Here is a 57671-nt window from a genome sequence, read left to right on the forward strand (position 1 = left end):
GGGCAGCTTCAAGGCCTTCTGCGAGGCCATCGGCAAGCGGCAGATCACCGAATTCAACTACCGCTACCACACCGACCGCGAGGCGCACATCTTCGTCGGCGTGCAGACCCATCCCGACACGGATCCGCGCAAGGCCTTGATCGCCAGCCTGACCGAGCAGGGTTTCCCGGTGCTGGACCTGACCGACAACGAACTGGCCAAGCTGCACCTGCGGCACATGGTCGGCGGGCATTCGGAGCGGGTCAGCGATGAAGTGGTACTGCGCTTTGAATTCCCCGAGCGGCCGGGTGCGCTGTTCAACTTCCTGAACAAGCTGGGCGGCAAATGGAATATTTCGATGTTCCACTACCGCAACCACGGTGCGGCGGATGGCCGAGTGGTGGCGGGGTTAGTGGTGCCGGAGGATGAGCGGCATCTGGTGCCCCAGGCGCTGGCGGAGATTGGTTATCCGTATTGGGACGAGACCAGGAATCCGGCGTACAAACTGTTTTTTGGGGTGATGCGGCTACGAATGACACCGAAGATCTGCAGGCCCAGCGCACCCTTGTGGGAGCGAGCTTGCTCGCGAAGAGTTCAGTACAGCCATTAAATCTCCAGTGGCCGAAATGCCCTCTTCGTGAGCAAGGTGGAGCGCCACCCCGGTCACTCCCACAGCTTTTGCGTTTGCTGCACGTGCGATGTCAGCACGCGGGACCTCTGCTGGGAATTAGCAGATGACTCACTGCGCCGGCGTTGATTCTACCGCTGGCGCAGCGCTCGGCTCGGTGGTCGTTGCCGGCGCAGGCGCTGTGGCAGGCGCGGCCTCGGCAGGCGCCGCTGTTTCGGTTTTCAACGGTTCCGCCTCGGCAGGCGCAGGCATCGGTTCGCTGCTCTGCTCGGCAGCGGCCGCAGGTGGGGTCGCAGGGGTCGCCAGTGGCGCTGGTGCGACGGGCGTAGTGGGTGCAGGCGTGGCAGGCGCCGCTGCAGCAGGTGCAGCGGCCGGCTTTTGCTCCGTCAACGCCGCCGGCTTGCCTGGCACCGGCTCAGGCATGCCCAGATCGGTTTTAGGCTTCTCTTCAATGTGTGCAGCCTTCTTCAGTTCGGGCGGCAGGAAATTTTCCACCAGCGCGAAGAAGCGATCATAGAACTTGGGCGACGCCACGGTTTCACTGGCGACCTTGACCATCGAGTCGTCGGTCGAACCAATCGGCATCGAGACCGAGCCCAGCACGCCGACCCCCAGGCTGGCGGAGTTATTGACCTTCTTCAACGCATAGCGATCCTGCAGCGCATTGGCGAACATCGTGGTCCGTTTATCAGCACTGCCGTCCGGCGCACACACCACGTTGAAGCTGATCTCCATGTGGGTTTCGCCGGTTTGCTGAAAGCTCTTATGGCCGCTGATCACTTTGGGATCGCTGCTGGTAATGATGTAGCCCTGACTCAACAGCGCCCTTCGGGCCGCTTCGCAGGTGGCGGCATCCGAGACCGGGTAGCTGCGGGAGAATGTCCCGGCATCGTCGAAATTCTCATGCTCATAGACCGTCGGTTTCTTCGACGAGCAGCCTGCGGCAGCCAGCAGGGTGATGACCCAGCATGCGGTACGAAAGCTCAGTAATTTAGGCATCAAACATCCTGGGGCAATTGGTCGACTGAAAGTGGACCGGAGAAAACGCCGGTAAGTCTGCAACAAGCCTGCCACGGGATCAACGCAGAGTTTGCAACCGTGTGGATACATCAAAACGGCAACCGTGAACGGGGCCTGTACGCGTGGGCCTGTCAGGGCAGCGCAGGTTGCGCTGATCAGACTGCAGCGGGGTCGGAAAAGTCGCCCCACCGGGCGTGGCGTCCATCAGTCGACGGCTGCAGGCCCGGCATGCCCTGCGCCTCAGACCTCGCCGTGCACCAGTTTCACCCCGAGGAACTCCAGCGCCCGCCAATAGCCGGGGTAGGTTTTGCCAACGCACTCCGGATCCTGAATCCGCACCCCTGCCACCTTCAGACCGGCCAGCGCGAAACACATGGCAATGCGGTGGTCGGAATGGGTATTGATCAGCGCGTGACTGCTGGTGCCCGCCAGACTCGGATCAGCGGCAACCAACAGATCGTCGCCCTCTACCGAGGCCAGCCCGGCCCGAACCTGATTCAGGCCATCGTGCAGCGCCTGTACGCGATCGCATTCCTTGACGCGCAGGTTGGCCAGGTCAACGAAGCGCACAGGCGTCTCGTTGAAGGCCGCCAGCACCGCCAGCGTAGGAATCGCGTCCTGCATCTGTGAGCCGTTTATGACCGCAGGCATCTTCGGAAACTGCGCGATCACTTCCATGGCCTTGGCGTCTGGCTGAGTGAACGCCTCCCCCGCCACGCCCAAGTCGATCTTGCCGCCGGTCAGCGCCTCGGCAGCCCACAAATAGGTTGCGGCCGAGGCGTCGGGCTCGATCTGATAATCGCAGGCGGTGTAACCCGTCGGTGCAACGCGCCACAACGCGTCATCCAGCACCTCGACCTCGGCACCGAACGCGCGCATGCAGGCGATGGTCAAGTCGATGTAACCGCGCGCGCCGATTTCCTTGCCGGTCAGCGCCACTTCAATCGGTGCATCGCCACAGGCCGCCACCATCAACAGCGCGGAGACGTACTGACTGGACAGGCCGCCGTCGATTTCGAAGCGAGTGGCGGTAATCGAACCCGTCCCGCGCACCACGACCGGAGGGCAACCGGTGGCGCTTTCCGCGTTCAGGCCGCCTTTGCGTAGCGCCTCAAGCAACGGGCCGATCGGGCGCTTCTGCATGTAGTGATCGCCGTCCAGCGTGACGCTGCCATTCACCGTGCCGACCGCCGCTGTCAGGAACCGCACCGCCGTGCCGGCATTGCCGAGGAACAGCGCGTCCTGGGGGACTTCAAGTTGCCCACTGCTGGTGACGACGAAGCTGGTGTCGTCCGGCTCTTCGATGGTCACGCCCATTTGCCGCAGGGCGTTGGACATATGGCGGGTGTCGTCGCTTTTCAGCGCGCCACGCAGGTGGCTGGTGCCCTTGGCGAGTGCAGCCAGAAGCAGCGCGCGGTTGGTGATGGACTTCGAGCCGGGCGGCGACACATGGCCCGTCAGCGGTACGCCCGGCGGGATGACAGTGATGGTTTGGTTCATGCCCATGGTCCAGCTCTCCAAATTCGAAATCAGGCACCGCACAGCGCCGCGCTAACAGCCGGCGATCATGGCATTTATCGCCGAGTTCTGCAGCATCCAGCGCGACAGGCGAAGCGTTCGCCAAATCGCAGGCACAAAAAAAGCGATCCTGGGATCGCTTTTTCTGTTGCTTCAAGGCGTTCAAGGGCCTCGAAGCGATGTATGGCGCAGCGGACGGGACTCGAACCCGCGACCCCCGGCGTGACAGGCCGGTATTCTAACCGACTGAACTACCGCTGCTTGTCGCACAGACTTTCATCTGCTTAACGCTGTTGAAACCGACCCTTGGGCCTGCTTCGTAAAACACTGAATGAAAACCTAGGCTTTCAATCTCGAACCGGGAAGACCCGATTCGGAAAATATGGCGCAGCGGACGGGACTCGAACCCGCGACCCCCGGCGTGACAGGCCGGTATTCTAACCGACTGAACTACCGCTGCGCATTGCGTGGACTTTCGTCCTGCTGAATCTCAGTATCCTTCAGCGTCTGGTGTTGCTGTGAAACACTCAACGATGGTGGGTGATGACGGGATCGAACCGCCGACCCTCTGCTTGTAAGGCAGATGCTCTCCCGGCTGAGCTAATCACCCTTGCTTCGCTGAGGCCGCGAAATTTACGCAGGTGATGAACCTAAGTCAATAGCCTGCTTGAAGTTTTTTTAAAAAGAGCCATTTTTCGCAGCAAGCACGAAGCTGCACATCGCAAACAAAAAAGCGAGCCCCAGGGCTCGCTTTCGTGTTCGGACACCCTGCTTACAAGGCAGCCAGACCCCGTGCGAGATCCGCTTGCAGGTCTGCGACGTCCTCCAGCCCTACCGCGACGCGGATCAGACTGTCACGAATGCCGGCCGCCTCACGCTCTTGCGGAGACAGCCGACCGTGGGAGGTGGTGCTCGGATGAGTAATAGTGGTCTTGGTATCGCCCAGGTTCGCGGTGATCGAGATCAATCGCGTGGCATCAATGAAACGCCATGCGCCGTCCTTGCCACCCTTCACCTCAAAACTCACCACCGCGCCGAACGCCGTCTGTTGACGCTTGGCCAATGCATGTTGCGGGTGACTCTCGAGACCGGAGTAATGCACCTTCTCGATGCCCTCCTGCTGTTCGAGCCACTGCGCCAGTTCCAGAGCGCTCTGGCAATGGGCACGCATGCGGATTTTCAGGGTTTCGAGCCCCTTGAGGAACAGCCAGGCGTTGAACGGGCTCAGGCTCGGGCCAGCAGTGCGCAGGAAGCCGACGACTTCTTTCATCAGCTCGCTACGACCGACCACCACGCCACCCATGGCGCGGCCTTGTCCGTCGATGAACTTGGTCGCCGAGTGCACGACCACGTCCGCCCCCATGCGCAGCGGTTGCTGCAGGGCCGGAGTGCAGAAGCAGTTATCGACCACCAGCAGCGTGCCCTTGGCGTGGGCGATTTCCGCCAGCCCGTTGATGTCGACCAGCTCCGCCAACGGGTTGGAAGGCGATTCGACAAACAGCATTTTGGTGTTCGGCTTGATCGCCGCGTCCCAGCCGGACAATTCGGCGAGGGGGACGTAATCGACCTCCACCCCGAAGCGTTTGAAATACTTTTCAAACAGGCTGATGGTCGAGCCGAACACGCTCTTCGACACCAGCACGTGGTCGCCGGCGCTGCAGAAGCTCATCACCGTGGCGAGGATGGCGGACATGCCCGTGGAGGTCGCCACCGCCTGCTCGCCGCCTTCCAGCGCGGCCATGCGCTCTTCGAACGAGGCCACGGTCGGGTTGGTGTAGCGCGAATAGACGTTGCCGGGGATCTCACCGGCGAAGGTCGCGGCCGCCTCGGCTGCCGTGCGGAACACGTAGCTGGACGTGAAAAACAGTGGATCGCTGTGCTCGCGTTCCGGCGTGCGGTGCTGACCGGCACGTACCGCGAGGGTGTCGAAACCGACGCCCTCGAGATCGCTGTCCAGTCGACCGGCATCCCATTCCTGAGTCATGCCGCCTGCTCCTTGTCTGGATTAATTATTGTACAGATCGATGATCGCGCTCACCGCCTGAGTCTTGACCTTGGAGGCGTCGTTGCGCGCCTGCTCGATCTTGTTCAGGTAGTGCTCGTCGATGTCACCGGTCACGTACTTGCCGTCGAAGACCGAACAGTCGAAGTTGTCGATCTTGATCTTTTTGCTGCCACTCACCGCCTCGATCAGGTCATTCAAGTCCTGATAGACCAGCCAGTCGGCACCGATGAGGTCGGCCACGTCCTGGGTGGAACGGTTGTGAGCGATCAGCTCGTGGGCACTCGGCATGTCGATGCCGTAGACGTTGGGGAAGCGCACAGCCGGGGCCGCGGAACAGAAATACACGTTCTTGGCGCCGGCTTCGCGGGCCATCTGGATGATCTGCTTGCACGTAGTGCCGCGAACGATGGAGTCATCCACCAGCATCACGTTCTTGCCACGGAATTCCAGCTCGATCGCGTTGAGCTTCTGGCGCACGGATTTCTTCCGCGCGGCCTGGCCCGGCATGATGAACGTGCGGCCGATGTAGCGGTTCTTGACGAAGCCTTCGCGGAATTTCACTCCCAGGTGGTTCGCCAGCTCCAGCGCCGCCGTACGGCTGGTGTCCGGAATCGGGATGACCACGTCGATGTCGTGATCAGGACGCTCGCGCAGGATCTTGTCGGCCAGCTTCTCGCCCATGCGCAGACGCGCCTTGTAGACCGAGATGCCGTCGATGATTGAATCAGGACGCGCCAGGTAGACGTGCTCGAAAATGCACGGGGCGTATTTCGGGTTGGTGGCGCACTGGCGGGTGTGCAGCTTGCCGTCTTCGGTGATGTACACCGCTTCGCCCGGGGCGAGGTCACGAATCAGGGTGAAGCCGAGCACGTCCAGGGAAACGCTTTCGGACGCGATCATGTACTCGACGCCTTCGTCGGTGTGACGCTGACCGAAGACGATCGGGCGGATGGCATCCGGGTCGCGGAAGCCGACAATGCCGTAACCGGTGATCATCGCCACGACCGCATAACCACCACGGCAACGCTTATGCACGTCAGTGACGGCCGCGAAGATGTCTTCTTCGGTCGGTTGCAACTTGCCGCGCACGGCCAGCTCGTGGGCGAACACGTTGAGCAGCACTTCGGAATCGGAATTGGTGTTGACGTGGCGCAGGTCGGATTCGTAAATCTCCTTGGCCAGTTGCTCGACGTTGGTCAGGTTGCCGTTATGCGCCAGGGTGATGCCGTAAGGCGAGTTGACGTAGAACGGCTGGGCTTCGGCCGACGTCGAGCTGCCCGCCGTTGGGTAACGTACGTGACCAATGCCCATGTGCCCGACCAGGCGCTGCATATGGCGCTGGTGGAACACGTCACGAACCAGACCGTTGTCCTTGCGTAGAAACAACCGGCCGTCATGGCTGGTCACGATACCGGCAGCGTCCTGGCCGCGGTGCTGGAGGACGGTGAGCGCGTCATAAAGCGCCTGATTGACGTTCGACTTGCCGACGATACCGACGATGCCACACATGCGACACAACCCCTACTTAGTGGAACTGGATTTACCGAGCACTTCCGGCGGCGTTGTAGGCGGCAGGAGGTGATCCTTGAACGGGATGTCAACAGGTACGCTGACTCCGCTGGCTAGCCACTTGCTGGACATCCCGAGAATCAGGTTTTTCGACCAGTCAGCGACCATGACAAATTGCGGGAGCAGCCTCGACTGCTGCCACCATTGATCCTGTTGCACCGGGCCCAGGCTCAACAGCCCGACCGCAACGACAACCAGCAAGGCTCCGCGCGCCGCGCCGAAGACCATGCCCAGAAAACGATCGGTCCCGGACAGCCCGGTGACGCGAATCAGTTCTCCAATCAGAAAGTTGACCATGGCGCCGACCAGCAGTGTGGCGACGAAAAGAATGGTGCAGCCCGCAATCACGCGCGCCGAAGGTGCTTCGATGTAGTTGACCAGATACTGGGCCAACGATCCGCCAAACATCCAGGCGACGGCACCTGCGATGATCCACGTCAGCAAGGACAATGCTTCTTTGACGAAGCCGCGCTTGAGACTGATCAAAGCGGAGATGGCGACAATTGCAATGATCGCCCAGTCAACCGGAGTAAATGACACGTCGCAGCCTACAGACTGATAAGGCGGCGGATTTTAGCAGAGCACTCGCCTGCCGGTAAGCAGCGATTGCGGATGAAGGGCATTTAAGGCGAACTATTGGACTTTGTTGGGGATCGGCCGGGGTTAAACCCGAAATCGATGGCGTCAGATCGGGCTCCTTCCCGGCTGAAGCCGGTCCTACAACGGCACCGCGGACATTTCGTAGGACCGGCTTTAGCCGGGAAGGCGTCAGTTGCCACACTGCGAGATGGAGAGTGACTGATCCGCGCCCTTCCCGGCTGAAGCCGGTCCTACGGAGGGAAGGCGTCGGCCGGGGACGCTTACTTACGCTCCGGCTGGAAACGCACAACGATGCCTTTGATCTTCTGCTGTTTTTCCAGCGTGTCACGCAGACGATCAGCTTCGACGCGTTCGATCACCGGGCCGACGAAGACGCGGTTCACGCCATCTGAGGTGCGGATGTAGGCGTTGTAGCCCTGAGTGCGCAACGTCTTCTGCAGATTGTCGGCATTGGCGCGGTTGGAAAGGCTCGCCAGCTGTACCGCCCAGGTGACCGACAAACCATTGGCATCGACCCGGCTGGTCTCGGCTGCCGGTGTGACAGGCGCTGCCGCTTGAGCGGGTGCCGGCGTCGGTGCCGGAGCAGGCTTCGCGGGCGCGGTCTGAACGGGTTTCGGCGCAGCAGCCACAGGCTTGGAAGGCGCAGGGGCAATGGGCATGGACGGCGGCTGTTGACTGGTGCGCTGCTGAACGGGCTGGGCAGGACGCGCGGACTGAGCAGGCTGCGTCAGCTCGTCATCGCTTGGCACCGGCTCCTGCGGCAATGGCTGCTGTTCAGGCACGCTGACGGGTTCGACCTTGATCTGCGAGGTGGCCGGCGCTTGCGGCGCGGCAGGCGCATCGACCTGAACACGGCGGGCTTCGTCCTGACGCGAAAACAGCATCGGCAGAAAAATCACCGCGATGGCAATCAGCACCAATGCCCCAACCATCCGCTGTTTGTACGCTTTATCCAGCAAAGCCATGTGTCACTTCCTCCGTGACGCGCCAGCAAGCCATTCCAGGGCTTCGGCTACGCAGTAAAAAGACCCGAACAGAACAATCTCGTCGTCGGCTGTCGCGTGGGCGCACTGAGCTTCAAGTGCCAGCGCGATACTCGGGTGAGACGTCACGCGAGCGCCAAGGTTCTGCAACGCCTGTTCGATCTCTTGCGCCGGACGGCTGCGCGGCGTTGGCAGCGGTGCGAGGGCCCAACTGCTGAACGTCTCGCTCAGTTCCGCCAGAACGCCCGGCAGGTCCTTGTCACTGAGCAAACCGAACACCGCCAGACGCTTGCCCGCCACCGGTCGCTGATTCAGGCGCTGGGCGAGAAACGTTGCTGCATGGGGGTTGTGGCCCACGTCCAGCAGCAGGCTTAGGGATTTCCCCTGCCAGTCGATGCTGCGACGGTCAAGGCGACCGGTGACGCGCGTATTGACGAGCGCATCGCGAAGGGTCGACTCATCCCACGGCAAATCCAGCAGCAGGTAGGCCTGCAGCGCCAGCGCGGCGTTCTGCATGGGGAGGTCGAGTAACGGCAGCGAATGCAGTTCGATTGTGCGGCCCTGTGCATCAGTGCCCGACCAGTCCCACCCCGTCGCGTTGATCTGCAGATTGAAATCGCGACCGCGCAGCGACAGCGGGCAATGCAGTGCCTGCGCTTTGTCGAGCAACGGCTGCGGCGGATCAAGATCGCCACACAGTGCAGGCCGTCCCTCACGGAATATCCCGGCCTTCTCGAATGCCACGGTCTCACGGGTATTGCCGAGGAATTCCGCGTGGTCAACGCCAATGCTGGTGACCAGCGCCATGTCGGCGTCGATCAGATTGACCGTATCAAGCCGCCCGCCGAGACCGACTTCCAGCACGACCGCATCCAGCCCGGCCTGCTCGAACAGCCAGAAGGCTGCCAGCGTGCCCATTTCGAAATAGGTCAGGGAAATGTCGCCGCGGCCGCGCTCGACCACCTCGAACGCCGCGCACAGCGCGGCGTCGGTGGCTTCGACGCCCTGCACCTGCACACGCTCGTTGTAGCGCAGCAGGTGCGGCGAGCTGTAAACGCCGACTTTCAGGCCCTGGGCCTGCAACAAGGAAGCAACGAATGCGCAGGTCGAGCCTTTGCCGTTGGTGCCGGTGACCGTGATCACTCTGGGCGCCGGCCGGGTCAGGCCCATCTGAGCTGCCACCTGCTGCGAACGCTCCAATCCCATATCGATGGCCGACGGGTGCAGGTGTTCCAGATAGCTGAGCCAGTCGCTCAACGAGCGTGCGGTCATAGGTTCGCCGGAACAGGCGGTACAACGATCGGCTCAACTGTCGGCGCCACGAATTTCGGCGTCGGCAGCCCCATCATCTGGGCCAATACGTTACCGAGACGCTGACGCAGTTCCTGACGGTGAATGATCATGTCGATCGCGCCGTGGTCGAGCAGGAATTCGCTGCGCTGGAAACCTTCCGGCAGCTTTTCGCGCACGGTCTGCTCAATGACGCGAGGGCCGGCGAAGCCGATCAGGGCTTTTGGCTCGGCGACAATGATGTCGCCCAGCATCGCGAGGCTGGCAGAAACACCGCCGTAGACCGGGTCGGTCAGCACGGAGATAAACGGCAGGCCCTCTTCACGAAGACGCGCCAGAACGGCCGAGGTTTTGGCCATCTGCATCAGCGAGATCAAGGCTTCCTGCATGCGCGCACCGCCGGATGCGGCGAAGCAGATCATCGGGCAGCGGTTTTCCAGCGCGTAGTTGGCAGCTTGCACGAAGCGCTCACCCACCACCGCCCCCATCGAACCGCCCATGAAGGAGAACTCGAATGCGCTGCACACCACCGGCATGCCCAGCAGGGTGCCGCTCATGGAAATCAGCGCGTCCTTTTCACCGGTCTGCTTCTGTGCCGCGACGAGGCGATCCTTGTACTTCTTGCCGTCGCGGAATTTCAGACGGTCCACCGGCTCCAGATCAACGCCGATCTCCTGACGGCCTTCGGCGTCCAGGAAGATATTCAGACGGGCGCGGGCGCCGATGCGCATGTGGTGGTTGCACTTCGGGCAGACGTCCAGGGTCTTTTCCAGCTCCGGGCGATACAGCACCGCTTCGCAGGACGGGCATTTGTGCCACAGACCTTCGGGCACCGAGCTCTTCTTGACCTCGGAACGCATGATCGAAGGGATCAGTTTGTCTACCAACCAGTTGCTCATGCTTTCTTTCTCCAGTACCGATGGCTCGAACGCGATGGCAATAGGTGCCATGCGCATGCCCTTAAACCAATGTCATGTAAGGTGCCGCGAAATGCCGTACAACGATCGGCGCGAAGCCTGACCTGCCGAGACAACACTCGCAAACACCCCTCTCAACTTCCAGCACGAGACGCAAGACGTCTTCGCTCAATCAATTCGGCCACGCGCATCAGCGGATGGCAGGCTAGTGGACGGCGACCGTTGGTCCGCCGTCACATCCCAGCCGATGTTGCCGGGCAAACGCCCTAGGCGCCGTGTACTGCACTCATGAACGCACGGATCTTGTCGTGATCCTTCAGGCCTTTGGATTTCTCCACCCCGCCACTCACGTCCACGGCGTAGGGATGCACCTGCGCAATGGCCTGGGAAACGTTGGCCGAGGTCAGCCCGCCGGCGAGGATCACCGGCTTGCTCAAATGTTTTGGAATCAGCGCCCAGTCGAAGGTTTCCCCCGTCCCGCCCGGAATGCCGGCGACATAGGTGTCGAGGAGGATGCCGCAAGCGTTGGCGTAAGCATCGCAAGTGGCCGCGATGTCGTCGCCGGCCTGGACCCGCAGCGCTTTGATGTACGGGCGGCTATAGCCTTCGCACTGCTCCGGGGTTTCATCGCCGTGAAACTGAATGAGGTCGAGGGGAACGACGTCGAGCAGGGCTTTCAAGTCAGCGCGCTCTGCATTCACGAACAGGCCGACAGTGCTGACGAACGGCGGCAGCGCGGCAACGATTGCCTGGGCCTGCTCGACCGTCACGAAGCGCGGACTTGGGGGGTAAAACACCAGCCCGATGGCATCGGCTCCCGCGTCAACGGCGGCCAACGCGTCTTCTATGCAGGTAATCCCGCAGATCTTGCTGCGAACGGCTGACATGTAGTGGAGACCTCAAGCCTTGCGAAAGTCACGGATGGTAGCAAATGCAGTCACCCGCGTCAGCCGTCCAGTTCCGTGAAGCCGGTGAGAAAATGCGGGCCGATGTAGCGATCCGGTAACGGGAACTCGTCGCGGTATTCCACCTGAACCAGATACAGGCCGAAAGGATGAGCCGTCACGCCGCCGGTGCGTCGGACCCGACTTTCCAGCACCTCCCTCGCCCACTCGATTGGCCGCTCCCCTGCCCCGATGGTCATCAGCACACCGGCAATGTTGCGCACCATGTGATGCAGAAAGGCATTGGCGCGGACATCAATGACGATCATCTTGCCGTGGCGGGTGACGCGCAAATGATGAAGCTGCTTGATCGGCGATTTGGCCTGGCATTGACCGGCACGGAACGCGCTGAAATCGTGGGTGCCGACCAGATACTCGGCCGCCAGCGCCATGCGTTCGGCATCCAGCGGGCGATGGTTCCAGGTGATTTCCTGGCCCAGGTGCGCCGGACGGATCTGATCGTTGTAGATCACATAGCGATAACGTCGGGCGATGGCCTTGAAGCGCGCGTGAAAATGCGCGGGCATGACCTTGGCCCAAGTCACGCTGATGTCATGGGGCAGATTGATATTGGCGCCCATGGTCCAGGCTTTCATGCTGCGCTCGGCCTGAGTATCGAAGTGCACCACCTGACCGCACGCGTGCACACCGGCATCGGTGCGCCCTGCGCACATCAGCGACACCGGCGAATCGGCAACTTTCGACAGGGCGTTTTCCAGCGTTTCCTGGACGGTCAGCACACCGGTCAACTGGCGCTGCCAGCCGCTGTAGCGCGAGCCCTTGTATTCCACGCCCAGGGCGATTCTGGAAAAACCTTCGGCCGCCAGTTCGGCTGCCGCTGTTTCTGCCTCGGTGTCTGTAGTTGCCAAGAGCTTAAAGCCTGTCGATGTGCGCAAGGGCGGCCATTATACGGATCGAAAAAAAAGACGCCATCGGCAGCGCTGGTGAACCCGCACGCACGCGAAAAGCCGAAGGGCCCGACCCGGAAACGCAAACGACCGCCGAAGCGGTCGTTTTTTTGCAGCGGTGTATACCGTCAGACGAGGCGCGACAGCATGTCCCGCGCCTCCGTCTTCTGGCCATCGTCACCTTCGGCCACCACCTCATCAAGAATGTCGCGAGCGCCGTCGGCGTCACCCATCTCGATGTATGCCCGGGCCAGGTCCAGCTTGGTGGCCGCTTCATCGGTACCGGACAGGAAATCGAATTCCGGCTCGTCATCCGCCAGCAGCGCATCGTCTTCCGTGAAACGAGGCGACGCGTCCGCCGGCTTGTCCAACGCGGTGTCGAACGGCTTTGCAATCGGCGGCTGTTCCAGGCTCTGGGAGAGACGGTCCAGCTCGGCATTCACGTCGTCGATCTCGGACGCAAATGCCTCGGACGCTTGCTCGGTCTCCATCTCGTCCGCCAGGGAGAGGTCGAAATCGGCAGGCAACTCAATGTCGTCTTCCGGCCCCGGCTTGTCGGCGCCCAACGATGCAGGCTGTTCGAACGGGGGCAGATCACGCAGATCGTCCTCCATCCCCAGCAAATAATCGTCTTCGGCCTTCAACGCCGGCTGATCTTCCGCCAGGTTGAGGTCGAAATCGTCCAGGTCGGCGGGCTCAGCAGGGCCGGATGTCGCCTGTTGTTCGCGCAGAATCGCGTCGAAGTCCAGGTCATCAGACGCCGATCCGGCAAACGGCGCATCCAGGTCCAGATCGTCGAGGGCGGCGGTGTCCTGCGCCGCAGCGCGGGTCGGCGCAGCAGCAGGCGATTCGCTGTCCAGATCATCGAGGCTCAGGTCAAAGGCGTTGTCGAACTCTTCGTCCAAAGGCACTTCGGTCACTGTTTCTGCCACCGGAGCAGGCTGCGCCGCAACTTCAGCTTCGTCGTGAAGCAGGTCCTCGACGTATTTTGCGTCCATTTCAGCCGCCAAAGCCGCTGTGGCCGCCACCCCTGCTACCGCCGCAGCTGCTGCTGCCATGGACGGATAGCGGGATTTCAGCTCTTCGACTTCAGCGTGGTTCTTTCCCGTGGCCACCAGTTGCCGCTCCTGCGCGACAAACCCGGATTTGTTGTCCTGCTCGGCATACACCTCCATGAGCTTGAGGCGCAGATCGCTGCGCTGCGGCTCATGCTTGATGGCCTCTTCAAGAACGGCAGCAGCCTGATTGCTCCGGCCGTAGGCGATGTGGATTTCGGCCTGAACGAGCGCGTCAGCCGGGTGCTCGCGGACCGGCTCGGCTACGGTCGGCGCCGGCGGCGTCTTTGCGTTGGGCACCGGCGCCTCCAGGCCTTCAAAGCTGCTGGCAGGTATATCCATGTCGGACGCGAAGTCCGACTCTTCGGCCAACGCACGCGCCATCTGGCGATGCCGTTCGGCTTCGATCAGCGCATTGCGTCGGCGAGCCATCAGCAACAGAAGCAGCAGCAAGACCAACAGCGCGCCGCCACCGATCAGGCCCATGAGCATCGGGCTGGCGAGGATCTTGTCGAGGGCGCTGCGGTTGTCTTCATCGACCACCGGCTCAGTCGGTACGATCAGCGCTTGATCAGGCGTTGCACTGGTCACCGCCGCCCCGTCAACCGGCAATGCGTCTTCGGGCGCGATTTCGTCAGGTGCCTTCCCGGCAACATCAGGCGCCGCTGCATTCGGCACCACCTGGGCCTGCATCGCCGGGTTGGCGGCGTTGTTGGGGTTGGTCACGCTGTTGGGGCTGACAGCGGGATTGGCAGGATTGGCGGCATCAATGGGCGGCGGAACCGCTGCGCCGGACGCCTGCATTTTCGCCAGTTGGTCATTCTTCAGCTGAATCAGGCGCTGCAGTTTGTCGACCTGGCTTTGCAGATCAGTCATGCGGCTCTTCAGCTCGGCATTGTCCCGACGCGTGGTGTCCAGGCTTTCCTGAGTAGTCGCCAGCTGGTTGCTGATGTCGGCGTTGTCGCTGGCTTTGCCTTTCGCTCCAGCCTTGTTGGCAGAGACGAGGCTGAGGTTGTCCTTGGCGTCGATCTGTGACGGCGCCGCGCCCGCACGGTCGCGACGGGTGGCATCGACCTGACGCGCGCCGCTCGGCAGGCGTCGGCCTTCGCGCCAGGCACGATTCTGCTCGGCCACCTCGGCCACCGCGCGAGGCTGAGCCAGCGCCGTTGACTCCTGCGGCGACGGCAGACGCAACACCTGGCCTTTTTTCAGGCGGTTGATGTTGCCGGCAATAAACGCATCAGGGTTCAACGCCTGAATCGCCAGCATGGTCTGTTGCACAGTGCCGCCATTTTTCACCCGCGCGGCAATTTCCCACAGCGTGTCGTTATTGGCGGTGGTGTATTGGGTGAACTTGGGTTCCGGGGCAGGCGCTGGAGTTGGCGTCGAAGGTGCAGCGGCTGGCGTCTCGGCGGCAGGTGCCGGGGCAGGTGCGACGCTCGGTGCGGTCGACGGCAATTGCGCGGCGGCCGCAGCTGCCTGTGGCGAGAATTTTGGCGGGTCCAGCAACAGGCTGTACTCGCGCAGCGCCCGGCCGTTGGGCCAGAGCACTTGAACGAGGAATTTTACGTAGGGATCGCGGATAGGCTTGGTGGAGGTAATGCGCAACACACTCTTGCCGCCGGGATTGACGACCGGGGTAAAGGTCAGGTCATCCAGAATCGCCACCCGGCCAACGCCGGCCTGAGCGAACTCCGCAGAGGTCGCCAGACTCGGCACCACCTGGGAGGCATTGAGGTCCTGCACTTCTGTCAGCTCGATTTCGGCCAACAACGGCTGATTCAGGGTCGACTTCACGGTCAGACCGCCGAGGCCGAGCGCTTGTGCCATTCCCGATGACAGCGCCGAAGCCGCAGCGATTGCTAAAACGAGTTTACGAACCTGAACCATAGCCCATCCCTTGTTTGAAATTTCCCCGGCAATCGCGAAGATAATGCCTGCTCGGGTGTAAGGAGTATCGACACGCCGCAGCTAGAATGATTCTTCGAATTGTGGGCAAGTATCTTTTACGCAACATCTTTTATCAACAACTCAGCCACCTGCACAGCGTTCAACGCTGCGCCCTTGCGCACATTGTCCAGCGTGACCCAGAAATTCAGCTCACAACCGTCGTCGACGCCCCCGCGTAAACGTCCTACATAAACAGCATCCTGTCCTACGGCGTCGCCCACCGGCGTCGGGTAATCGCCGGCCTCAACCAGCTCGATGCCCTCGGCCGTTTCGAGCGCGGCGTTGACCGCCTTGATGTCGACCGGTTCGCGGGTCTGCACCGACACGCTCAGGCTGTCGCCGAAGAACACCGGCACATGGATGCAACTCACACCGACCTTGATTAAAGGCAGCGAGAGCAACTCGCGCAACTCGCTGACCAAACGTTTTTCCAATGGCACATGACCCTCGGCGTCAGGCTTGCCCACTTGGGCCAGCACGTTGAACGCCATCTGCCGGTCAAACACCTTCGGCTCCAGCGGGCGAACATTGAGCAGCTCGGCGGTCTGCCGAGCCAGTTCGGTGACCCCTTCTCGGCCCATGCTCGACACCGCCAGGCACGCCGTCACGGTGATCCGCTCGAGGTTCAGCAGTGCGCGCAACGGCGTCAGCACCAGCGCGAGGGCGGCTGCGCTGGAACTCGGGCATGCCACCTGCTGCGGCTTGGCCAGATCAGCCAGGCGGGGGCCATTGACCTCGGGCACTACATTGGGTGCCTGCTCCACGGACAATCCGGCGGACAGGTCGATCACCACACACCCGGCGGCGGTGGCGCGCTCGGCATAGCTGCGGGTGACCGTGGCGCCTGCTGCAAAGAACGCGATCTTCGCCTTGCTGAAATCAAAGGCGTCAACTTCACGCACGCGGACGTTCTTGCCACGGTACGGCACCGAGCTGCCGGCCGATTCGGCGCTGGCGAGCAGGTGCAAATCGCCAACCGGGAAGTCGCGCTCTTCGAGAATCTGGACGATGGTTTCGCCGACAGTACCGGTGGCGCCGATCACGGCGATATCAAAGGACTGACTCATGGAAAAACCTCAGGAAAAATCGGGGGGCGGCACTTTAACTGCCCTGTGGTAGTCAGGCAATTGGGCGCAAGCGGATAGCCAGTTCGACAGGGACCGATCAGGGCTCGAGACCGATGGGGAAAAATTCGCCACCGCTCCACACCCCCAGCCAGCGCTGGCCGTCGATTTTCCGCACCACAGCCAGGTCAACCAGCTGATAGAAGACATTACGGTGGATCAGCGCTTCGAGGTTGTTGCGCACACGGATATAGGGAGCTGGCTCCTGGGTCTGCGGATCGAGGTCGATACGCAGCGGATGTTCAGCCCCCGCCTCTGCCACGTCTTCGACATTGGTGGTGAACCGCAACAACTGCGACTCCCCACTGCCTTCAACGTCCAGCAGCACCGCCACAAAAGGCGCGTCGTCGACCTTGATGCCAACCTTCTCGACTGGGGTAATCAGGAAATAATCGTCGCCGTCACGGCGAATGATGGTGGAAAACAGCCGAACCATCGGCTTGCGACCAATGGGCGTGCCCAGATAGAACCAGGTGCCATCGCGGGCAATGCGCATGTCGATGTCACCGCAGAAATCCGGGTTCCACAAGTGCACAGGCGGCAAACCCTTGCCGCTCCTGGCAATCTGGGCCAACAGATCGTTGGCTTTGTCCTGCCCACTCATACGCCACTCCTCAGCGGGCTTCGACGCCCAGCAAACCCCGAGCGTAAGCTTCCATCGGGGGTCCTAGCAAATCCTCGGGCTTGGTGTCGTACAAAGTCAGCAGGCCACCACGGAGGTGAATGCGGGCCGAATCGATAAGGTAGCGGGTGTTGGTTTCGATCAGCATCAGCTGTATGACGCCGTTGTCGATGCCAAGACGGTCCACTGCTTCCTGATCCGACCACTCGTCAAACGTGCCGATGCGGTCATCAGCCTTGGCAAAACGGGTGTACAGCAGATAATGCGCGCCGGCAGCCCGAGCCTCGGTCATCGCGTCATCCAGACCTTCCGGGGCGCGGGCGCGGCGGACCATCGGGAAGTATTCGATAAAACCGTTGAAGGCTTCTTCAGCCACGACATTGGGACGCGGGTAGGCGCTGCCCGGGGGAGCAAAGGCGCCTTGGGCGATATAGATGAACGAGTCAGGTTGCACGCGAAAGTTGTTCAACCGGCGGGTCGAACTGTGATCCAGCAGCCCGGCGTCACTGAGTTCATCGTGAGCGCCTTGTGCCAGATCGCTGACGTGCATGCAGCCACTCAACGCCAGTAGAGCCAGCAGTAAAACCAGGCTACGCATGTTTATCTCCAAAGTCCGGCGACGGAAAACCGGCGAATGGCCGGTTAATGCAGCTTTTGCGCCATGTCGGACCTGGAGAAGGCTTAGCTCGCGGAATCGGGTTTACGTGGCTTCGCTTTACTCAGCAGCGGGGTCGGGCTGAGCGCCGGGTTTGGTCTCGTGCCCATGATCGAGATCACGCTTGCGTTTGTTGCCCATGCGCACACCGATGTCCATCAGGAACTGGAAGAAACCTTCCTGATCTTCAAGGACATTGCTCCAGAACGGCGAGTGGTACAGCGCCACCGCGCCGTGCACCAGCGCCCAGGCGGCGCAGTAATGGAAGTACGGAGGGACGTCTTCGAGCTTGCCTTCGGAAATCCGTCCCTTGATCAGCAAGGTCAGGTGTTCGAAGTTCGAAGCGCGGATCTTGTGCAGCTCCTCGACCAGCTCCGGCACCTGATTGCCTTTTACGACTTTCTCTTCCAGGCGGTCGAACAGGCGATAGCGCTGGGGGTCGCGCATACGGAATTCAAAGTAGGCGCGGGACAGCGCTTCTTTGTCCTTGTCGACATCCGCCGAATGCAGCAGCTCGTTCAAATCCCGCTCGTAGTCGAGCATAAGGCGCAGATAAATCTCGGCCTTGGATTTGAAATGCTTGTAGATGGTGCCTTTGCCGATACCCACGGCGTCCGCGATCATCTCGACGGTGACGCTGTCTTCGCCCTGTTCGAGGAAAAGCTTGAGCGCGGTGTCGAGGATCTCCTGCTCACGGCGGCGAAACTCACGGACTTTACGAGGTTCTTTCTGCATAGGAGGGGACTGTGGATTCGGGAATCGGAAGCGGCACATTATGCCTATCCCGCAGCAGAATGCACGGATCATCCGACCTGTATCCGTTTTCTGACGGATTTAGCCGCCAGTACGCTAAAACGAAACGCAAAGTGCCCCACCAGTCTCTTTTTTGGCGGGATGGCCTGAGTGGTCAGAAACTCGGGACATCAGTGGGATTGCGGTATCAGCAGCGCGTCAGGTATTCCAAAACTGTTTAAAAATCGTACAGCGGTCGGCTGGACGCCTGCGGATTATAGCCAATACTTATATTCGCCAACGCAGCATCTCCCCCAAGTGCCAGCGTTGGTAAGGACACCAATGGATAGCGTGTCTTTGTTTTACTCCTAATGGTCTTAACCCGGATTCACCCCCCAGAACCCGGGTTTTTTTTGCCCGCGATTTGCGCAGCGCTCGGGGCCTGGCAAGCGGCGCTGTACACGGGGGATCAGCTTTTAACGCGCGCCAGCGGGAACAGCCGCTTGAAGTTTTCGCTGGTCTGCTCGGCGAAACGCTCGTACGTCTCGCCACGGAGCATTGCCAGAAACTCGGCCACTTCACGCACGTATTGCGGCAGGTTGGGCTTGCCCCGATACGGGATCGGCGCCAGGTACGGCGAGTCGGTCTCGACCAGCAGCCGGTCGGCGGGCACCTTGCTGGCGACGTCCCGGAGCGCGTCGGCGTTGCGGAAGGTAACGATACCGGACAGCGAGATATAGAACCCCAGATCCAGCGCGGCTTTGGCCATGTCCCAGTCTTCGGTGAAGCAATGCAACACGCCGGCCTGAGGCAACGCGGCCTCACGCAGCAGTGCCAGCGTGTCGGCCCGCGCGCCGCGGGTGTGGACGATCACCGGCTTGCCGGTCACGTTGGCCGCCTGCAAATGAAGCCGGAACGAGGCCTGTTGCAACTCGGCAGCCTCGGGTTCGTAGTGATAATCCAGACCGGTTTCGCCGATGGCCACGACGCGAGGATGATTCAGCTCGCCGAGCAGCCACTCCAGCGCAGGCGCCTCGCCGGGCTTGAGGTCCAGCGGGTGAATGCCGACCGAGCAGTCGACGTCGTCGTAGCGGTCAGCCAGCGCTTTCACGGCACCGGCATTCTCGGCGCTGACGCCGATGCACAAAAAATGCCCGACGCCCCGCTCTCTCGCCGCCTGCAAGGCGTTGTCGAGGGAGCCGTCGTGGGCGCTGAGGTCGAGGCGGTCAAGGTGGCAATGGGAATCTACAAGCATGGCGGCGGGGGCAACTTACATCGTATGGGTAGGACGGTCGGATTTCAGGGCTCCGGCCAGGTAGTTTTCAATCATGTTGCGTGCGGTGTTGTCGCCGTCGTTGAACTGCACCCCAACGCCTGCGGCGCGGTTGCCCTGAGCGCCCTTCGGCGTGATCCAGGTGACCTTGCCCGCGACCGGAATCTTTTCAGGCTCGTCCATCAGGTTGAGCAACATGAACACTTCATCGCCCAGCTTGTAGCTTTTGCTGGTGGGAATGAACAGGCCGCCGTTCTTGATGAATGGCATGTATGCGGCGTACAGGACGGACTTGTCCTTGATGGTCAGGGACAGGATGCCGTTACGCGGACCTGGACTCGGTGGCACGCTCATCTCGTTTCCTCAGGCAATGCATGATGCCATGCAGAGGGCCAGTCTAACCTTGTCCGGTCAGGCCTGCCCACTGCACCAATAACGCTTCGAGCAACAGAACCCGGTTCAGGTTCGCTTTTGACATGACCTTCTGGCGCTGCAGCAGCACCCAGTCCTGAATCGCCAGCACATTGCGCTGGGACGATTTCTGCGCCAGATACTGCACAACCTTGCGCATGTCGGTCAGGCCCAGGCCCTCTTCGTCCTGGGTCAGTTGATAGCGCAGGATCAGGCTCGACCAGTCGCAGAACCAGTCAAACAGCAACAACAGCGGTATGTCTTTCCAGCCTTCGGCCAGCTGGGTCGGCGACTGCTGGCCCTTGAGCAGCTTTTTAACGCCTTCCACCACCAGCGCCCGTTGCTCATGAACGCCCTGGCCGTGCAGCTTGACCGCGACCAACGGCGAACCTGCTGCGAGGGTCAGCAGATCGACACGCTCCTGCTCGTCGCAATCTGGCAGTGCATCGGCCAGCCAGGCGATGCTCATGGCGTCGCTGGGCAGCGGACACGCCTGTTGCACGCAGCGGCTGTTGACCGTGGGCAGCAGCCGGCTCGGCTGATGGCTGACCAGCAACAGAATGGTGTTGCCCGAAGGCTCTTCCAGACTTTTCAGCAGAGCGTTGGCGGCGTTGATGTTCATCGCCTCGACCGGCTCGATCAGCACCACCTTGCGCCCGCCCATCTGCGCGGTCTGCACCACGAAGCTGACCAGGTCGCGCACCTGATCGACCTTGATCGCCTTGTCGGCCTCTTCAGGCTCCAGCACGTAATGATCGGGGTGACTGCCGGCTGCCAGCAGCGAGCAGGATTTGCATTGGCCGCACGCCTCAAGGCCTGTCGGGTGCTGGCACAACAGCAGGTACATCAAACGCTCGGCCAGCGCCCGCTTGCCGATGCCGGCCGGGCCGTGGAGCAGGTAGGCGTGAGCATGTTGCTTGCGGCCTGCCAGTTGCTGCCACAGGCCGTGCTGCCAGGGATAAGCCTCAGCCATGCCGGCGAGCCGCCAGCAGAGCAATCAGTTCGGGAACCAGCCCATCAAGGGACGACTGGACTTCGGTCAGCGGCAGCGCCGCGTCCACCAGGCGATAACGCTCGGGGGCCGCGGCGGCGCGCGACAGGTAGGTGCTGCGCACGGCATCGAAGAACGCTCGGCCCTCCTGCTCGAAACGGTCCAGTTGACCACGGGCGGATGCGCGGGCCAGGCCTATCTCGATGGGCAGATCGAACACCAGGGTCAGATCCGGACGCAGCGCGCCCTGGACAAAATCTTCCAGCACGGCGATGCGCTCGATGGGCAGGCCTCGGCCGCCCCCCTGATACGCGTACGTGGCATCGGTGAATCGGTCGCAAAGCACCACGGCACCCCGCGCCAGCGCCGGGCGAATCAGGCCAGCGAGGTGTTGCGCACGGGCGGCGAACATCAGCAGCAGCTCGGTATCCACAAACATCTGCTCGTCGCCGGGCGTCAACAGCAGCTCGCGAATGCGCTCGGCCAATGGCGTACCGCCGGGCTCGCGGGTCAGGACCACATCAATGCCTTCACTGCGCAGGCGCTCGGCCAGGTACTCGCGGTTGGTGCTTTTGCCCGCGCCTTCGGGGCCTTCCAGGGTAATAAACAAACCGGTCACGGGCAGTCCTTGGTGAGATTCATGGCGAGTGTGCTCGCGGTTGTCATTGGCCGGGGTCACTGGCCGGTGTCGACGGAGCCTCAGCGTCAGCCTGCGGCTTCGGCGGTTGCTCGCTCGCGCCCGGCTCTGCGTCCCTGGGTTCTGCCGCTTTGGATTCTGTTGGCTGCACATCACCAGGTTTCGGATCTGTGGGCTGCTGCTCGGACGCGGGCTTATCGACGGCGTCCACGGGCAGCGCCGGTGCAGCGACAGGCGCCGGGCTGGAGCGGTAGTCCGCGCGACGCTTGAGCTGGAACGCCTTCACCGCCGCGTTGTGCGCATCCAGATCGGCGGAGAACACGTGACTGCCGTCCCCTCTCGCCACGAAGTACAGGCTGTTGCCGGCCACCGGGTGCATCGCCGCATGGATCGCTTCACGCCCGACCATGGAGATCGGCGTTGGCGGCAAGCCGGAGATGACATAGGTGTTATACGGCGTAGGCTCCTTCAGCAACGCCCGGGTGATCTTGCCGTTGTACCGGTCGCCGAGGCCATAAATGACGGTCGGATCGGTCTGCAGCAACATGCCCTGCTGCAAGCGACGCACGAACACACCGGCAATCTGGCCGCGTTCCTGGGGCACACCGGTTTCCTTTTCCACCAGCGACGCCATGATCAGAGCCTGGTAAGGATCGGAGTACGGCACATCGGCAGCACGCTTCTCCCATTCCTCCTTAAGCACTTCATCCAGGCGGCTGTAGGCTTGTTTCAGCAACTCGACGTCGGTCATGCCGCGCACGTAGCGATAGGTGTCCGGGAAAAACCGGCCTTCGGGAAAGACGTCCGGATGCCCCAGCTTCGCCATAAGCTCCGGATCGCTGAGATCGCTCGCCGTTTGCTCCAGCTTGACCTGTTTAGCCAGCGCCGCGCGCACCTGACGGAAAGTCCAGCCCTCCACCAGGGTGACGCTGTACTGAACCACTTCGCCTTTTTGCCAGAGATCGAGCAGTGACTCGGCGTTCATGCCTGGCGCCATACGGTATTCGCCACTGTGCAGCGACTGCCCTTGCAGATTGAAGCGCCAGTAAAGCCGCAGCCAGAATGCATCCTTGATGACGCCGTCGGCCTGCAGCCGATTCAGCACGCCGGTGGGCGAAGAGCCCGAGGGCACATCCAGCAGTTTTTCCTGGGTCAGATTGAGGGGCTGCTGCAGCGCGCTGTTCTGCTCCCAATAAGCCAGTCCCAGCAATAGCCCTGCCAGAACCACACCTGTTTCCAGCAAGACGAGTAATTTTCGGATCACGAATCAGATATCCAGAAGCCCGCGAACAAGGTGTTGGAGTTTACGGGTCAGCGGCCCAACCGGCCAGTTCAGATGCTCGACGCCGCGCACCGGCCAGATGCCGTACACGCTGTTGCAGACAAACACCTCATCGGCCTTTTGCAGGTCGGACATCTGCAGCTCCAGCTCGCGGGCCGGCATGTTCTCGCGCTCCGCCAGCGCCAGAATCTCGGCCCGCATCACACCGGCCACGCCACAGCGGCGCAGGTCCGGCGTCAGCAACACCCCGCCCTTGACCATAAACAGATTGCTGTAGACCGCCTCGACGATCCGCCCCGACACGTCCCGCATCAGCCCTTCAGCGTACTCGGCACCTTGCCATTCCCCACGGGCCAGCACTTGCTCAAGGCGATTGAGGTGCTTGAGCCCGGCCAGCAGCGGCTGTTCGGCGAGACGGGTCTGACAGGCGAACAGTTTGACGCCCTGCTCTGCATGGGCCTCGGGATACACCGGCAGCGCACTTGCCTGGAGGATGCGTCTCGGCTGTGCGTCCGCAGCGGGTGCATAGCCACGTACGCCGTCGCCACGGGTGACGATGAGTTTCATCACGCCTTCACCCAATTGAGCGGCGAAGCGGCAGCACTCCTCCTCGACCAATGCCAGATCGAGGTTCAACGCCAGGCGCTGAGCACCCAGTGCCAGACGCTGCAAATGACGCTGGAAGAGCAATGGCTGTCCGGCCTTTACAAGGACAGTCTCGAAGAGACCATCGCCGTACGCCAACCCCCGGTCCTTGACGGCCAGGGAGTCAGCTGAAAGGCCATCGATCCAGCTCACGGTCATTCGGCGTACCGGCGGAAGACCAGCGAGCCGTTGGTGCCACCGAAGCCGAAGGAGTTGGAGATCACCACGTCGATCGGCATTTTCCGCGGTTCGTGGGGAACGAAGTCCAGGTCGCACCCTTCATCAGGCTCATCGAGGTTGATCGTCGGTGGCGCGACCTGATCCTTGATCGCCAGCACACTGAAAATCGCTTCGATGGCCCCGGCGGCGCCCAACAGGTGGCCTGTCATCGACTTGGTCGAACTGACAGCCAGTTTGTAGGCGTGCTCGCCGAATACCTTCTTGATGGCACTGACTTCGGCCAGATCGCCCGCAGGCGTGGAGGTGCCATGGGCGTTGATGTATTGCACGTCCTCGGGACGAATCTTGGCATCGCGCAGCGCGTTGGTGATGCAGCGCGCGGCACCGGCGCCGTCATCCGGCGGCGAGGTCATGTGAAACGCATCGCCGCTCATGCCAAAGCCGATCAGCTCGGCGTAGATGGTCGCGCCACGCGCTTTGGCGTGCTCGAGCTCTTCGAGGACCATTGCGCCAGCACCGTTGGACAGCACGAAGCCGTCGCGGCCCTTGTCCCAGGGACGGCTGGCGCGCGCCGGCTCATCGTTGCGGGTAGACAGCGCGCGCGAGGCGCCGAAGCCGCCCATGCCCAGGCCGCAGGCCGCCATTTCAGCGCCGCCGGCGATCATCACATCGGCTTCGTCGTACGCGATGTTGCGCGCGGCCATGCCGATGCAGTGCGTGCTCGTGGTGCAGGCGGTGGCGATGGCGTAGTTGGGGCCCTGTGCGCCGAGGTGGATCGACAGGAACCCGGAAATCATGTTGATGATCGACCCCGGTACGAAGAACGGGGAGATCTTGCCCGGCCCCTGCTCATGCATCAGCCGGCTGGTGTTCTCGATGTTGGTGAGGCCCCCGATGCCTGATCCCATCGCCACGCCGACGCGCTCGCGATTGGTGTCGTCGATCTTGATACCGGAGTTGCGCACGGCCTGAAAGCTGGCAGCCAGCCCGTACTGAATGAACAGATCGAGTCTGCGGGCCTCTTTGGCCGACAGGTATTCCTCGACATTGAATCCCTTGACCGAACCGCCAAAGCGGGTGGTGTATTGGGACAGGTCCGTGTGTTCGATAGGCCCAATGCCACTCTGGCCAGCCAGAATGCCTTGCCAGGTGCTCGGCACATCCGTGCCCAAAGGCGTCAGCATACCCATACCGGTGACCACGACGCGTCTACGCGACACAGGACTCTCCTTTCTTCTATTGATGAAACGCTGCCCTATTCAAAGAAAAAACCGCACGCCAGGGGCAGTGCGGTTTCTCCAGGACAGCAAACTACGATTACAAAATCTTACGCCTGGTGGGCAGTAACGTAATCGATAGCCGCTTGAACAGTGGTGATCTTCTCGGCTTCTTCGTCAGGGATTTCGGTCTCGAATTCCTCTTCCAGAGCCATTACCAGCTCAACGGTATCAAGGGAGTCGGCACCCAGGTCTTCAACGAAGGAAGCACTGTTGGTGACTTCCTCTTCCTTGACGCCAAGTTGTTCGGCAACGATTTTCTTGACGCGCTCTTCGATGGTGCTCATACCGTGTTTTAACTCCTAGTGGACAAATTCAGGCAGCTGGCCGATGGGTAAGTGTATAGAAGAGGTTTTGCGCATTTCAAGCTAAACGCAATTCCCGCTACGCCCGACAGCCTTCTGCCCCTTAAAAGATTTCAGCTTTATAACGGATTTTAGACAGCCCGTATGACATTTTTTCGATACGACCGGTCACATGTACATGCCGCCGTTAACGGGGATTGTAGCCCCGGTCACGTAGCCTGCACCTTCCGAGGCAAGAAAAGCGACAACATGCGCGATCTCTTCTGCCTGCCCCAGTCGGCCCAGAGGAATCTGGGCCGTCAGGGAATCACGTTGCGCTTCTGGCAGCTCGCGGGTCATGTCGGTGTCGATGAAACCCGGCGTCACCGAGTTGACCGTCACTGCACGCGACCCTACTTCACGTGCCAGGGCACGGCTGAAGCCTTCCAGACCCGCCTTGGCGGCTGCGTAGTTTACTTGACCTGCGTTGCCCATGGCACCCACCACGGAGCCGATGCTGATGATCCGGCCCCAACGCGCCTTCGTCATCCCGCGCAGGACGCCCTTGGACAGGCGGAACAGACTGCTCAGGTTGGTGTTGATGACGTCGTGCCACTCGTCATCCTTCATGCGCATCATCAGGTTGTCACGGGTGATACCGGCGTTATTGACCAGGATCAACGGCGCGCCAACGCGTTCGGTGATCTGGGCGAGCGCGGCGGCAACGGATTCGTCGCTGCCCACGTCCAGCGCCAGACCGAAGCCTTCGATGCCGCTTTCCTTGAAATAAGCGGTGATTTTCTCGGCACCGGACTCGGAAGTCGCCGTGCCCACGACGATGGCGCCGTTACGACCCAGTTCAAGGGCGATCGCCCGGCCAATGCCACGGCTCGCGCCGGTGACAAGTGCAACTTTACCCTGACTCATGCAGGCGTCTCCTAATCAGGCCAGCGCCGCACGAGCGGCGGCGAAGGCGTCTGGGGTATTGAGGTTGTGGGTGGCCACGCCATCGGCGCAACGCTTGTTCAATCCGGCGAGAACCTTGCCCGGGCCGCACTCGACCAGTTGCAGGGCGCCCTGGGCGGCCAGGGTCTGGATCGATTCGACCCAGCGCACTGGCTTATAGAGCTGCTGCAGCAGATCGGCTTTCAGCGTACCGAGGTCGGACACGACACTCGCGGTGACGTTCTGCACCAGCGGGATCTGAGGCACCTGCCAGTCAATGGCAGCGATCGACTCGGCGAAGCGTTCCGCCGCCGGGCGCATCAGCTCGCAGTGCGAAGGCACGCTCACCGGCAACGGCAAGGCACGCTTGGCACCCTTGGCCTTGCAGATTTCGATGGCGCGCTCCACGGCGGCCTTGGCGCCGGCAATCACGACTTGTCCGGGCGAATTGAAATTCACCGCGCTGACCACGTCGCCCTGAGCCGCTTCGGCACAGGCAGCAATGACCACCGCATCGTCCAGGCCGAGAATGGCCGCCATGCCGCCCTGCCCCGCAGGCACGGCTTCCTGCATCAACTGACCCCGGCGCTCGACCAGCTTCACCGCATCGGCAAGGGTCAGGCTACCGGCTGCGACCAGTGCGCTGTACTCACCCAGACTGTGCCCGGCGACATACGCAGGGCGCACGCCGCCTTCCGCCAGCCACAGACGCCACAAGGCAATCGATGCGGTGAGGATGGCAGGCTGGGTTTTATCGGTCTGGTTGAGGCTCTCTTCCGGGCCCTGCTGGGTCAGCGCCCAGAGGTCGTAGCCCAGAGCAGAGGAAGCTTCTTTGAACGTCTCCAGCACCAGCGGATGCTGCGCGCCCAGCTCGGCCAGCATGCCGAGGGACTGCGAGCCTTGGCCCGGAAAGACAAATGCGACGGAAGCAGACATTAACAAGCCCCTGATTATTCTCGTCAAAATGAGCGTCCGGCGGGCCGAACGCGAGGTAATTCAATGTGTTGCGGTGGACAGTTGGATGACCACGCGGTCACAGGCGTCACATTCTAGCCCAAGACTCGCACTGAAGCCCTAAAGCAGATCCTCAAGACGACCGCGCAAGCGCTGGGGCAGGTTTTCCTGAATCTCGATCAGTGCCCGCTGTATTGCGCTCTGGAAACCCTGGGCATCGGCCGAACCGTGGCTCTTCACCACGATGCCCTGCAGCCCGAGAAAACTGGCACCGTTGTGACGCGCCGGGGCCAGGTCGGCCTTGAGCTGGCCGAGCACAGGCCTTGCCATCAACCCCACCAGCCGCGACAGCACGTTGCGACGAAACAGCCCCTCGATGCGCTCGCCAATCATCAGCGCCAGGCCTTCGCTGGATTTCAGCAGCACATTGCCCACGAAGCCGTCACAGACCACGACATCCGCTTCACCCCGATACAGGCCATCGCCTTCGACAAAACCGATGTAGTTCAGCCCCGGCGCAGCCTGCAACAGACCGGCAGCCAGCTTGACCTGCTGATTGCCCTTGATGTCTTCGGTGCCGACGTTCAGCAGTGCGACTCTGGGTCGCACCACGCCCAGCGCCTCGGCCGCCACCGAACCCATCACGGCAAACTGATAGAGATGCTCGGCGGTGCAATCAACGTTCGCACCCAGATCCAGCAGCTGGCAATAACCGCCCCTGGTCGGCATCGCTGCCACCATGGCCGGGCGGTCGATGCCCGGCAAGGTTTTCAACACGAATCGGGACAGCGCCATCAAGGCACCGGTATTGCCTGCACTGACACAGGCGTGGGCCTTGCCCTCGGCGAGAAGCCCCAACGCGACACGCATCGACGAATCAGGTTTGCCCCGCAAGGCCTGGGACGGACGCTCGTCCATGGTGATGACTTCACCGGCGTGCACAACGTGCAGGCGCGAGCGATCGACACCGGAGTGGCGTGCGATGAGGTCTTCGAGAAGGGAGGATTGACCAACAAGGGTCAGGTGTAGCGAGGGGGTAGCAAGCAGGCAGGCGACGCAGGCCTGAACAATGCTGCGGGGACCGAAGTCCCCGCCCATTGCGTCGATCGCGATGACCGGAGCAGACAAGAAATTACTCGTCAGCGCCCTTGTCGATCACTTTACGGCCACGGTATACGCCTTCTGGCGATACGTGGTGACGCAGGTGAACTTCACCGGTGGTTTTTTCTACAGACAGAGTGCTAGCCTCGAGAGCGTCGTGGGAACGACGCATGTCACGGGCAGAGCGGGATTTTTTGTTCTGCTGAACAGCCATAATTGATTAACTCCTAAACGTTTGGGTCACGCTTTAACTGCGCCAATACACTGAACGGGTTGGACCGCGTTACCTCGTCCTCGCTCGGCTCGGACTCGTTGAGGTCCGCCGGCGGCTGGCATTCTTTCGGATCATGAGTTGGAACAATGGGCAAGGCGAGCAGAAGCTCATCCTCGATCAAAGCCAGCAGATCCATGGGATCTTCGCCGAGTTCCAGCACGTCATAGCCTTTCGGCAACGACTGGGTGTTTGCACCCTCCTTCACCACCGCATAACTGCATTCGCTGTGGATTGGAAAGGTGACCAGCTCAAGACAACGCTGGCAAACCATTTTGACTTCGACGTCAATTGCACTGTGGATAACCACAGCGCGCTGCTCGTCTCGCTCAAAAACGAATTTCGCCTGCACCGTACCGAGATTGTCAGCAAGCGGGTCGCAGAGTCTCTCCAAATCAGCCAGCAGCATCTCTCCCTGAAGAGTAGTGCCACGATCAGCTAATTTGCGCGGGTCAACGTGAGGTGGAATCGGGTCATTCAACATAGGCGCAGCATTCTAGGGACGACCCTTGCGACTGTCAAAGGAAATTCAGGCCTGTTCGCAACCTGAGCCGCTGATTACACTCGACTTTCATGTTACGGAGCCACCCATGCTGCCTCTACTCCTTGCTTCCAGCTCGCCCTACCGCCGCGAATTGCTGAATCGCCTGCGGTTGCCATTCGTCTGCGCGTCGCCCGACATCGATGAAAACCGTCGGCCAGACGAGCCGGCAATCGACCTCGTGATTCGCCTGGCACGCGAGAAAGCCATGGCACTCGCTGAGCAATTCCCCGACCACCTGATTATCGGTTCAGACCAGGTGGCCGTGCTAGGCGAGCAGATCCTCGGCAAGCCGCACACGTTCGACCGCGCGCTGGCACAGCTGAAGGCGAGCAGCGGCAACAGCGTCAGCTTCCTCACCGGCCTTGCGCTCTTCAACAGCCGTACGGGTGAGTGCCAGGTTGATTGCGTGCCTTTCACCGTGCACATGCGCCAGCTGGACGACGCCCGCATCAGCCGCTACCTCCACGCCGAGCAACCCTACGATTGCGCAGGCAGCTTTAAGGCCGAGGGACTGGGCGTCAGCCTGTTCCGCAGCACCGAAGGCCCGGATGCGACCAGTCTGATAGGCCTTCCTTTAATACGCCTGGTGGACATGCTGATGAACGAAGGCATCGAGCTGCCCTGACCTCGATAAAAAATAGATGCGAAAAGCCCGACCAATGGCCGGGCTTTTCATCACATCAACACTGTAGCGATCAGCGCAGGGACGGCCCTTTGAAGCCTGCCCACATCGCGATCTGCTCAGCGACGCTGGCGCCCATCTTTTTCGAGAAGCGATCGAACGGCGACTCTTTAACCGTGTAATCGACCATCTCTTTCTCGCCAATGATGTCGCGCGCCACATAGCTGGCACTGCCAAGACCATCGACCAGCCCCAGGCCGACTGCCTGCTCACCGGTCCAGACCAGGCCCGAGAACAGCTCCGGATGGTCTTTGTCTTTCAGGCGATCACCGCGACCCGCTTTTACGCTGGCGATGAACTGGTTGTGGGTGGTGTCCAGGACACCCTGCCAGAAAGCGGTCTCGTCAGGCTTCGGCGGCTGGAACGGGTCAAGGAAGGCCTTGTGCTCGCCCGAGGTGTAGGTACGACGGTCAACACCCAGCTTCTCCATCGTGCCGACAAAACCGAAACCGGCCGCCGTGACACCGATAGAGCCCACCAGACTGGCCTTGTCCGCGTAGATCTGGTCGGCGGCGCTGGCGATGTAATACGCACCAGACGCGCCAAGATCAGTGATCACCGCATATACCTTGATGTTCGGCTTCTGCGCACGCAGACGGCGGATTTCATCGTAGATGTAGCCGGACTGCACCGGACTGCCGCCCGGGCTGTTGATGCGCAGAATCACGCCCTTGGTTTTTTCGTCTTCGAACGCGGCCCGCAGGCTGCCAACGATATTGTCGGCACTGGCGGCCTCGGTGTCGGCGATCATGCCCTTCACTTCGATCAGCGCGGTGTGGCTGGTGCTGCGTGAAGCGCCCTTGCCGACATCCATCAGCGGCGAGAACAACGCCAGCGCGCCGAACAGATAAAGAAAGGTCAGGGATTTGAAGAAGATCCCCCAGCGCCGCGACCGACGCTGCTCCTGCACGCTGGCGAGCAGGGTCTTTTCCAGCAGTTTCCAGCTCTTTGCATCCCCTGCGTCGTCGCGCTCTGGCGAAGACGGAGATTTCCATTCGTCCGACATAGATCAGTTACCCCAACAACGAAGTTTCAGCAGTCCGCGCACCCAACCAGGTGCGCAATTCGGAAAAGTGTTCGATCGCCAGACGCGGCCGGTATTGAAGCAGCGAGCCAAGCGCTTGCGCGCCGTACCCGACCGCCACCGAATCCATCCCGGCGTTGCGCGCCATGAGCAGATCGAACGAAGCATCGCCAACCATCAGCGCCCTTTCGGGCCTGACGCCGCAATGCTGCAGGATTTCATTGAGCATCAGCGGATCGGGCTTGCTGGCCGTTTCGTCCGCTGCGCGAGTGGCGTCGAAGAAGTCGAGCCAGCCGTGGGCCTTGAGGACCCGATCCAGACCACGCCGGGCCTTGCCGGTGGCGACCGCCAGGCGATAGCCCTCGGCACGAAACACCTCCAGCGACTCACGCACCCCGTCGAACAGCTTCGAAGGCTCAACGTCCATGGCCATGTAACCGTCAGCGTAGTGCTGGCGGAAAACGATCAGGTCGCTGTCGGTGATGTCCGGGTACAGCGTGCGTATCGCCTCCGGCAAACCCAGTCCGATGATGCCCTTGATTGCGTCATCATCACGCACCGGACGACCGGCAAGGCGCGCGGCGGCCTGAATCGAATCGACGATACGACCGACGGAATCGGACAGTGTGCCGTCCCAGTCGAAGATCAGCAGTTCGTAATCAGGGCGCAAGCAGCAGTCGCTCCACGGTCTTGGCCCACATCTCGTCGACGGGCGCTTCGAGCTTCAGCTCGCCGCCATCGGGCAGCGGCACCGTCAGGGCATACGCATGCAGAAACAGGCGCTTGCCGCCGAGGTCACGGATTTCGCGACTGAAATCCTCGTCACCGTACTTGGGGTCACCGGCAATACAGTGGCCTGCATGCAAAGCGTGAACGCGAATCTGGTGGGTACGGCCAGTGATGGGCCGGGCTTCGACCATGGTGGCGAAGTCTCCGAAGCGACGCAGCACCTTGAACAGGGTCAGCGCCTCCTTGCCTTCATCATTGACCTCGACCATGCGCTCGCCGGAGCGAAGGTTGCTCTTGAGCAACGGCGCACGGACCTGCTTCTGGGCGGTCGGCCAGTTTCCGCGGACCAGCGCCATGTAGCGCTTGTCCACGCCGTCGCCGCGCAACTGCTCATGGAGGTGACGCAACATGCTGCGTTTCTTGGCGATCATCAGCAGCCCGGAGGTGTCACGGTCCAGGCGGTGGACCAGCTCCAGCTCCTTGGCATCGGGCCGCAGCTGACGGAAGGCTTCGATGACGCCAAAACTCAAGCCGCTGCCGCCGTGAACCGCGATGCCAGCAGGCTTGTTGAGAACGATCAGGCCTTTGTCTTCGTGGACAATGGCGGCCTCGAGGCGCTGCAGCAGACCTTGGGCAACCGGCACAGGCTCGTCGCGCTCAGGCACGCGAACGGGTGGCACGCGCACGACATCGCCTGCCTGAAGCTTGTACTCGGGCTTGATCCGCCCCTTGTTCACACGCACTTCGCCCTTGCGCAAAATGCGGTAAATCAAGGTCTTGGGAACGCCCTTGAGGTACGTGATCAGAAAGTTATCGATGCGTTGACCGGCAAATTCCGGCGCAACCTCTACCAGCCGGACGCCGGGGGTTGGGGGGGTGAGATTTGTCATGGCGCAAATCATAACAATTTTTTATGGATTTGAAGCACTTAATGATTGCTGCTATAGTCGCGAACGCCGCCAAAAGCGGCCTGGACAGCGGACAAACGGTATGACAGCCGGCCCTGCCCAACGCAATTCACGAGGGCGCGAGGCCGTCCTACGGGGCTTTCGGTGACAACGGAAGATATGCAAGCGTAACGAGCGCAGGTGACATGAGGCCTGAAACAAGCCCGATCGCAGAGTGAGTCACTCGCCATCGAGGCCCACGTTCAAGGCCAGTTCACAAAGTGCAGTCGCTGGCAGTCGCACCGGGCGAATGCTTCGGAAACCACGCCTTATTTGAGCCATGACGCGCGAACTTCCCATGGAAGCTTGCGATAAATGCAACCCGCTGCGGATTCAGCGCGCGGCAGCACCCGAATTATCAGGGATACGTGTGGGGTGGAGACGCACAACCGTCGGACTGTGTAGCACAAGGCTTTATTCAAGACGCTTCATATCGTCCGCTACCGATGGTTGATTCCTCCTCCTGACAAAGCTTTTGCTGACAGGGTGTCATTTGTCACCACAGCAAGCAGGAACGTCGTCGCGACTCGGCCCCGCTGGCCGAACCTCGTTAGACACTGGAGTGTTCAAGCACTCCTGACGTGCCCTGACACCGACCGTGAGAAGTCGTGTGTGCCGAACGCCGTTTCCGGCAGCCCGGAAACCGACGGTACTACATGAAAAGAATGCTGATTAACGCAACTCAACCCGAAGAGTTGCGTGTTGCGCTGGTAGACGGCCAGCGCCTCTACGACCTGGACATCGAATCCGGGGCCCGCGAACAGAAGAAGGCCAACATCTATAAAGGCCGGATCACGCGTATCGAACCCAGCCTTGAAGCCGCGTTTGTCGACTTCGGCTCCGAGCGTCACGGCTTTCTGCCGCTGAAAGAAATCTCCCGCGAATACTTCAAGAAGTCGCCTGAAGGCCGCGTCAACATCAAGGACGTCCTGAGCGAAGGCCAGGAAGTCATCGTTCAGGTCGAGAAAGAAGAACGTGGCAACAAGGGCGCAGCCCTGACCACGTTCATCAGCCTCGCAGGCCGTTACCTGGTCCTGATGCCGAACAACCCGCGCGCCGGCGGCATTTCCCGTCGTATCGAAGGCGAAGAGCGCAACGAACTGCGTGAAGCGCTGAACGGCCTGATCGCCCCTGCCGACATGGGTCTGATCGTTCGTACTGCCGGCCTTGGCCGCAGCAGCGAAGAAATGCAGTGGGACCTCGATTACCTGCTGCAGCTGTGGACCGCGATCAAAGAGGCTTCCCTCGACCGCTCCGCGCCGTTCCTGATCTATCAGGAAAGCAACGTCATCATCCGCGCCATCCGCGACTATCTGCGCCAGGATATCGGCGAAGTGCTGATCGACAGCGTCGAAGCCCAGGAAGAAGCGCTGACGTTCATCCGTCAGGTGATGCCGCAGTACGCCAGCAAGATCAAGCTCTACGAAGACAGCGTTCCGCTGTTCAACCGTTTCCAGATCGAAAGCCAGATCGAAACCGCCTTCCAGCGCGTCGTCGAGCTGCCTTCCGGTGGGTCCATCGTCATCGATCCAACCGAAGCCCTGGTGTCCATCGACATCAACTCGGCGCGCGCCACCAAAGGCAGCGACATCGAAGAGACCGCCCTGCAGACCAACCTTGAAGCGGCTGAGGAAATCGCCCGTCAACTGCGTCTGCGTGACATCGGCGGCCTGATCGTCATCGACTTCATCGACATGACCCCGGCCAAGAACCAGCGCGCCGTGGAAGAAAAGGTCCGTGAAAGCCTGGAGGCCGATCGTGCCCGCGTTCAGGTCGGTCGCATCTCGCGCTTCGGCCTGCTGGAAATGTCCCGTCAGCGTCTGCGCCCCTCCCTGGGCGAGAGCAGCGGCATTGTCTGCCCGCGCTGCAACGGTACCGGCATCATCCGTGACGTTGAATCGCTGTCGCTGGCCATCCTGCGCCTGATCGAAGAAGAAGCGCTGAAGGACCGCACTGCCGAAGTGCGCGCTCAAGTGCCGATCCCGGTCGCTGCGTTCCTGCTCAACGAAAAGCGCAACTCGATCACCAAGATCGAACTGCGCACCCGCGCGCGCATCATCATTCTGCCGAACGATCATCTCGAAACTCCGCACTTCGAAGTGCAGCGTCTGCGTGATGACAGTCCGGAAGCGCACAGCCTGCAGACCAGCTATGAAATCGCTGCCGCTGCTGCTGAAGTGGAAGAAGTTGCACCACCTGCCGCCGCTACCCGCACCCTGGTTCGCCAGGAAGCCGCAGTCAAAACCGCACCGGCCCGCGCCAACGCACCGGTTCCGGTTGAAGCCGCTGCGCCGGTTGCCGCTGCGCCTGCACCGGTCGCCCATGAGCCAAGCCTGTTCAAGGGTCTGGTGAAATCGCTGGTCAGCCTGTTCGCTTCCAAGGAAGAGCCTGCTCCTGCGCCTGCCGCCGTGGTCGAAAAACCGGCTGCCGAGCGCCCTGCGCGCAACGACGAGCGCCGTAACGGCCGTCAGCAGAGCCGCAGCCGTAACGGCCGTCGTGACGAAGAACGCAAGCCGCGTGAAGAACGTGCGCCGCGTGCCGATCGCGAAGAACGCGCACCCCGTGAAGAACGTGCCCCACGTGAGGAGCGCGCGCCTCGTGAAGAGCGTGCAGCGCGCGAGCCGCGTGAAGCCCGTGACGAAACCACTGCACCGCGCGAAGAGCGTGCAGCCCGTGCTCCTCGCGAAGAGCGTCAGCCACGTGCCGGGCGTGAAGACCGCAAGCCGCGTGAAGAGCGTGTGCGTGAACTGCGTGAGCCGATCGACGCCGCACCGGCTGTCAACCTGCCCCGCGAAGAACGCCCTGAGCGCGCCCCGCGTGAAGAGCGTCAGCCGCGTGCACCCCGTGAAGAGCGTCAACCACGGAACGAGCAGGCTGCAGTGGCTGCCGAAGACGAAACCCTGCTGACCACCGAAGAGCAACAGGATGACAACCAGGAGCACGCCGAAGGCGATCGCCCTCGTCGTCGTTCACGCGGTCAGCGTCGTCGCAGCAACCGTCGCGAGCGTCAACGTGATGCCAACGGTAATGAAATCGAAGGCAGCGAAGGCGTTGAGGGTTCGGAAGGTTCTGAAGCACTCCACGGCGAAGGCAGCGAGCCGGGTCATGAATCCCGTGACGAAGTGCACGCGAACGCTGACCGTGGCAACGTTGCCGCCAGTGCAAGCGTTGCTGCTGTAGCGGAGCGCGTCATCAGCGCCACCGCCGAAGCCGATGCCCACCGCCAGGCTGAACGTGCGAACACGCCCGTTGAAGCCAGCGCAACTGAAGCGGCACCTGTCGCTCAGGTCTCCGAAGCAGCGCCTGAAGCGCCGGTTGTCGAAACCCCTTCGCCTGAAGCCAAGCGTTCGGTGATGCCGGAAGTGGAAGTGGCAACCTTCGACGCCTCGTTGAGCCCGTTCGAGCGTCAGGTGAAAGCAGCCGCTGAAGCCGAGTCGACCGACGCGCCAGCCAGTGCCGAGATCCCGGTCGCTGTTGAAGCGCCAGCGGTTGTGGAAGCCCCTGCGTTTATGCCAACTCCTGCGCTGGAGCATGAGGCGGTTGAGGTAGCCGTCGCTGAGCCGGTTCACGTCGTTGAGCCTGTCAAAGCGGCTGAGCCTGTTCAGGCTGCCGAGCCTGCCAAGGCACCTGAGCTTGTTCAGATTACTGAACCGGCTCAGGCCGCAGGGCCAGAGCACGCCAAGGCGCCGGCAATCGAAGCACCGAAAGCCGTCGAGCCCGTTGCTCAGCAGCCAGTGGTCGCTGAACCGGTCATCGCGCCAGCCGTCGAAGCAGCCGCTCAGACCGCGGCACCGGAGATCGTCGCCGCACCAGTGGCGGTCGAACCTCCTCAGGCGCCGGTTGCAGAACCTGTCGCTGAAGAGGCGCCTGCGCTGCCGGTTGCCAGCAATGGCCGTGCACCGAACGATCCTCGTGAAGTGCGCCGCCGTCGTCTGGAAGCCGAGCGTCAGCAGAAAGAGGCGCAAGCCTCGGATGAGCCTAAACCGCTCGTTTAATCGGCCGTGACCAAAAAGCCCCACCTGTGTGAGCAGGTGGGGCTTTTTTGTGCTTGACGGTCAGGACCGCGGCATGGAGGGCGGTTCGGCCGGGTTGAGATCACCGCGGTTGAAAGGTCAACGCCGCAGGCACGTCCACATCCCATAACACACCCGGGTCGTCGACCTCGATTTCCTTGATGCGCGCACCCTGGAAAAGCCGCTTGGCGCCCTTCTCCCCGGCCAGTGCCATGAGCGCTGGCCCGAACGCACGACCAAAGGCGACGGGATGCCCATACTGTCCGGCATGGACCGGCACGCTGATGGCATCGTCTTCCACCGAGCGGGCCACGCGTTCGAGTGTGTCAGCATGAATGAAGGGCATGTCGCCCAAGGCAATCAGCCAGCCGCGATGGGCGGGCTCGGCGGAAACGGCAGCGGCGATGCTGTCGCCCATGCCGGGGGAATCCAGCACCACCACTTCATAGCCATGGCGCAGGCCCAACTCGGCCACACTGCAGTAATCGGCTCGGGTCAGCAGGACGGCTTTATCGGCAAGGGCGCTGACGTTGACCAGCACCTGCTCCAGCACCGAACGCTCCGTGCCGTCACGCCCGAGGCATTGCGCCAGCAGCTTGTTGCGGTGCTGACCGGCAACCGCTCGGTAGCGGCTGCCGAGACCCGCTGCCAGCACGATGGCACACAGGGTTTCACTCATGCTCAACCCTCACTGAGTACAGGCGAAGTGGCGCTCAGACCGGAAGACGACGCAGCCGGTCAATAAAGGTTGGGTTCCATTTCCAGCGCAACACCGAAGCGCTCCAGAATGTCCGCCTGAATCCGCTGCGCGAGGCCGAGCAACTGTCCGCCGGATGCTTCGCCATAGTTGACCAGCACCAGCGACTGCAACGCATGGACGCCGGCGTCGCCGTCACGAAAGCCTTTCCAGCCCGCCTGCTCGATCAACCAGCCGGCAGCCAGCTTTACTTGGCCATCGGCCTGAGGGTAGCCGACCACGCCAGGGTGCGTGAGTTTGATCACGGCAACCTGCTCAGCGGACACCAGCGGGTTCTTGAAGAAGCTCCCCGCATTGCCCAGCGTCGCGGGGTCCGGCAGTTTTTCGCTGCGAATGGCGCAGATCGCCCGGCTCACGTGCATCGGCGAAGGCTGTTTGATGCCCTGCTCTTCCAGGCGCTGACGCACCGGACCGTAATCGAGATGAAGGTTGGCGGAATAGCTGAGCTTGAAGCGAACCCGCAGGATCAGCCAACGGTTTGGCTGACGCTTGAACAGGCTGTCCCGATAACCGAACTCGCAGTCGGCCAGGGTAAATTCCCGCAGCTCGCCGCTGTGTCGATCCATCGCGGTCAGGCTGTGGAAAACATCCTTGAGCTCAACGCCGTAAGCGCCGATGTTTTGCATCGGTGCAGCGCCGACGGTGCCGGGGATCAGGCTGAGGTTTTCCAGCCCGGCCAGCCCCTTGGCGAGGGTGTCCAGCACGAAAGGATGCCAGGGCTCGCCCGCCTCCGCTTCAACAATGGCGCCGCCGCAGTCCTCATGGGTGATGCGGATGCCACGGTTGGCCATGCGCAACACGAGGGCGTCGACATCACGGGTCAGCAGCAAGTTACTGCCGCCGCCGATGACCATCAGCGGCACGTCGTGGCCAGACGAATGCGCCAAGGCCTCGCGCACGTCGTCGTCGCTGAACGCCTCGGCAAATCGCCGGGCGCGCACCGCCACGCCGAACGTGTTGTAGGGCTTGAGTGGCACGTCGTGCTGTACATTCAGCGTCATGGGTGCATCCGCGAAAACAGTGGAAGAACGGCCAGACCCATGCTCATCACACCTCCAGCAGACGACGAACGCGTTCCAGGTCTTCAGCGGTGTCGACGCCGGCCGGTGGCGCTTCCAGGGCGTCGGCCACATGGATGCGCACGCCATGCCAGAGCGCACGCAATTGCTCCAGGTTTTCGGTGTTTTCCAGCCAGCAAGGACCCCAGCTGACGAAATCGTGGAGGAACCCGGCGCGGTAGGCATAGATGCCGATGTGACGGCGGTACGGCACGCCTTCCGGCAGTACGTCGCGGGACTTCGCCAGCGCATCGCGAGCCCAGGGCAGCGGCGCGCGGCTGAAGGTAAGGGCCAGGCCACTAAGGTCCGAGCAGACCTTGACCACGTTGGGATTGAACAGCGATGCCACGTCCTCGATCGGCTCGGCGAGGGTCGACATGCGCGCTTCAGGGTGTGCGGCGAGGTTGTCGGCAACCTGATCGATCACGGCCGGCGGGATCATCGGTTCGTCGCCCTGGACGTTGACCACGATGGCGTCGTCGGCCAGACCCAGCTGGGCGGCGACTTCAGCCAGGCGATCGGTCCCGGAATTGTGGTCGTCGCGTGTCATCAGTACTTCGGCGCCGAACGCCTGGCAGGCCTCGACGATTCGCTGATCGTCAGTGGCAACCACGACACGCTCTGCGCTGCTTTTGCGCGCCTGTTCCCAGACGTGCTGGATCATCGGCTTGCCGGCGATGGTTTTCAGCGGCTTGCCGGGAAAGCGACTCGACCCATAGCGCGCCGGAATGACAACGGTAAACGCTGCGGTCATTTGTCCAGACGCTCGTCGGTGGTGAGGGTGCGCGCTTCGCTCTCCAGCATCACCGGGATGCCGTCGCGGATCGGGTAGGCAAGGCCGGCGCCTTTGCTGATCAGCTCGGTTTTGTCGGCGCTGAGCTTGAGCGGACCCTTGCAGATCGGGCAGGCAAGAATGTCGAGCAATTTGGTGTCCATAAGAGATCCTGAGCGAGTCATGGCAAAAGACGGGTTAACTGGGAATCGAACCAACTGACGAACGCCGGCGAAGGCACGGCTTCCACGGCCAGGTACCACCAGTCCGACGCGGCAAAGGACGCGCATTTGACGGCGTCCTTCTCGGTCATGACCACGGGCAATGCCGGGGTAAACGACAGGGCCTGGGCGCTGAACACGGCGTGGTCGGCGAACGCATGTGGAACAGGCCGCCAGTGTAGTCCTTCGAGGGTATTGAAGAAACGTTGCGGATTACCGATACCGGCCACCGCGTGGACCTGCTGCCCCGGCGGGAAATGATCGACCGGCCGGCGTTCACCGCTGACCAGGTTGACCAGCGCCGAGGGCTTGAGTTGAAACCCGAAGCCGTCTTCGCGTTCGGAGCCCGCGCCGTTGTACAGCAGCGCATCCACGCTTTGCAGCCGCTCGACCGGTTCGCGCAACGGGCCCGCCGGCAGGCAGCGGCGATTGCCAAGGCCGCGGACGGCATCGATCAGCACCAGTTCGAGGTCGCGGTTCAGGCGATAGTGCTGCAGGCCGTCGTCCGAGAGAATGAGATCGAGGGGCTGTTCAGCCAGCAAGGCGCGCACGGCCTGCGAGCGGTCTGGGTCGATCATCAATGGCACGCCGGTGCGGTTGACGATCAGCAGCGGTTCATCGCCCGCATGCTCGGCAGCTTGTTGCGGGCGTACGCGCCAAGGCAGGCTCGGCGGTTTGGCGCCGTAACCGCGACTGACCACACCGACGCGCAGTCCGCGCGCCCGGCAATGGTCGATCATCCACAGAATCAGCGGCGTCTTGCCGGTGCCGCCAATGGTGATATTGCCGACGACCACGACCGGAACAGGCGCTTTATAAATGCTGCCCTGCCCGGCGAGAAAACGCGCGCGTTTGCGGTTCACCACGCGCCGGTACAGGCATTCGAGCGGGCGCAGCAGCACCAGGGCCGGATGGCCGTTGTACCAGGCGTCGAGCAGTCGGTCAGTGAATGCCATCAGTTAGCCGATGCGGCCTCGACCGTGGTCATGCGCAAATGAGCGAAACCGAGTTTGCCGGCGGCGTCCATGGCGGTAATCACCGCCTGATGGGGGGTCTTGCCGTCAGCGCTGATCGACAGCGGCAGACTGGTGTCGCCCTCGGATTCCTTTTGCAGGGCATCGATGAGGGTTTCCAGCTTGCTGTCGCCCAGCAGCGTGTTGTTCACCGAATAAACGCCATCGGCGTTGATGGTGATGTCGAGGTGTTTTTTGTCGACGTCATCGGCCGAAGCGCCGGTCACCGCCTGGGGCAGGTCGACGCGCAGCTGAGTTTCCCGGGTGAACGTAGTGGTCACGACGAAGAACAGCAGCAGGATGAACACCACGTCGATCAGCGACACCAGATTGATGTCGATGGTCTCCCTGGGCTTGCGACGGCGGAATTTCACTTCTTCTTGCCCTCGCCACGCGCGGCAGCCTTGAGGTCCGGCTTGGCGTCGGTGAGGTCGACGTCACGATCGCCCTGCACGACTTCCACCAGCTTGATGGCTTCCTGTTCCATGCCGACCACCAGCTCATCGACGCGGCTCTGCAGATAACGGTGGAAGAAGATCGCAGGGATCGCAACGGTGAGGCCTGAGGCCGTGCAGATCAGTGCCTTGGAGATACCGCTGGCGAGCATGCCGGCGTTGCCTGTCATGCCGCTGCTGGTGAACGAGCTGAAGATGTCGATCATGCCGAGCACGGTGCCCAGCAGACCCAGCAGCGGCGCCATGGCAGCGATGGTGCCAAGGGTCGCGAGATAGCGTTCGAGCTCGTGAATGACCCGGGCCGCGGCTTCCTCGATGCACTCCTTCATGATCTCGCGACCATGGCGGGAATTGGCCAGACCGGCGGCGAGGATTTCACCCAGCGGCGAGTCGGCGCGCAGCTCCTTGAGCTTTTCGGCGCTCAGCTGTTTGTCCTGAATCCAGCGCCACACCTGACCAAGCAAATGCGGCGGCGTGATGCGGCTCGCGCGCAGGGTCCAGAGGCGTTCAATGATGATTCCGACGGCGGCAATGGAACTCAAAATGATCGGTAGCATCATCCAGCCACCTGATTTGACCAGCTCCCACACAGCGACCACCCCCTGAAAAAAAGTGGCGCCACTCTAACATAGCGTCAGCGCCTCGCCGAACGTGTCGATGAATAACCCTCCCTTCAGTCACGCCAGAAGCGTCGTGTCCTGCGTTCAGCCCGCGCGTCTTCGTAGGCGCCCAGTTGCAAGGTGATGGCACCCAGCACGGCACTGTCGTGAACCTCCATGGCGGACCAAGCGTAACGCGACATCACCAGCGGATGGGGATGACCGAACGCATTATTGCGGCCTCGGGAAAGCAGCACACCGCGTGCACCCACCGCGCGCAGAAACGCCCGTGACGAAGAACTGCGGCTGCCGTGGTGAGGGGACTGAAGCCAGTGGGCGCTGACGTCGAAGCCGTCGTCGAGCATCGCGCGTTCTGCCGCCACGTCGATATCTCCGGTGAGCAACAGCCGCTCGCCATTGGCCTCGACGCTCAGCACGCAGGAGGCCTGATTACCCTCGGCGGCGTTCCCCCAAATCCAGGTGGAGAAAATGACTTCATCCCACGTCCATGTTTCCCCGTTACGACAGGACTCGGCCGACAACTCGGCAGGCATGCGCCCTACGTCACCCGCCAGCACACGTGCAACCGGCAGGCCTTTGCGAACGGCGGCGGCACCACCGGCATGGTCGGAATCGGCATGACTGAGCAGCAGCGTATCAAGCTGTCTGATTCCGGCGCGCCGAATGGCTGGCAATACCACGCGCTCGCCGATATCGAAATCACCGAAGCGCGGCCCCGCGTCATACAGCAATGCGTGGTCGCGGGTGCGCAGTAAAATGGCGAGGCCCTGCCCCACGTCCAGCTGCAGCACGTCGACTTGCCCGACGGGCACGGTTTTCTGCGGCGGGAAGAGGCACAGCAACAGCAACGGCCAGCCCAACGGGCGCATCGGCAGGCCTTTGGGCAGCAACAGCAGCAAAGCGCCGAGCAGGCTCACCGGCCAGACCCACATCGGCACCTGCGGACCGGTCCAGGCGGGGGCGAGACCGGCCATGAACGTCAGCCAGCGAAACAGGCCGTCCATTGCGCCGCCTGCCAGCCACAGCAGGCTTTCCCCCAGTGGCGGAATCGCCAGCAGCAGCGTACCGAGCAACGCCAGGGGCAAAATCAGCACGCTCACCCACGGCACGGCGAGCAGATTGACGACCGGGCCGCTCACGCTCACCGGCAGGCTCAGCGCCAGCAGCACCGGCAACAGGCCCAACGCGATCAGCCATTGTGCGCGGGTCCAGCTCTGCAACCAGCTCCACCGCCCGAGTCGCCCGCTGAAAATGAGCATCAAGATACCCACCGCCAGGAACGACAGCCAAAAGCCGGGGCGTAGCGTGATGAGCGGCTCGGCGATCAGCACCAGGTTCAGCGCCAGCAACAGCGGCCACGTGGTGCCCAGATGACGGAAGCGCAGACGCCACAGCAGCACCAGACCCAGCATGATGACGGCCCGCTGGACCGGCACTTCAAAGCCTGCCAGCACGCCGTACGCCAGCGCCCCCGCGAACGCCGCGATGCAGGCCGAGGGCAGCCAGGGCAGAAACGGCGGCCATACCCCCCATCGAGCCAGTCCTGCGACGAGGCCATAGAGCAAACCGGCGAGTAAGCCGATGTGCGTCCCGGAAATCACCAATAGGTGAACGGTGCCGGTGTCCTGCAGGACCTGCCAATCGGCGGCGCTCAGTCCGGAATCGTCGCCCAACACCAGGGCGGCCAACCCGCCCTGTCGGCCCTGGGCATCCACACTGAGCAGGCGCTGGCGAATCCCGTCGCGCCATTTGTCCCGCGCCGGCTCAAGCAGCTGGCCGTCCACCACGGTGCCGGTGGCGCCAATGCGCTGGGCCAGCAGCCACGCCTGGTAATCAAACGCGTCGGGATTGACCAGCCCGCCCGGCCGCTTGAGTTTGACGGCCAGACGCCAGCACTCGCCGCTGCTGATCGGCGGACCGCCGTACCAGCCAACGCGGATCTGCTCCGGCAGCCGCGCGCGCCGTGAGACCGGATCCTCCAGCTGAAACCGCACCACGCCGTCGAGGGTCTGGGGCAGGCCGACGACGCGTCCTTCCAGCCAGAGTGTCTGCCCGTCGAGGCGCTCGGCCAGCCGATCGTCCAGCGCGGACGAGGCCGACACACAGGCCCACGTCAGGCCGAACAGGTAAAACGCCAGGGGGTAGGTGCGAAACGGCAGCAGCATCAGCGCGACCACGGGCATCAGCAGCAGCAACCAGACCGGCGGTAATGCGGGCAAAAAACGCAACGTCAGCAATCCGAGTGCAAGCGCGAGCATCCCTGTGCGCATGAGGCTTTCCTTGTCTGCGGGCGAAATCGACTTCCATGGCTTAGCTGATGCCCCGGCCCTCGCGTTTATTAATTGTCACAAAGTCTGAATTTGCGTTTGCGACTATCCGTGCATACTTCCCCGAATTTCCCGCCCACCTCGCCGGATTCCCGTATGCCACGCCACCTGATCAAGCGGTACATGCCCGATCCGAACAGCATCCGGGAACACAAATCCTTACGCTTTCTTGGCGCTCTTCTGCACGACCCCAACCTCTGGCACCTCAATCGACACTCCGTGGCGCGCGCAATGGGGATCGGGCTGTTCGCCGCCTTGATGCCGATGCCGTTGCAGATGCTGCTGGCCGCTGTGCTGGCGATCTGGGTGCGTGCCAACATGCCGATCGCTGTCAGTCTCTGCTGGCTGACCAACCCGCTGACGATGCCGCCGGTGTTCTATTGCACCTATAAAATCGGCGCGCTGTTGATGGGCTTGCCGCCGCGGCATTTCCCGGACGAACTGAGCTGGGACTGGATCAGTGGACAGCTGTCCACCTTATGGCAGCCGTTTTTGCTGGGATCGGTAGTGGCGGGGATTGTGCTGGGCGTGGCGGGGTATTTCGGGACGATGGCGTATTGGCGCTGGTGGGTGGGGCGGCAGTGGAGGGCGCGTCAGAGGCGGCATAAGTCTGTGTAGAAAATGCATGATCGTTCCCACGCTCCGCGTGGTAATGGCCCGTTTGACGCTCCGCGTTACAGTCAACGCAGAGCGTTTGGGGAGGCATTACCACGCGGAGCGTGGGAACGATCGTTCTGAAATCCGTTACTGACGCATCCCGCGTCCGCTCACCAGCAGCCGCGCGCAGCCCAGGTACAGCACGATGGTCGCGACGACCATGAACGCCAGGGCAATGCTGATCTTGATGTCCGACACACCGAGAATGCCGAAGCGGAAGGCGTTGACCATGTGCAGCACCGGGTTGGCCAGCGACACGGTCTGCCAGAACGGCGGCAGCAAGTTGATCGAATAGAACACCCCGCCCAGGTAGGTCAACGGCGTCAGCACGAAGGTCGGGATGATGGAAATATCATCGAAATTGCGCGCAAACACGGCATTGATGAAGCCCAGCAGCGAGAAAATCGTCGCGGTCAGCAGCACCACAATGATCGTGATGCCCAGGTGGTGCACATGCAGATCGGTGAAGAACATCGACAGCATGGTGACGATCACCCCCACCGCCAGCCCGCGCAGCACGCCGCCGATGGTGTAACCGATCAGGATGGTGTGGGGCGACACCGGCGAAACCATCAACTCTTCAACCGAACGCTGGAACTTGGCGCCGAAGAAGCTCGATACCACATTGCCGTAGGAGTTGGTGATCACCGACATCATGATCAGCCCGGGCACGATGTACTGCATGTAGGTGAAGCCACCCATGTCGCCGATCTGCCGGCCGATCAGGTTGCCGAAGATCACGAAGTACAGAACCATGGTGATCGCCGGCGGCAGCAGGGTCTGCGGCCAGATCCGCATGAAGCGCCGGACCTCACGATAAACGATGGTGTTCAGGGCGATCAGGTTGGGACGCAGCTCCGAGCTCATATCGCCACCTTCGCCAGATTCTTCTCGACCAGACCCACGAACAGCTCCTCAAGGCGATTGGTTTTATTGCGCAGGCTCAACACCTGAATGTTCTGCAGCGACAGCTGGCTAAACAGCGACGTGATGCCGATGGTCTTGTCGACCTGCACCTCGAGTGTCTGGTTATCCACCCGCTTCACCGGGTAGCCATTGAGCTGAGGCGCGGCCTGCAGCGGATCGCGAAGGTCCAGCAGGAAGGTCTCGACGTGCAGCTTGTTGAGCAGGGTCTTCATGCTGGTGTTTTCGATGATCGTGCCGTGGTCGATGATGCCGATGTTGCGGCACAGCTGCTCGGCCTCCTCCAGGTAATGGGTGGTGAGGATGATGGTGATGCCCTTCTCGTTCAGCTCGGTGAGGAAGGTCCACATCGAACGGCGCAGCTCGATATCAACGCCCGCAGTAGGCTCGTCGAGGATCAACAGACGCGGCTCGTGGATCAACGCGCGAGCGATCATCAGACGGCGCTTCATGCCGCCGGACAACGAACGTGACGGCGAGTCGCGCTTGTCCCACAAACCCAGCTGGGTCAGGTACTGCTCGGCGCGTTCCTTGGCGATCTTCGGCGGAATGCCGTAATAGCCCGCCTGGGTCACGACAATGTCGAAGGTCTTCTCGAACTGGTTGAAATTGAATTCCTGCGGCACCACGCCGATCGAGCGCTTGAGCTGCGCCGGGTTGCGATCAAGGTCGTGGCCGAAGATGTTCACGGTGCCGCTGGTTTTGTTGACCAGCGTCGACATGATCCCGATGGTGGTGGATTTGCCGGCGCCATTGGGGCCGAGCAATGCGAAGAAATCACCCTCGGCGACGTCCAGATCAATGCCCTTGAGGGCCTGGAAACCGTTGCCGTAGGTCTTGGTTAGCTGCCGGATGGACAGAGCTGAACTCATGACTGAACACACACCAATAAAATGAAAAGGAAGATAAACGAATACGAACGTGCAGTTGCCGGGCCGATAGGGCCGATCACAGGGGGCGCTGACATTGACGGCGCCGCGCAGCTGGAATGTCAGGCGCAACACATCACTTCAAATGCAGTGGCCGCAATGTTGCGTCCCGATGCCGCCCAAGTACAGCGACATCGATTGATAGTCAGTATTAACTCGACACGGGCTGAACTCAGGTCAGCGCGGTCATGACGGCCTTTCGATACGCCGGACGCTGTTGCAAACGTTCGTACCAGGCTTTGAGGTGGGGCAGCTCGCGACGTTCAATCGGCATTTCGAACCAGGGATAAGCGAAGCAGCCGAGGGGGATGTCGCCCACGCCGAATTCATCGCCCGAAAGATACGGCTGACGCGCCAGGGCTGCATCGACGATGACCAGCAGGCGCTCGACTTCGGCTTTAGCCGCATTGATCTGCGTCCAGTCCTGCTGCTCGGCGGGGGTACGCAATACGCCCCAGAAGACCGGACGGAAAGGACCGGCCAGCGTCGAGGTGGTCCAGTCCATCCATTTCTCAGCCTGGGCACGTAGCTTGGGGTTGCCGGGATACAGAGACGAGTCAGGCGCGTATTGCGCCGCCAGATAGCGAACGATGGTGTTGGATTCCCACAGCACGAACTCACCGTCTTCGATCATCGGCACCACGCCGTTGGGGTTCTTCGCCAGGTACTCGGGCTGATCGTTGATACCGAAAGCGCCGCCGGCATTCAGCGACTCGTAATCGAGCCCCAGTTCCTCGGCGATCCACAATGCCTTGCGCACATTGGACGAGTTCTTGCGGCCCCAGATCTTCAACATGTTGTCATTCTCCGTGTGGTCAACGAGCGATGAGTGGCGTTTGCGGCGGGCCACAGTCTACTCCGGGATGCGGGTGTTCAAGCCACAACTTCCTGCGCATCGGCCAGCCCCCGAACTCCGTTGGTAGCACGGGGTCACTATCGATGCGCGGGCCAGAGCGGTCGACTGCGCAGCCGGTTGCGCTTATCGCGCCGTCATCATGGAGGGCTATTTATGTTGTTGCTGTGGATCGTAGTGTTGGTGGTTGGCGTGGCCTGGCTGGCCCATCGCAGGGTTGCACCCTTCCCGGCCCTGGGCATCGTCGCGGTGTACCTGCTGGCAATGGGCGCGTTCAGCCATGCCCATGGCTGGATGGTCATTCCGTGGGTGTTGTGGCTGGGCGTCGCGTTGCTGCTGGCGTTGCCGGACCTGCGCCGCAAGCACTTCAGTGCGCCGATGTTCTCGTGGTTTCAGAAAGTGCTGCCGCCGATGTCCGCCACCGAGCGCGACGCCATTGACGCTGGCACGGTGTGGTGGGATGGCGAGCTGTTCAGCGGCCGTCCGGACTGGAACACGCTGCTCAGCTACCCAAAGAGCAAACTGACCGACGAAGAGCAGGCCTTCCTTGACGGCCCGACCGAAGATCTCTGTGCCATGGTCAGCGACTGGGAAATCGGTCAGGCCATGGACCTGCCGCCGCAAGCCTGGGCGCATATAAAAGAACATGGCTTCTTCGCGCTGATCATTCCCAAGGAATACGGCGGCAAAGGCTTCTCGGCCTATGCCCACTCGCAAGTGGCGATGAAGCTGGCGACCCGCAGCGGCGATCTGGCCTCCACCGTGATGGTGCCCAATTCACTGGGCCCGGCAGAGCTCCTGCTGCATTACGGCACCGACGAGCAGCGGAATCACTACTTGCCACGCCTGGCCCGAGGCGACGAGATCCCGTGCTTCGCCCTGACCGGACCGCTGGCCGGCTCCGACGCAGGGGCGATGCCCGACACCGGGATCATCTGCAAGGGCCAGTGGGAAGGTGAGGAAGTCATCGGCCTGCGCCTGAACTGGGAAAAGCGCTACATCACCCTGGGCCCTGTCGCCACCCTGCTCGGCCTCGCCTTCAAGGCCTACGACCCTGAGCATCTGCTCGGTGACGAAACAGACTTGGGCATCAGCCTGGCGCTGATTCCAACCGACACCGCCGGTGTGGAAATCGGTCGTCGTCATGTGCCACTGGGCGCGGCGTTCATGAATGGCCCGAACTCGGGCAAAGATGTGTTCATTCCGCTGGAGTACCTGATCGGCGGCCAGGCCATGCTCGGCAAAGGCTGGATGATGCTGATGAATTGCCTGTCGGTCGGCCGTTCGATTTCCCTGCCTGCAGTCGGTACCGGCGCCGCGAAATTCACCAGCCTGGTCACCGGGCAGTACACGCAAGTTCGCGAGCAGTTCAACGTACCGCTGGCGGCGTTCGAAGGGATTCAAGAATCCCTCGCGCGCATCGGTGGCAACGCCTGGCTGATGGACAGCGCGCGCATCCTGACTGCCAACGCGGTGGATCTGGGCGAGAAGCCTTCGGTGCTGTCGGCGATCCTCAAATACCACCTGACCGAGCGCGGCCGAGAGTGCATCACTCACGCGATGGATGTGCACGGCGGCAAGGGCATCATCATGGGCCCGAACAATTACCTGGGTCGCTCGTGGCAAGGCGCGCCGATCTTCATCACCGTGGAAGGCGCGAACATTCTGTCGCGCAACTTGATGATCTTTGGTCAGGGCGCCATTCGCTGCCACCCGTTCGTGCTGAAGGAAATGGCCCTAGCCGGCCGCAAGGATCATGACCGGGCGGTGGTGGAATTCGACGGCCTGCTGATGCAACACATTGGTTTCGCCGTGCGTAACGCGGCCAGTACGCTGGTGTTGAACCTGGGCGTTGGGCATTTCGAAAGCGTGCCGGGCGACCGGCTGAGTCAAGGTTATTTCCGCGCGCTGAACCGTCAGGCGGCGGCGTTCGCGATGCTGGCTGATCTGAGCATGATGTTGCTGGGCGGCGAGCTGAAACGCCGCGAGCGTCTGTCGGCGCGGCTGGGCGATGTGCTGAGCCACATGTACCTGGCGTCCGCCGCCCTCAAGCGTTACCACGATCTGGATTACCCCGAGGCGCTGGCGCCGCTGTTTTGCTGGTCCATGGAAGAAGCGCTGGGTGAGTCGGAGCGCGCGCTGGATGAGCTGCTGAGCAATTTCCCGAACCGCATTCTCGGTGGATTGCTGCGAGTGATCGTGTTCCCGTTCGGCCGTCGTCACAAAGGGCCTTCGGACAGGCTCGATGCCCAGGTCGCGGAAATTCTTGGCCGCGCCAAAGGCGATCCGGCGCTGGAATCAGTGCTGGCCGGTTGCTATCGCCCGACTGACGCAGAAGATCCGGTCGGCGCACTGCAGCACGCGAGCGACGTGCTCAGCGGCGCCAAGGCAATCCGCAGCAAACTCCATCACGCGGTGAAAAGCGGTCAGGTCAAGCCGGCGGGGGGTGAGCATCTGATCGACGCCGCGCTCAATGCGGGCGTGCTGCAGGCGGCGGAAGCGCAGACCCTGCGTGCGGCAGAGGCGGCGCGGCGCAAGGTGATCGATGTGGACGATTTCGACAAGGAAGCGCTGGTCGCCACCGAAGGCAAAACACGCTAACCACGGCCTACCCTGTAGGCGTGAGCTTGCTCGCGATCGCGGCGGGTCAGCAACATACCGTTGGCTGACGCGCCGTCATTCCCAGGCAAGCGAATCGCTTCCTACAAATCGCAGCCCGCGACTTACGTCTACATGCACTGCTCTGGCTAATTGTCCTACACTCCTTGGTAACAACAAGAAAAACCCAAGGGGACGCACCATGATTGACCAACGCCTGACCCATCGCTGCCTGCTCTCTGAAATTGCCTCGGGGGAGGATCTTTCCAGCGGTAAGCCGACACAAACCTTGCAAACCCTCCTGATGATGGGCTTCGTCACCCGTCTGCCCAGTCCCGACCGCACGTTTGCCCACCTGGCCCTCACTGAGGCAGGCCATCGGTATCTGGCCGGGTTGTGGCATTGAGATAGCCGCAGGCGGCGGGGGGATCTATACTCCCGCGCCTGTTTTTGTCTCTGAGGGCTTCATCATGGCCGACGCCAATCTCGACCACATCATGAATCAGCTGTTGCATTTGCGCGGCATCCTGGTCGCGCTGGGAGAGGCCGAGCAGGTCCCCGAGGAAAGTCATGCGCTGTTTCTGGAGCGTTACGATGAGTTGCTGACGCTGTTGCCGGCTGATCCGATCGAGAGTCAGTATCTGGGGCAGGATTTGTTGTGTCAGGTGATTCAGCGTTATCCGCAGATTGCGCATTTGGTGCCGCGGGATTTGTTGTGGTTTTTCGCCGGCGATTGTCTGCATTTCATGCCGGACGATGAGATTGATTTGTATACGGCGCTGGAGGAGCGTCGGTTTGAGGCGATGGAGAACGAGGAGCCGTTCGACTGGAATCAGGAGAAGCAGTTGTTGGCGATGTCGCAGTCTGAGTCCAAGCATTGATCTGATCTAGCATTGAGGGAAGCATTGAGGGAAGCATTGAGGGGACTGATTTATTTACAGCGCTTCACCGTAAATTAATCTGTCCCCGGTCGTCATGCGGCGTGGCTTATGACGCCAAGATCAAAGGCGTCAGCCTAACGGCCTCTGTTTCGCCTTCGGCGAGTTACTTTTAAAAAGCACTAAAAGTAACCAAAAGTGCCTGCTCTCGGTTTGGCCCGACTTCGTCGGGTTCCCTCACTCCGACGGCGCTCCGTGGGCCCGCGCCGAACGGACATCCATGTCCTGACGGCGCTCTCGCCGCATCCATCCGGCTCGACCCACTGCGCATCGTCTGCGTTCGGCCTGCACCCAAGTCGCGTTCAGCGGTGTCTGGGATATTTATGTATGAAGATCAAAGCGTGGAGCAGATCAACGGCTTCCCGGCTAAAGCCGGTCCTACAGGGAGCGTCGCCGGTCCTACTGACTGCGCTCATTTTGTAGGACCGGCTTTAGCCGGGAAGAGGCCAGTGCGGGTGCCGCAAATTGATCGTTCCCACGCTCTGCGTGGGAATGCATCCCTTGGCGCTCCGCGTCACTCTGAACTGGCAGTGATACTTCCACTTTATAAAAGATTCCCTGATCTTACCGATCCGCTAAATGCATTTTTTTTATAATTAGCTTAGCGCCAAATCGAATTTCACAGACCCTCCGCTTGCCCCTATGTTGCTGACTTGCTCCCGCGTGTCCTCTCGCGTCGGTTGGCCCATCAGTGCAAGGAGTTGTCATGAGCGTCGAGTTCATCGGTTATATCGCTACCCAGCCCGGATCGGAAATTCATCCCCGCAGCGGGCCGGCCGTTCAGCCTGAGTGCGTGGAGAAAGTCGCCCGAGCCCATGAAGAGGCGGGGTTTGATCGGGCACTGGTCGCCTACCATTCCAACAGCCCGGACAGTGCGTTCGTGGCGTCTTATGCGGCGAGTGTTACGCGTACGTTGAAGTTTCTCGTGGCCCATCGTCCGGGCTTTATTTCCCCCACCGTCGCCGCTCGGCAATTCGCTACGCTGGATGTGTTCACTGGCGGGCGTATTGCGGTGCACATCATTACCGGCGGGGACGATCAGGAGCTGCGCGCTGACGGCAGTTTCATTGGCAAGGATGAGCGTTACGCCCGCACGGACGAGTACCTCGGCGTGGTGCGCCAGGAATGGACGGCCGACAAGCCGTTCGATCATCAGGGTGATTACTACCGGTTCGAGGGCGCTCATTCGTTGGTCAAGTCGCCGCAGCAGCCTCACATTCCGCTGTATTTCGGGGGTGCCTCTCAGGCTGCGCTGGAAGTCGCCGGTAAGCATGCCGATGTCTATGCCCTGTGGGGCGAGACCTACGAGCAAGTAAGAGACATCGTCAAGGAAGTGCGGGCCGAAGCCGCAAAACACGGCCGGACGGTGCGTTTCAGTTTGTCGTTACGGCCGATTCTGGCGGAGACGGAGGAAAAGGCCTGGGCGCGTGCGGACGATATTCTTGAGCGGGCGAAGGCGCTGGCCCAGGCGTCCGGATTCGAGCGACATGACCCGCCGAATGAAGGCTCGCGGCGTTTGCTGGAAGCAGCGGCCCAAGGTGCGCGTCTGGACAAACGCTTGTGGACCGGCATTGCCGGACTGCTCGGCGCGAAAGGCAACTCCACCTCGTTGGTGGGTACCGCAGAGCAAGTGGCCGAGGCGCTGCTGGATTATTACGACCTGGGGATCACGACGTTCCTGATTCGAGGTTTTGATCCGCTGGAAGATGCGGTCGATTACGGCAAAAAGCTGATCCCGCTGACGCGCGAACTGGTCGCCCGGCGCGAGCAGGAGAAGAACGAAAAGGTCGCGTGAACGGCGGCCGTGGCTCTCGATTCCCGCTAACGCCCCGCGTATTCAGCAGGCCCCGGTCTGCTGAATACGCGCCGGATAAGACGCCGCCCTATTGAACTGTCGTTGGGCAAACAGGTTACATAGGCGCAGGCTCGGCTGGATTGATGCCGACAATAGAAATCAGCGGTTCGTCCAGATAAAGGCCGTCATAAACCACCGGAACGCTTGTGTGGTTGCCGTTCAGTGCGATCTGGAAGAAACGCCCGTCTGCATCGGCTTCGAAGGAGCGCAGATAGGTCCGGTCCTGGTCTTCGTTGTAGTCGAGCTTCAAGGTGCCATTTCGTCCATCGCCCGTGCGGTCGAACCCCAAATCGAGAATGAACAGACGGTCTCCGCTTTCAAAGTCGGTGATAAGGTCCGAATGACTGGCGTCCGCCGTGCGATAGCTGTCGGTCATGCGGTAATAAACGAAGTCATCAAGGCCGCTGCCACCGGTGAGTGTGTCCTTGCCCATGCCACCGGCCATGACGTCGTTACCAGCGCCCCCGTTTATGATGTCGTTGCCCTGAAAACCCACCATCTGATCATCGCCCACGCCGCCGGCCAAGACGTCATTGCCGCCGGTGCCGAGCACATCCATGTTATCGCGGGTCATCGTATTGACGATCTTGGGCCCGCTGGTGTTGCCGAAATCCACCGTGTCGCGATTCAGGTCCGCCCTGAGATTGCCGCTGAACAGGATTTCAAACTGATTGCCGTCAGCATCGGCTTCCAGCGACTTCAAGGCTGTCTGCGTACCTGCGCCATTGACCACAACCTTCAGCGTGCCATTGAAGCCATTGCCCAGGCCGCTGAACCCCAGGCTGGACAGATCCACGAGATCGCCCTCAGCTGCATTGAAATCAGTGACCAGATCCCGACCGGCAGTGTGCGCAGAACCTGTCGAAGTGCGGATGCTGTCGGACACGGAACTGAATACGAACTCGTCGGCGCCGGTGCCGCCAGTGAGGGTATCGCCGCCCCCGCCGCCCACCAGACGATCATCGCCGGCCAGGCCAGTCAAGGTATCGCGACCCTCGTAGCCCATCAGGGTTTCTGCGCCAGCCGAGGTGCCGACAACGCTGTCGCCCGAATCGCTGCCGGCAATCAGGCGCTGGAAGTTGGCATTGGTCAGGGTGTAATCGCCACTCAGGAGCAGCTCAAACCGGTTGCCGTTTTCATCGACATCGTAGCTTCTGAGAATCGTCCGATAATAGCCGTCATCTGTATTGCTGACGATCTGCACGGTTCCGTGTGTGCCGTCGCCAATGCCGGAAATGCCCAGCGCGGTCAGGTCAAGGCGATCAGCCTTATCGAAATAATCGATGTAGTCGACTTGCGAGCCGCTACTGTCGCTGATGGACCCATAGCGCAGTACGGCGTTTCCATAGGCGTAGAAACTGTCCGAACCAGCCCCGCCGATCAGTACGCTGTCACCTCGACCCTCAATGTAATCGTCCCCAGCACCGCCGTAGATAACATTGAGATCGAAGGAACTGAAAAATTCATCCTTACCCGCGGTGCCGTACCAGAAAACCTTTTGTTGATCTGCCATTGAAACGCTCCCTGAGCTGCCGCCAGAGTGGGCGGCAACAGCTGTGATAGGCAAAGCGGCAGTTGGTTCGCGGGCCAGCAGTGGCCATTATCGACTTTCCGTGAGCAAAGGCTCTGCGGGCCTTCATAAGATGCTTGAGGCCAGCGCAGTCGCTCTTCATGGAGCTTGAAGCGTACAGAGAAGCCGGTCGCCCCAAGCCAACCATGGCACCTCAAACAACAAATGAACAACGCCCGGCGGGGCAGTCAATGACACGCACCGGGCGATTCACGTTCACACCGCCTTCAGCACGATTTTGCCGACATGGTCACCCTGTTCCATTCGCTGATGCGCTTGTGCTGCGTCGGCGAGAGGAAAAATACGGTCAATGATAGGCAGGCACTCGCCTTGCTTGATCAACGGCCAGACATTGGTATGTACGGCGCGAGCAATCTCGGCTTTTTCCTCCGCGCTGCGCGAACGCATCATCGACCCTGTCACCGAGCCTTGCTTTTCCATCAGCGCCAACAGATTGAAGTCCTTGACGGAGCTGCCGCCCAGAAAACCGATAACGACCAGTCGACCACGTCGTGCAAGTGACGCCACGTTGTTCTCGAAATAGCTTCCGCCCATGATGTCGAGAATCACGTCTACGCCCTTGTCCTGGGTTTGCCGGGCGATCTCCTGAGCGAAGTCCACCTCGCGGTAATTGATCGCTTCGCCACCCAGTGCGCGGATCCGGTCGCACTTTTCCTGGCTGCCGGCCGTTGCAAAAGCCTTGATCCCCAAGGCCTTGCACAGCATGAGCGCAGTAGTGCCGATGCCGCTGGTGCCGCCATGGATCAACACGGTGCCGCCCTTTCGGGCCTGGCCCAATTCGAACAGATTGGCCCATACGGTGAAGAATGTTTCCGGAATGGCGGCGGCCTGAATCATGTCCACGCCGTCCGGGACAGGTAGTGATTGGGTCGCTGCCACAACGCAGTATTCGGCGTAACCACCGCCATTGGTCAGCGCACATACCTTGTCGCCCAGCTTGAAGTCGGCCACCTTTGCGCCAACCCCGACGACCTCACCGGCCACTTCCAGCCCGGGCACAGGGGTCATGCCGGGTTTCATCGGGTATTTGCCTGAACGCTGTATGACATCAGGACGATTGATGCCGGCGGCGTGAACCCGGATCAGCAACTCGTGATCACCCGGCGTTGGCACATCGGCCTGCATTACCTTCAATACTTCGGGGCCACCGGGTTCGGTGATCTCGATGTAGTTCATGCGGTTTGGCACATTCATGGGACACCTTTTGTTGACTAGGCTAATTGTTGAGAGAGCTAAAGACTCTGAAAGCTGAACGTCAAAGACATTCAGCCTTTTTAGCGGCCCATCGAATCAACCCTCGACGGTAAACCTCAGCCCGGCTTTCCCCGTCAGGCGCTTGAGCAGCGCTTCATTCAGCGCCGCCGCGGGCGTCCAGCAACCGCCCGGGGTCTCCTCACGTGTTACATCGAACGCCAGCGCCATCGCTGACTCGGCCAACATCTTGGATGTCGACAGGTAGCCCGGGTCCTCGTCGCAACTCACGGATGCCTTGAGCACCTGACCATCGGCCAGTTCAGCGATGAACAGCACGTCATAAAAGCCCGCCTCAAGCTCATTCTGTGTCGGCCCTTGCCCCGGTTGAGGATGACCGCCCTCATTAAAGGAGAAGCCCGCCAGACCAGGCTCATCGTCGTCGCTCGGCTGCGCACTGAGCATCAGCATTTCGTCGTACTGAAAGGACGTGCCCCACAGGTGCCCTTCCAGCAAGTTTGTGCGATGCACCGCCTTGGAATTGATGCCCGACATGATGAAAGGCCCGACCCAGGTCTGCGCCAGTTCATCCCTGTAAGGGGTCTGATCATCAGGTTGCTCGACGCCTCTGAATCCTGGTGTGTAGGCAAATGGATCGGCCACCAGTTCACCGAGAGCAGGATCCTGCGCCGCCGCTGCAACCACAGCGTCGACACTCAGGAACGTGCCACCCGACAGCACGCCTTGCATCTTGCGCACCCGCCCCCTGATCCGAGGTGCGTAGCGAGCGAACTTCTTCATGACCTGCTGCTGGGTGAACCATACGCCGAGGTCGAACGGCACCGAATCGAAACCACAGGAGAACACCAGTCGCGCGCCCGAGGCCTGGGCTTGGGCCTGATGGCTGCCGATCATCCGGGCAATCCAGGGGATCTCCCCAGAGAGGTCAACGTAGTCCGTCCCCGACTCGGCGCAGGCGGCCACCAGGTCAGAGCCATAGACCGAAAACGGCCCTGCGGTGGTAATCACCACCCGGGTCGTGGCGACCATGTCGCGCACGGACGCGCGGTCCCGGGCATCGGCCACGATCAGCGGCAGCGCTGCGGCGTTTGCCCAACTGTCCCGAATGGCTTCCAGCTTGCTCAAGCTGCGACCGGCAATTGCCCACTTAACAGGGCCGTCAACGCCGTATTGAGCGAAGAGGTATTCAGCGACCAGCCGACCGGTGTAACCCGTGGCGCCGAAAATGATCACATCGAATGTTTGTTTACTCATGGAAAAGATGATTCCTGAAAGCGCCGCGAAGCGAAGGCGACACTCTAGCCATCCTTCCTACAAATGATTAGATGGTATGGTAGGAATGGACCTATAACCGCAGAGCATTAATTGTGCGCGACTCCGTAACCGATCTGGTGGCCCTCCTGCGGGTCGCCCGTGAAGGCAGTTTTACCAAAGCGGCGGCGCAGCTTGGCGTTTCCCAACCTGCGCTGAGCCGCACCATTACCAAACTGGAATCGCGCCTGGGCGTGCAACTCCTGACACGCAGTACCCGCAGCGTCGCGCCGACCGAAGCCGGGGCGCGCTTGATCGACCGCATCGGGCCGCATTTTGACGGGATCGAGTCAGGGCTGAACGAGCTGAGCGAACTCAGCGGAACGCCGGCCGGCAGTCTGCGCATCACCTCTCTGGAGCACGCAACCCATCTGGTGCTTGCACCGGCTGCGCTGCAATTGATGACCGACTATCCAGGCATCAAGGTTGAGATCAACGACAGCTACGCCTTGGTGGACATCGTCGCCGAGCGCTTCGATGCCGGTATCCGCCTGGGCGCACAGCTGGCTCAGGACATGATCAGCCTGCCCATCGGCGGGGATTTTCGCATGGCCTTGGTGGCCGCCCCCGCCTATCTGGAACACCGCGCTAAACCACTGACGCCACAGGACCTGACCGAGCACGCCTGTATCAACCTGCGCCAGCCCACCTCGGGAGGATTGTGGGCTTGGCCTTTCGCCAAAAACGGGAGAGAAATCAAAGTACGCGCCGACGGGCATCTGGTGAGTAACAACATCTGGCTCATGCGTGATTTTGTGAGGGCGGGTGCCGGACTGGGCTACTTCCCGGAGCATCTGGTCGAGGACGATCTGGAACAAGGTCGCCTGGTGCGGTTGCTGGAGGACTGGACTGAGACCGTCACCGGGTATCACCTCTACTACCCAAGCCGGC

The 57671-nt window shown here is 61.5% G+C and carries 52 protein-coding genes, 3 tRNA genes and 2 pseudogenes (1 of these 57 running past the window's edge); 9 read left to right on the forward strand and 48 right to left on the reverse strand.

Going from position 1 to position 57671, the window contains the following annotated elements; all coding sequences use genetic code 11:
• Positions 1-496: pseudogene (locus SLW75_RS23345) on the forward strand (threonine ammonia-lyase, biosynthetic); the annotation flags it as partial.
• Between the two features lie 222 nt (positions 497-718).
• On the opposite strand, the gene SLW75_RS23350 reads toward SLW75_RS23345, so the two are convergent.
• From SLW75_RS23350 to SLW75_RS23500, 31 genes and pseudogenes are all read right to left on the reverse strand, one after another.
• Complete coding sequence (locus SLW75_RS23350) at positions 719-1606, reverse strand: DUF2242 domain-containing protein (RefSeq protein ID WP_410935580.1); 888 nt, start codon at positions 1604-1606, stop codon at positions 719-721.
• A 261-nt stretch (positions 1607-1867) separates the two neighbouring features.
• A complete protein-coding gene (gene aroA, locus SLW75_RS23355) occupies positions 1868-3133 on the reverse strand; it encodes a 3-phosphoshikimate 1-carboxyvinyltransferase (protein ID WP_410935581.1) in 1266 nt (421 codons plus the stop codon).
• A 196-nt stretch (positions 3134-3329) separates the two neighbouring features.
• Positions 3330-3406: transfer RNA gene (locus tag SLW75_RS23360), tRNA-Asp, on the reverse strand.
• A gap of 122 nt (positions 3407-3528) precedes the next feature.
• Positions 3529-3605 (reverse strand) — tRNA-Asp (locus SLW75_RS23365).
• 74 nt (positions 3606-3679) lie between these two features.
• Positions 3680-3755 (reverse strand) — tRNA-Val (locus SLW75_RS23370).
• Between the two features lie 162 nt (positions 3756-3917).
• Positions 3918-5129: an O-succinylhomoserine sulfhydrylase gene (locus SLW75_RS23375; RefSeq protein ID WP_065986404.1), complete on the reverse strand. Its 1212-nt coding sequence runs from the start codon at positions 5127-5129 to the stop codon at positions 3918-3920.
• A gap of 21 nt (positions 5130-5150) precedes the next feature.
• Positions 5151-6659: an amidophosphoribosyltransferase gene (gene purF / locus SLW75_RS23380; RefSeq protein ID WP_065986403.1), complete on the reverse strand. Its 1509-nt coding sequence runs from the start codon at positions 6657-6659 to the stop codon at positions 5151-5153.
• A gap of 12 nt (positions 6660-6671) precedes the next feature.
• Positions 6672-7259: a CvpA family protein gene (locus tag SLW75_RS23385; RefSeq protein WP_065986402.1), complete on the reverse strand. Its 588-nt coding sequence runs from the start codon at positions 7257-7259 to the stop codon at positions 6672-6674.
• A 320-nt stretch (positions 7260-7579) separates the two neighbouring features.
• Positions 7580-8284, reverse strand: a complete 705-nt coding sequence (locus SLW75_RS23390) for an SPOR domain-containing protein (RefSeq protein ID WP_065986401.1) — start codon at positions 8282-8284, stop codon at positions 7580-7582.
• Positions 8268-9574: pseudogene (gene folC / locus SLW75_RS23395) on the reverse strand (bifunctional tetrahydrofolate synthase/dihydrofolate synthase). Before folC ends, SLW75_RS23390 begins: the two are co-directional and overlap by 17 nt.
• Positions 9571-10491: an acetyl-CoA carboxylase, carboxyltransferase subunit beta gene (accD, locus tag SLW75_RS23400; RefSeq protein WP_065986414.1), complete on the reverse strand. Its 921-nt coding sequence runs from the start codon at positions 10489-10491 to the stop codon at positions 9571-9573. The pseudogene folC and the gene accD overlap by 4 nt, the downstream one beginning before the upstream one ends.
• 284 nt (positions 10492-10775) lie before the next feature.
• Positions 10776-11396: a phosphoribosylanthranilate isomerase gene (locus SLW75_RS23405; protein ID WP_192136084.1), complete on the reverse strand. Its 621-nt coding sequence runs from the start codon at positions 11394-11396 to the stop codon at positions 10776-10778.
• A 59-nt stretch (positions 11397-11455) separates the two neighbouring features.
• Positions 11456-12280 carry a tRNA pseudouridine(38-40) synthase TruA gene (gene truA, locus SLW75_RS23410; RefSeq protein WP_065986413.1) on the reverse strand — a complete coding sequence of 275 codons (825 nt, stop codon included), beginning with the start codon at positions 12278-12280 and terminating at the stop codon, positions 11456-11458.
• A 209-nt stretch (positions 12281-12489) separates the two neighbouring features.
• A complete protein-coding gene (locus SLW75_RS23415; protein ID WP_410935582.1) occupies positions 12490-15306 on the reverse strand; it encodes a FimV/HubP family polar landmark protein in 2817 nt (938 codons plus the stop codon).
• Positions 15307-15422: 116 nt separating this feature from the next.
• The gene (locus SLW75_RS23420) at positions 15423-16433 is read right to left on the reverse strand and encodes an aspartate-semialdehyde dehydrogenase (protein ID WP_410935583.1); all 1011 of its coding nucleotides are present in this window, start codon (positions 16431-16433) and stop codon (positions 15423-15425) included.
• 97 nt (positions 16434-16530) lie between these two features.
• Complete coding sequence (locus tag SLW75_RS23425; protein WP_410935584.1) at positions 16531-17094, reverse strand: DUF1285 domain-containing protein; 564 nt, start codon at positions 17092-17094, stop codon at positions 16531-16533.
• 10 nt (positions 17095-17104) lie between these two features.
• A complete protein-coding gene (locus SLW75_RS23430) occupies positions 17105-17710 on the reverse strand; it encodes a DUF4823 domain-containing protein (protein WP_065986396.1) in 606 nt (201 codons plus the stop codon).
• Positions 17711-17827: 117 nt separating this feature from the next.
• The gene (locus SLW75_RS23435; RefSeq protein WP_296313386.1) at positions 17828-18502 is read right to left on the reverse strand and encodes a TetR/AcrR family transcriptional regulator; all 675 of its coding nucleotides are present in this window, start codon (positions 18500-18502) and stop codon (positions 17828-17830) included.
• Positions 18503-18968: 466 nt separating this feature from the next.
• Positions 18969-19754 carry a TatD family hydrolase gene (locus tag SLW75_RS23440; RefSeq protein ID WP_065986394.1) on the reverse strand — a complete coding sequence of 262 codons (786 nt, stop codon included), beginning with the start codon at positions 19752-19754 and terminating at the stop codon, positions 18969-18971.
• Between the two features lie 15 nt (positions 19755-19769).
• Positions 19770-20126 (reverse strand): PilZ domain-containing protein, encoded by a 357-nt coding sequence (locus tag SLW75_RS23445; protein WP_065986393.1) that lies wholly within the window; start codon positions 20124-20126, stop codon positions 19770-19772.
• A 43-nt stretch (positions 20127-20169) separates the two neighbouring features.
• Positions 20170-21156, reverse strand: a complete 987-nt coding sequence (locus SLW75_RS23450) for a DNA polymerase III subunit delta' (protein ID WP_410935585.1) — start codon at positions 21154-21156, stop codon at positions 20170-20172.
• Complete coding sequence (gene tmk, locus SLW75_RS23455; RefSeq protein WP_192136068.1) at positions 21149-21793, reverse strand: dTMP kinase; 645 nt, start codon at positions 21791-21793, stop codon at positions 21149-21151. The genes SLW75_RS23450 and tmk overlap by 8 nt, the downstream gene beginning before the upstream one ends.
• A gap of 43 nt (positions 21794-21836) precedes the next feature.
• Entirely contained in the window at positions 21837-23075 is a 1239-nt protein-coding gene (gene mltG / locus SLW75_RS23460; RefSeq protein ID WP_410935586.1) for an endolytic transglycosylase MltG, read from the reverse strand.
• A gap of 3 nt (positions 23076-23078) precedes the next feature.
• Positions 23079-23897 carry an aminodeoxychorismate lyase gene (gene pabC, locus SLW75_RS23465; protein WP_410928708.1) on the reverse strand — a complete coding sequence of 273 codons (819 nt, stop codon included), beginning with the start codon at positions 23895-23897 and terminating at the stop codon, positions 23079-23081.
• Complete coding sequence (fabF, locus tag SLW75_RS23470; protein ID WP_065993132.1) at positions 23894-25138, reverse strand: beta-ketoacyl-ACP synthase II; 1245 nt, start codon at positions 25136-25138, stop codon at positions 23894-23896. Before fabF ends, pabC begins: the two co-directional genes overlap by 4 nt.
• 107 nt (positions 25139-25245) lie before the next feature.
• A complete protein-coding gene (gene acpP / locus SLW75_RS23475) occupies positions 25246-25482 on the reverse strand; it encodes an acyl carrier protein (RefSeq protein ID WP_016973676.1) in 237 nt (78 codons plus the stop codon).
• 186 nt (positions 25483-25668) lie between these two features.
• Positions 25669-26406, reverse strand: a complete 738-nt coding sequence (gene fabG / locus SLW75_RS23480) for a 3-oxoacyl-ACP reductase FabG (protein WP_065993130.1) — start codon at positions 26404-26406, stop codon at positions 25669-25671.
• 15 nt (positions 26407-26421) lie between these two features.
• Complete coding sequence (gene fabD / locus SLW75_RS23485) at positions 26422-27360, reverse strand: ACP S-malonyltransferase (protein WP_410935587.1); 939 nt, start codon at positions 27358-27360, stop codon at positions 26422-26424.
• 138 nt (positions 27361-27498) lie between these two features.
• A complete protein-coding gene (plsX, locus tag SLW75_RS23490; protein ID WP_410935588.1) occupies positions 27499-28506 on the reverse strand; it encodes a phosphate acyltransferase PlsX in 1008 nt (335 codons plus the stop codon).
• A 4-nt stretch (positions 28507-28510) separates the two neighbouring features.
• Positions 28511-28693: a 50S ribosomal protein L32 gene (gene rpmF, locus SLW75_RS23495; RefSeq protein ID WP_003179396.1), complete on the reverse strand. Its 183-nt coding sequence runs from the start codon at positions 28691-28693 to the stop codon at positions 28511-28513.
• Between the two features lie 13 nt (positions 28694-28706).
• Entirely contained in the window at positions 28707-29234 is a 528-nt protein-coding gene (locus SLW75_RS23500; protein ID WP_065993122.1) for a YceD family protein, read from the reverse strand.
• 106 nt (positions 29235-29340) lie between these two features.
• Here SLW75_RS23500 and SLW75_RS23505 point away from each other — a divergent pair, with 106 nt between their 5' ends.
• Positions 29341-29919, forward strand: coding sequence for a Maf family protein (locus SLW75_RS23505; protein WP_065993121.1), 579 nt, complete (start codon positions 29341-29343; stop codon positions 29917-29919).
• A gap of 70 nt (positions 29920-29989) precedes the next feature.
• Here the strand turns inward: SLW75_RS23505 and sppA are convergent, their stop codons facing one another.
• From sppA to rluC, 3 genes are read right to left on the reverse strand one after another with little or no spacing between them, the layout of a single operon-like run.
• Positions 29990-30982: a signal peptide peptidase SppA gene (sppA, locus tag SLW75_RS23510; protein ID WP_410928705.1), complete on the reverse strand. Its 993-nt coding sequence runs from the start codon at positions 30980-30982 to the stop codon at positions 29990-29992.
• Between the two features lie 7 nt (positions 30983-30989).
• Positions 30990-31670: an HAD-IIIA family hydrolase gene (locus SLW75_RS23515; RefSeq protein ID WP_410935589.1), complete on the reverse strand. Its 681-nt coding sequence runs from the start codon at positions 31668-31670 to the stop codon at positions 30990-30992.
• Complete coding sequence (gene rluC / locus SLW75_RS23520; RefSeq protein ID WP_065993118.1) at positions 31660-32619, reverse strand: 23S rRNA pseudouridine(955/2504/2580) synthase RluC; 960 nt, start codon at positions 32617-32619, stop codon at positions 31660-31662. Before rluC ends, SLW75_RS23515 begins: the two co-directional genes overlap by 11 nt.
• Positions 32620-33332: 713 nt before the next feature.
• Between rluC and rne the strand changes: the two genes are divergently transcribed.
• Positions 33333-36671 carry a ribonuclease E gene (rne, locus tag SLW75_RS23525; protein WP_410935590.1) on the forward strand — a complete coding sequence of 1113 codons (3339 nt, stop codon included), beginning with the start codon at positions 33333-33335 and terminating at the stop codon, positions 36669-36671.
• 100 nt (positions 36672-36771) lie between these two features.
• Here the strand turns inward: rne and SLW75_RS23530 are convergent, their stop codons facing one another.
• The 8 genes from SLW75_RS23530 to SLW75_RS23565 all read right to left on the reverse strand — a co-directional run bounded on the left by SLW75_RS23530 (position 36772) and on the right by SLW75_RS23565 (position 43855).
• Positions 36772-37368, reverse strand: coding sequence for a nucleotidyltransferase family protein (locus SLW75_RS23530; protein ID WP_410935591.1), 597 nt, complete (start codon positions 37366-37368; stop codon positions 36772-36774).
• 59 nt (positions 37369-37427) lie between these two features.
• Positions 37428-38447, reverse strand: coding sequence for a UDP-N-acetylmuramate dehydrogenase (gene murB, locus SLW75_RS23535; RefSeq protein ID WP_410935592.1), 1020 nt, complete (start codon positions 38445-38447; stop codon positions 37428-37430).
• 46 nt (positions 38448-38493) lie between these two features.
• Positions 38494-39258: a 3-deoxy-manno-octulosonate cytidylyltransferase gene (kdsB, locus tag SLW75_RS23540; protein ID WP_065993115.1), complete on the reverse strand. Its 765-nt coding sequence runs from the start codon at positions 39256-39258 to the stop codon at positions 38494-38496.
• Positions 39255-39440, reverse strand: a complete 186-nt coding sequence (locus tag SLW75_RS23545) for a Trm112 family protein (RefSeq protein WP_003174668.1) — start codon at positions 39438-39440, stop codon at positions 39255-39257. Before SLW75_RS23545 ends, kdsB begins: the two co-directional genes overlap by 4 nt.
• A gap of 17 nt (positions 39441-39457) precedes the next feature.
• Complete coding sequence (lpxK, locus tag SLW75_RS23550) at positions 39458-40453, reverse strand: tetraacyldisaccharide 4'-kinase (RefSeq protein WP_065993114.1); 996 nt, start codon at positions 40451-40453, stop codon at positions 39458-39460.
• A complete protein-coding gene (locus SLW75_RS23555; protein WP_065993112.1) occupies positions 40453-40884 on the reverse strand; it encodes an ExbD/TolR family protein in 432 nt (143 codons plus the stop codon). The genes lpxK and SLW75_RS23555 overlap by 1 nt, the downstream gene beginning before the upstream one ends.
• The gene (locus tag SLW75_RS23560) at positions 40881-41555 is read right to left on the reverse strand and encodes a MotA/TolQ/ExbB proton channel family protein (RefSeq protein WP_410928699.1); all 675 of its coding nucleotides are present in this window, start codon (positions 41553-41555) and stop codon (positions 40881-40883) included. Before SLW75_RS23560 ends, SLW75_RS23555 begins: the two co-directional genes overlap by 4 nt.
• Positions 41556-41638: 83 nt before the next feature.
• Complete coding sequence (locus SLW75_RS23565) at positions 41639-43855, reverse strand: DNA internalization-related competence protein ComEC/Rec2 (protein ID WP_410935593.1); 2217 nt, start codon at positions 43853-43855, stop codon at positions 41639-41641.
• Positions 43856-44008: 153 nt separating this feature from the next.
• On the opposite strand from SLW75_RS23565, the gene SLW75_RS23570 reads away from it, so the two are divergent.
• Positions 44009-44530, forward strand: coding sequence for a DUF2062 domain-containing protein (locus tag SLW75_RS23570; protein ID WP_410935594.1), 522 nt, complete (start codon positions 44009-44011; stop codon positions 44528-44530).
• Positions 44531-44656: 126 nt separating this feature from the next.
• Here the strand turns inward: SLW75_RS23570 and SLW75_RS23575 are convergent, their stop codons facing one another.
• The 3 genes from SLW75_RS23575 to SLW75_RS23585 form a co-directional block, all read right to left on the reverse strand.
• Positions 44657-45436, reverse strand: a complete 780-nt coding sequence (locus SLW75_RS23575) for an ABC transporter permease (protein ID WP_410935595.1) — start codon at positions 45434-45436, stop codon at positions 44657-44659.
• On the reverse strand, positions 45433-46365 hold the full coding sequence (locus SLW75_RS23580) for an ABC transporter ATP-binding protein (protein ID WP_065993102.1): 933 nt from the start codon (positions 46363-46365) through the stop codon (positions 45433-45435). The genes SLW75_RS23575 and SLW75_RS23580 overlap by 4 nt, the downstream gene beginning before the upstream one ends.
• Before the next feature lie 229 nt (positions 46366-46594).
• Positions 46595-47218, reverse strand: a complete 624-nt coding sequence (locus SLW75_RS23585) for a glutathione S-transferase family protein (RefSeq protein WP_296309448.1) — start codon at positions 47216-47218, stop codon at positions 46595-46597.
• Positions 47219-47431: 213 nt separating this feature from the next.
• Between SLW75_RS23585 and SLW75_RS23590 the strand changes: the two genes are divergently transcribed.
• The 4 genes from SLW75_RS23590 to SLW75_RS23605 all read left to right on the forward strand — a co-directional run bounded on the left by SLW75_RS23590 (position 47432) and on the right by SLW75_RS23605 (position 52606).
• Complete coding sequence (locus SLW75_RS23590; protein WP_410935596.1) at positions 47432-49876, forward strand: acyl-CoA dehydrogenase; 2445 nt, start codon at positions 47432-47434, stop codon at positions 49874-49876.
• 199 nt (positions 49877-50075) lie between these two features.
• Positions 50076-50279, forward strand: a complete 204-nt coding sequence (locus tag SLW75_RS23595; RefSeq protein WP_074888180.1) for a hypothetical protein — start codon at positions 50076-50078, stop codon at positions 50277-50279.
• Positions 50280-50343: 64 nt separating this feature from the next.
• Entirely contained in the window at positions 50344-50754 is a 411-nt protein-coding gene (locus tag SLW75_RS23600; RefSeq protein ID WP_065993096.1) for a PA2817 family protein, read from the forward strand.
• A 763-nt stretch (positions 50755-51517) separates the two neighbouring features.
• Positions 51518-52606 carry an LLM class flavin-dependent oxidoreductase gene (locus SLW75_RS23605; RefSeq protein ID WP_410935597.1) on the forward strand — a complete coding sequence of 363 codons (1089 nt, stop codon included), beginning with the start codon at positions 51518-51520 and terminating at the stop codon, positions 52604-52606.
• A 115-nt stretch (positions 52607-52721) separates the two neighbouring features.
• Here the strand turns inward: SLW75_RS23605 and SLW75_RS23610 are convergent, their stop codons facing one another.
• From SLW75_RS23610 to SLW75_RS23620, 3 genes are all read right to left on the reverse strand, one after another.
• Complete coding sequence (locus tag SLW75_RS23610) at positions 52722-54179, reverse strand: M10 family metallopeptidase C-terminal domain-containing protein (protein ID WP_410935598.1); 1458 nt, start codon at positions 54177-54179, stop codon at positions 52722-52724.
• A gap of 273 nt (positions 54180-54452) precedes the next feature.
• Positions 54453-55451 carry an NAD(P)H-quinone oxidoreductase gene (locus tag SLW75_RS23615; RefSeq protein WP_410935599.1) on the reverse strand — a complete coding sequence of 333 codons (999 nt, stop codon included), beginning with the start codon at positions 55449-55451 and terminating at the stop codon, positions 54453-54455.
• A 96-nt stretch (positions 55452-55547) separates the two neighbouring features.
• Positions 55548-56723 (reverse strand): saccharopine dehydrogenase family protein, encoded by a 1176-nt coding sequence (locus tag SLW75_RS23620; RefSeq protein ID WP_410935600.1) that lies wholly within the window; start codon positions 56721-56723, stop codon positions 55548-55550.
• A 110-nt stretch (positions 56724-56833) separates the two neighbouring features.
• Here SLW75_RS23620 and SLW75_RS23625 point away from each other — a divergent pair, with 110 nt between their 5' ends.
• Positions 56834-57671, forward strand: the 5' portion of a protein-coding gene (locus SLW75_RS23625; protein ID WP_410935672.1) for a LysR family transcriptional regulator. It continues 62 nt past the right edge of the window; only the first 838 of its 900 coding nucleotides appear in the window; it begins with the start codon at positions 56834-56836; its stop codon lies off the right edge, out of view.

This window comes from Pseudomonas sp. W5-01, assembly GCF_046540435.1.
Classification (GTDB): domain Bacteria; phylum Pseudomonadota; class Gammaproteobacteria; order Pseudomonadales; family Pseudomonadaceae; genus Aquipseudomonas; species Aquipseudomonas graminis_B.

What these genes read in the sequence shown, in the direction of transcription:
- SLW75_RS23575 (WP_410935595.1), bottom strand. Translation starts at nt 45,436, where the DNA reads ATGAGCTCGGAGCTGCGTCCCAACCTGATCGCCCTGAACACCATCGTT.
- murB (WP_410935592.1), bottom strand. Translation starts at nt 38,447, where the DNA reads ATGACGCTGAATGTACAGCACGACGTGCCACTCAAGCCCTACAACACG.
- SLW75_RS23435 (WP_296313386.1), bottom strand. Translation starts at nt 18,502, where the DNA reads ATGCAGAAAGAACCTCGTAAAGTCCGTGAGTTTCGCCGCCGTGAGCAG.
- SLW75_RS23405 (WP_192136084.1), bottom strand. Translation starts at nt 11,396, where the DNA reads ATGTCAGCCGTTCGCAGCAAGATCTGCGGGATTACCTGCATAGAAGAC.
- SLW75_RS23375 (WP_065986404.1), bottom strand. Translation starts at nt 5,129, where the DNA reads ATGACTCAGGAATGGGATGCCGGTCGACTGGACAGCGATCTCGAGGGC.
- sppA (WP_410928705.1), bottom strand. Translation starts at nt 30,982, where the DNA reads ATGTCGGACGAATGGAAATCTCCGTCTTCGCCAGAGCGCGACGACGCA.
- SLW75_RS23620 (WP_410935600.1), bottom strand. Translation starts at nt 56,723, where the DNA reads ATGAGTAAACAAACATTCGATGTGATCATTTTCGGCGCCACGGGTTAC.
- SLW75_RS23450 (WP_410935585.1), bottom strand. Translation starts at nt 21,156, where the DNA reads ATGGCTGAGGCTTATCCCTGGCAGCACGGCCTGTGGCAGCAACTGGCA.
- SLW75_RS23615 (WP_410935599.1), bottom strand. Translation starts at nt 55,451, where the DNA reads ATGAATGTGCCAAACCGCATGAACTACATCGAGATCACCGAACCCGGT.
- SLW75_RS23545 (WP_003174668.1), bottom strand. Translation starts at nt 39,440, where the DNA reads ATGGACACCAAATTGCTCGACATTCTTGCCTGCCCGATCTGCAAGGGT.
- SLW75_RS23445 (WP_065986393.1), bottom strand. Translation starts at nt 20,126, where the DNA reads ATGAGCGTGCCACCGAGTCCAGGTCCGCGTAACGGCATCCTGTCCCTG.
- aroA (WP_410935581.1), bottom strand. Translation starts at nt 3,133, where the DNA reads ATGGGCATGAACCAAACCATCACTGTCATCCCGCCGGGCGTACCGCTG.
- SLW75_RS23600 (WP_065993096.1), top strand. Translation starts at nt 50,344, where the DNA reads ATGGCCGACGCCAATCTCGACCACATCATGAATCAGCTGTTGCATTTG.
- SLW75_RS23595 (WP_074888180.1), top strand. Translation starts at nt 50,076, where the DNA reads ATGATTGACCAACGCCTGACCCATCGCTGCCTGCTCTCTGAAATTGCC.
- SLW75_RS23505 (WP_065993121.1), top strand. Translation starts at nt 29,341, where the DNA reads ATGCTGCCTCTACTCCTTGCTTCCAGCTCGCCCTACCGCCGCGAATTG.
- fabG (WP_065993130.1), bottom strand. Translation starts at nt 26,406, where the DNA reads ATGAGTCAGGGTAAAGTTGCACTTGTCACCGGCGCGAGCCGTGGCATT.
- SLW75_RS23430 (WP_065986396.1), bottom strand. Translation starts at nt 17,710, where the DNA reads ATGCGTAGCCTGGTTTTACTGCTGGCTCTACTGGCGTTGAGTGGCTGC.
- SLW75_RS23425 (WP_410935584.1), bottom strand. Translation starts at nt 17,094, where the DNA reads ATGAGTGGGCAGGACAAAGCCAACGATCTGTTGGCCCAGATTGCCAGG.
- acpP (WP_016973676.1), bottom strand. Translation starts at nt 25,482, where the DNA reads ATGAGCACCATCGAAGAGCGCGTCAAGAAAATCGTTGCCGAACAACTT.
- rpmF (WP_003179396.1), bottom strand. Translation starts at nt 28,693, where the DNA reads ATGGCTGTTCAGCAGAACAAAAAATCCCGCTCTGCCCGTGACATGCGT.
- rluC (WP_065993118.1), bottom strand. Translation starts at nt 32,619, where the DNA reads ATGACAAATCTCACCCCCCCAACCCCCGGCGTCCGGCTGGTAGAGGTT.
- lpxK (WP_065993114.1), bottom strand. Translation starts at nt 40,453, where the DNA reads ATGGCATTCACTGACCGACTGCTCGACGCCTGGTACAACGGCCATCCG.
- SLW75_RS23610 (WP_410935598.1), bottom strand. Translation starts at nt 54,179, where the DNA reads ATGGCAGATCAACAAAAGGTTTTCTGGTACGGCACCGCGGGTAAGGAT.
- SLW75_RS23570 (WP_410935594.1), top strand. Translation starts at nt 44,009, where the DNA reads ATGCCACGCCACCTGATCAAGCGGTACATGCCCGATCCGAACAGCATC.
- SLW75_RS23420 (WP_410935583.1), bottom strand. Translation starts at nt 16,433, where the DNA reads ATGAGTCAGTCCTTTGATATCGCCGTGATCGGCGCCACCGGTACTGTC.
- SLW75_RS23500 (WP_065993122.1), bottom strand. Translation starts at nt 29,234, where the DNA reads ATGTTGAATGACCCGATTCCACCTCACGTTGACCCGCGCAAATTAGCT.
- SLW75_RS23530 (WP_410935591.1), bottom strand. Translation starts at nt 37,368, where the DNA reads ATGAGTGAAACCCTGTGTGCCATCGTGCTGGCAGCGGGTCTCGGCAGC.
- SLW75_RS23605 (WP_410935597.1), top strand. Translation starts at nt 51,518, where the DNA reads ATGAGCGTCGAGTTCATCGGTTATATCGCTACCCAGCCCGGATCGGAA.
- kdsB (WP_065993115.1), bottom strand. Translation starts at nt 39,258, where the DNA reads ATGACCGCAGCGTTTACCGTTGTCATTCCGGCGCGCTATGGGTCGAGT.
- SLW75_RS23440 (WP_065986394.1), bottom strand. Translation starts at nt 19,754, where the DNA reads ATGCTTGTAGATTCCCATTGCCACCTTGACCGCCTCGACCTCAGCGCC.
- SLW75_RS23590 (WP_410935596.1), top strand. Translation starts at nt 47,432, where the DNA reads ATGTTGTTGCTGTGGATCGTAGTGTTGGTGGTTGGCGTGGCCTGGCTG.
- accD (WP_065986414.1), bottom strand. Translation starts at nt 10,491, where the DNA reads ATGAGCAACTGGTTGGTAGACAAACTGATCCCTTCGATCATGCGTTCC.
- fabD (WP_410935587.1), bottom strand. Translation starts at nt 27,360, where the DNA reads ATGTCTGCTTCCGTCGCATTTGTCTTTCCGGGCCAAGGCTCGCAGTCC.
- SLW75_RS23585 (WP_296309448.1), bottom strand. Translation starts at nt 47,218, where the DNA reads ATGTTGAAGATCTGGGGCCGCAAGAACTCGTCCAATGTGCGCAAGGCA.
- rne (WP_410935590.1), top strand. Translation starts at nt 33,333, where the DNA reads ATGAAAAGAATGCTGATTAACGCAACTCAACCCGAAGAGTTGCGTGTT.
- SLW75_RS23565 (WP_410935593.1), bottom strand. Translation starts at nt 43,855, where the DNA reads ATGCGCACAGGGATGCTCGCGCTTGCACTCGGATTGCTGACGTTGCGT.
- purF (WP_065986403.1), bottom strand. Translation starts at nt 6,659, where the DNA reads ATGTGTGGCATCGTCGGTATCGTCGGCAAGTCGAACGTCAATCAGGCG.
- SLW75_RS23415 (WP_410935582.1), bottom strand. Translation starts at nt 15,306, where the DNA reads ATGGTTCAGGTTCGTAAACTCGTTTTAGCAATCGCTGCGGCTTCGGCG.
- pabC (WP_410928708.1), bottom strand. Translation starts at nt 23,897, where the DNA reads ATGACCGTGAGCTGGATCGATGGCCTTTCAGCTGACTCCCTGGCCGTC.
- SLW75_RS23390 (WP_065986401.1), bottom strand. Translation starts at nt 8,284, where the DNA reads ATGGCTTTGCTGGATAAAGCGTACAAACAGCGGATGGTTGGGGCATTG.
- SLW75_RS23580 (WP_065993102.1), bottom strand. Translation starts at nt 46,365, where the DNA reads ATGAGTTCAGCTCTGTCCATCCGGCAGCTAACCAAGACCTACGGCAAC.
- SLW75_RS23350 (WP_410935580.1), bottom strand. Translation starts at nt 1,606, where the DNA reads ATGCCTAAATTACTGAGCTTTCGTACCGCATGCTGGGTCATCACCCTG.